The organism is Ruegeria sp. HKCCD7296, from assembly GCF_013110775.1.
In the GTDB taxonomy this organism is placed as follows: domain Bacteria; phylum Pseudomonadota; class Alphaproteobacteria; order Rhodobacterales; family Rhodobacteraceae; genus Ruegeria.
The window spans coordinates 1-57,671 of the sequence record NZ_WVRF01000011.1; the positions used below are offsets into that span (position 1 = coordinate 1).

At 55.0% G+C, this 57,671-nt stretch carries 49 protein-coding genes and 1 pseudogene (1 of these 50 running past the window's edge); 18 read left to right on the top strand and 32 right to left on the bottom strand.

From position 1 onward, the window contains the following. The first annotated feature begins 100 nt into the window (after positions 1-100). Positions 101-760, top strand: coding sequence for a response regulator transcription factor (locus GS632_RS14620; protein WP_171176532.1), 660 nt, complete (start codon positions 101-103; stop codon positions 758-760). Next, positions 760-2,088 carry a HAMP domain-containing sensor histidine kinase gene (locus tag GS632_RS14625; RefSeq protein WP_171176530.1) on the top strand — a complete coding sequence of 443 codons (1,329 nt, stop codon included), beginning with the start codon at positions 760-762 and terminating at the stop codon, positions 2,086-2,088. The genes GS632_RS14620 and GS632_RS14625 overlap by 1 nt, the downstream gene beginning before the upstream one ends. A gap of 350 nt (positions 2,089-2,438) precedes the next feature. Here GS632_RS14625 and GS632_RS14630 read toward each other — a convergent pair whose 3' ends face one another. Continuing rightward, complete coding sequence (locus tag GS632_RS14630; RefSeq protein ID WP_171721283.1) at positions 2,439-3,470, bottom strand: LacI family DNA-binding transcriptional regulator; 1,032 nt, start codon at positions 3,468-3,470, stop codon at positions 2,439-2,441. Between the two features lie 113 nt (positions 3,471-3,583). Between GS632_RS14630 and GS632_RS14635 the strand changes: the two genes are divergently transcribed. From GS632_RS14635 to GS632_RS14655, 5 genes are read left to right on the top strand one after another with little or no spacing between them, the layout of a single operon-like run. After that, positions 3,584-5,095, top strand: coding sequence for a tripartite tricarboxylate transporter permease (locus GS632_RS14635; RefSeq protein ID WP_171176526.1), 1,512 nt, complete (start codon positions 3,584-3,586; stop codon positions 5,093-5,095). Then, complete coding sequence (locus GS632_RS14640; protein ID WP_171176524.1) at positions 5,092-5,547, top strand: tripartite tricarboxylate transporter TctB family protein; 456 nt, start codon at positions 5,092-5,094, stop codon at positions 5,545-5,547. The genes GS632_RS14635 and GS632_RS14640 overlap by 4 nt, the downstream gene beginning before the upstream one ends. A 44-nt stretch (positions 5,548-5,591) precedes the next feature. After that, on the top strand, positions 5,592-6,551 hold the full coding sequence (locus GS632_RS14645) for a tripartite tricarboxylate transporter substrate binding protein (RefSeq protein ID WP_171176522.1): 960 nt from the start codon (positions 5,592-5,594) through the stop codon (positions 6,549-6,551). 59 nt (positions 6,552-6,610) lie between these two features. Beyond that, a complete protein-coding gene (locus GS632_RS14650) occupies positions 6,611-8,032 on the top strand; it encodes an aldehyde dehydrogenase family protein (protein ID WP_171176520.1) in 1,422 nt (473 codons plus the stop codon). Beyond that, positions 8,029-9,525 carry a class I adenylate-forming enzyme family protein gene (locus tag GS632_RS14655; protein ID WP_171176517.1) on the top strand — a complete coding sequence of 499 codons (1,497 nt, stop codon included), beginning with the start codon at positions 8,029-8,031 and terminating at the stop codon, positions 9,523-9,525. The genes GS632_RS14650 and GS632_RS14655 overlap by 4 nt, the downstream gene beginning before the upstream one ends. Before the next feature lie 464 nt (positions 9,526-9,989). On the opposite strand, the gene GS632_RS14660 is transcribed toward GS632_RS14655, so the two are convergent. The 4 genes from GS632_RS14660 to GS632_RS14675 are packed head-to-tail and all read right to left on the bottom strand — an operon-like array spanning position 9,990 to position 13,460. Further along, entirely contained in the window at positions 9,990-10,478 is a 489-nt protein-coding gene (locus tag GS632_RS14660; protein ID WP_171176515.1) for a universal stress protein, read from the bottom strand. A gap of 24 nt (positions 10,479-10,502) precedes the next feature. Beyond that, positions 10,503-11,843, bottom strand: coding sequence for a TRAP transporter large permease (locus GS632_RS14665; RefSeq protein ID WP_171176513.1), 1,341 nt, complete (start codon positions 11,841-11,843; stop codon positions 10,503-10,505). Then, the gene (locus GS632_RS14670; protein ID WP_171176511.1) at positions 11,843-12,385 is read right to left on the bottom strand and encodes a TRAP transporter small permease; all 543 of its coding nucleotides are present in this window, start codon (positions 12,383-12,385) and stop codon (positions 11,843-11,845) included. Before GS632_RS14670 ends, GS632_RS14665 begins: the two co-directional genes overlap by 1 nt. Before the next feature lie 58 nt (positions 12,386-12,443). Next, positions 12,444-13,460, bottom strand: coding sequence for a TRAP transporter substrate-binding protein (locus GS632_RS14675; protein WP_171176509.1), 1,017 nt, complete (start codon positions 13,458-13,460; stop codon positions 12,444-12,446). A gap of 148 nt (positions 13,461-13,608) precedes the next feature. On the opposite strand from GS632_RS14675, the gene GS632_RS14680 reads away from it, so the two are divergent. After that, on the top strand, positions 13,609-14,526 hold the full coding sequence (locus tag GS632_RS14680) for a LysR family transcriptional regulator (protein ID WP_171176507.1): 918 nt from the start codon (positions 13,609-13,611) through the stop codon (positions 14,524-14,526). A 386-nt stretch (positions 14,527-14,912) separates the two neighbouring features. Here the strand turns inward: GS632_RS14680 and GS632_RS14685 are convergent. Beyond that, positions 14,913-15,035, bottom strand: a pseudogene (locus tag GS632_RS14685) (winged helix-turn-helix transcriptional regulator); the annotation flags it as partial. A 20-nt stretch (positions 15,036-15,055) separates the two neighbouring features. After that, positions 15,056-15,778, bottom strand: a complete 723-nt coding sequence (locus GS632_RS14690; RefSeq protein ID WP_171176505.1) for a haloacid dehalogenase type II — start codon at positions 15,776-15,778, stop codon at positions 15,056-15,058. Positions 15,779-15,792: 14 nt separating this feature from the next. On the opposite strand from GS632_RS14690, the gene GS632_RS14695 reads away from it, so the two are divergent. Beyond that, the gene (locus GS632_RS14695; RefSeq protein WP_348540083.1) at positions 15,793-17,106 is read left to right on the top strand and encodes an FAD-binding oxidoreductase; all 1,314 of its coding nucleotides are present in this window, start codon (positions 15,793-15,795) and stop codon (positions 17,104-17,106) included. Positions 17,107-17,516: 410 nt separating this feature from the next. Here the strand turns inward: GS632_RS14695 and GS632_RS14700 are convergent, their stop codons facing one another. From GS632_RS14700 to GS632_RS14715, 4 genes are all read right to left on the bottom strand, one after another. Further along, positions 17,517-17,897, bottom strand: a complete 381-nt coding sequence (locus tag GS632_RS14700) for a carboxymuconolactone decarboxylase family protein (protein WP_171176503.1) — start codon at positions 17,895-17,897, stop codon at positions 17,517-17,519. Between the two features lie 261 nt (positions 17,898-18,158). Continuing rightward, entirely contained in the window at positions 18,159-19,613 is a 1,455-nt protein-coding gene (locus GS632_RS14705) for an aldehyde dehydrogenase family protein (RefSeq protein ID WP_171176501.1), read from the bottom strand. Between the two features lie 68 nt (positions 19,614-19,681). After that, the gene (locus GS632_RS14710; RefSeq protein ID WP_171176499.1) at positions 19,682-20,770 is read right to left on the bottom strand and encodes an SRPBCC family protein; all 1,089 of its coding nucleotides are present in this window, start codon (positions 20,768-20,770) and stop codon (positions 19,682-19,684) included. Further along, the gene (locus GS632_RS14715) at positions 20,767-21,654 is read right to left on the bottom strand and encodes a MurR/RpiR family transcriptional regulator (protein ID WP_171236318.1); all 888 of its coding nucleotides are present in this window, start codon (positions 21,652-21,654) and stop codon (positions 20,767-20,769) included. Before GS632_RS14715 ends, GS632_RS14710 begins: the two co-directional genes overlap by 4 nt. Before the next feature lie 106 nt (positions 21,655-21,760). Here GS632_RS14715 and GS632_RS14720 point away from each other — a divergent pair, with 106 nt between their 5' ends. From GS632_RS14720 to GS632_RS14745, 6 genes are all read left to right on the top strand, one after another. Then, complete coding sequence (locus tag GS632_RS14720; RefSeq protein WP_171238012.1) at positions 21,761-24,238, top strand: FAD-dependent oxidoreductase; 2,478 nt, start codon at positions 21,761-21,763, stop codon at positions 24,236-24,238. Between the two features lie 172 nt (positions 24,239-24,410). After that, positions 24,411-25,514, top strand: a complete 1,104-nt coding sequence (locus GS632_RS14725) for a mandelate racemase/muconate lactonizing enzyme family protein (RefSeq protein WP_171176495.1) — start codon at positions 24,411-24,413, stop codon at positions 25,512-25,514. Positions 25,515-25,544: 30 nt separating this feature from the next. After that, positions 25,545-26,906 (top strand): aminotransferase class III-fold pyridoxal phosphate-dependent enzyme, encoded by a 1,362-nt coding sequence (locus GS632_RS14730; protein WP_171176493.1) that lies wholly within the window; start codon positions 25,545-25,547, stop codon positions 26,904-26,906. A 24-nt stretch (positions 26,907-26,930) separates the two neighbouring features. Continuing rightward, complete coding sequence (locus GS632_RS14735) at positions 26,931-28,145, top strand: NAD(P)/FAD-dependent oxidoreductase (RefSeq protein ID WP_171721282.1); 1,215 nt, start codon at positions 26,931-26,933, stop codon at positions 28,143-28,145. An 18-nt stretch (positions 28,146-28,163) separates the two neighbouring features. Then, positions 28,164-29,198: a GlxA family transcriptional regulator gene (locus GS632_RS14740; protein WP_171176489.1), complete on the top strand. Its 1,035-nt coding sequence runs from the start codon at positions 28,164-28,166 to the stop codon at positions 29,196-29,198. A gap of 166 nt (positions 29,199-29,364) precedes the next feature. After that, positions 29,365-30,198 carry a MaoC family dehydratase N-terminal domain-containing protein gene (locus GS632_RS14745; RefSeq protein WP_171236240.1) on the top strand — a complete coding sequence of 278 codons (834 nt, stop codon included), beginning with the start codon at positions 29,365-29,367 and terminating at the stop codon, positions 30,196-30,198. Positions 30,199-30,571: 373 nt separating this feature from the next. On the opposite strand, the gene GS632_RS14750 is transcribed toward GS632_RS14745, so the two are convergent. From GS632_RS14750 to GS632_RS14780, 7 genes are all read right to left on the bottom strand, one after another. Further along, a complete protein-coding gene (locus GS632_RS14750) occupies positions 30,572-31,474 on the bottom strand; it encodes a LysR family transcriptional regulator (protein ID WP_171721281.1) in 903 nt (300 codons plus the stop codon). A gap of 251 nt (positions 31,475-31,725) precedes the next feature. Next, positions 31,726-32,523 carry a pyrroline-5-carboxylate reductase gene (locus GS632_RS14755; protein ID WP_171176483.1) on the bottom strand — a complete coding sequence of 266 codons (798 nt, stop codon included), beginning with the start codon at positions 32,521-32,523 and terminating at the stop codon, positions 31,726-31,728. Between the two features lie 150 nt (positions 32,524-32,673). After that, complete coding sequence (locus tag GS632_RS14760; protein WP_171176481.1) at positions 32,674-33,690, bottom strand: proline racemase family protein; 1,017 nt, start codon at positions 33,688-33,690, stop codon at positions 32,674-32,676. A 477-nt stretch (positions 33,691-34,167) separates the two neighbouring features. Then, positions 34,168-34,641 carry a hypothetical protein gene (locus tag GS632_RS14765; protein ID WP_171176479.1) on the bottom strand — a complete coding sequence of 158 codons (474 nt, stop codon included), beginning with the start codon at positions 34,639-34,641 and terminating at the stop codon, positions 34,168-34,170. Positions 34,642-34,835: 194 nt separating this feature from the next. Then, a complete protein-coding gene (locus GS632_RS14770) occupies positions 34,836-35,618 on the bottom strand; it encodes an ATP-binding cassette domain-containing protein (protein WP_171176477.1) in 783 nt (260 codons plus the stop codon). Beyond that, on the bottom strand, positions 35,618-36,688 hold the full coding sequence (locus tag GS632_RS14775) for an ABC transporter permease (protein WP_171176475.1): 1,071 nt from the start codon (positions 36,686-36,688) through the stop codon (positions 35,618-35,620). The genes GS632_RS14770 and GS632_RS14775 overlap by 1 nt, the downstream gene beginning before the upstream one ends. 117 nt (positions 36,689-36,805) lie before the next feature. Continuing rightward, positions 36,806-37,780, bottom strand: a complete 975-nt coding sequence (locus GS632_RS14780; protein WP_245223183.1) for a sugar ABC transporter substrate-binding protein — start codon at positions 37,778-37,780, stop codon at positions 36,806-36,808. A 231-nt stretch (positions 37,781-38,011) separates the two neighbouring features. Between GS632_RS14780 and GS632_RS14785 the strand changes: the two genes are divergently transcribed. Further along, entirely contained in the window at positions 38,012-39,211 is a 1,200-nt protein-coding gene (locus GS632_RS14785; protein ID WP_171177281.1) for an ROK family transcriptional regulator, read from the top strand. A gap of 96 nt (positions 39,212-39,307) precedes the next feature. Then, positions 39,308-39,592 (top strand): hypothetical protein, encoded by a 285-nt coding sequence (locus GS632_RS14790; RefSeq protein ID WP_171721280.1) that lies wholly within the window; start codon positions 39,308-39,310, stop codon positions 39,590-39,592. Here GS632_RS14790 and GS632_RS14795 read toward each other — a convergent pair whose 3' ends face one another. The 4 genes from GS632_RS14795 to GS632_RS14810 form a co-directional block, all read right to left on the bottom strand. Continuing rightward, a complete protein-coding gene (locus GS632_RS14795) occupies positions 39,593-40,372 on the bottom strand; it encodes an IclR family transcriptional regulator (protein WP_171176469.1) in 780 nt (259 codons plus the stop codon). An 11-nt stretch (positions 40,373-40,383) separates the two neighbouring features. Further along, positions 40,384-41,742, bottom strand: coding sequence for a TRAP transporter large permease (locus GS632_RS14800; RefSeq protein ID WP_171721279.1), 1,359 nt, complete (start codon positions 41,740-41,742; stop codon positions 40,384-40,386). Further along, a complete protein-coding gene (locus GS632_RS14805) occupies positions 41,742-42,407 on the bottom strand; it encodes a TRAP transporter small permease (protein ID WP_171238007.1) in 666 nt (221 codons plus the stop codon). Before GS632_RS14805 ends, GS632_RS14800 begins: the two co-directional genes overlap by 1 nt. A gap of 66 nt (positions 42,408-42,473) precedes the next feature. Further along, complete coding sequence (locus GS632_RS14810) at positions 42,474-43,712, bottom strand: TRAP transporter substrate-binding protein (RefSeq protein ID WP_171176463.1); 1,239 nt, start codon at positions 43,710-43,712, stop codon at positions 42,474-42,476. Between the two features lie 109 nt (positions 43,713-43,821). Between GS632_RS14810 and GS632_RS14815 the strand changes: the two genes are divergently transcribed. Continuing rightward, positions 43,822-45,417: a GMC family oxidoreductase gene (locus GS632_RS14815; RefSeq protein WP_171176461.1), complete on the top strand. Its 1,596-nt coding sequence runs from the start codon at positions 43,822-43,824 to the stop codon at positions 45,415-45,417. Positions 45,418-45,508: 91 nt separating this feature from the next. On the opposite strand, the gene GS632_RS14820 is transcribed toward GS632_RS14815, so the two are convergent. From GS632_RS14820 to GS632_RS14865, 10 genes are all read right to left on the bottom strand, one after another. Next, on the bottom strand, positions 45,509-46,978 hold the full coding sequence (locus GS632_RS14820) for a M81 family metallopeptidase (protein WP_171176459.1): 1,470 nt from the start codon (positions 46,976-46,978) through the stop codon (positions 45,509-45,511). Between the two features lie 16 nt (positions 46,979-46,994). Continuing rightward, a complete protein-coding gene (locus tag GS632_RS14825; RefSeq protein WP_171238006.1) occupies positions 46,995-47,849 on the bottom strand; it encodes an alpha/beta fold hydrolase in 855 nt (284 codons plus the stop codon). Positions 47,850-47,918: 69 nt separating this feature from the next. Next, positions 47,919-49,937, bottom strand: a complete 2,019-nt coding sequence (locus GS632_RS14830; protein ID WP_171620793.1) for a CocE/NonD family hydrolase — start codon at positions 49,935-49,937, stop codon at positions 47,919-47,921. Beyond that, positions 49,934-50,935: an ABC transporter ATP-binding protein gene (locus GS632_RS14835; RefSeq protein ID WP_171721278.1), complete on the bottom strand. Its 1,002-nt coding sequence runs from the start codon at positions 50,933-50,935 to the stop codon at positions 49,934-49,936. Before GS632_RS14835 ends, GS632_RS14830 begins: the two co-directional genes overlap by 4 nt. After that, positions 50,932-51,918 carry an ABC transporter ATP-binding protein gene (locus GS632_RS14840; RefSeq protein WP_171176452.1) on the bottom strand — a complete coding sequence of 329 codons (987 nt, stop codon included), beginning with the start codon at positions 51,916-51,918 and terminating at the stop codon, positions 50,932-50,934. The genes GS632_RS14835 and GS632_RS14840 overlap by 4 nt, the downstream gene beginning before the upstream one ends. Continuing rightward, on the bottom strand, positions 51,918-52,796 hold the full coding sequence (locus GS632_RS14845) for an ABC transporter permease (RefSeq protein WP_348540080.1): 879 nt from the start codon (positions 52,794-52,796) through the stop codon (positions 51,918-51,920). Before GS632_RS14845 ends, GS632_RS14840 begins: the two co-directional genes overlap by 1 nt. Further along, on the bottom strand, positions 52,777-53,721 hold the full coding sequence (locus tag GS632_RS14850) for an ABC transporter permease (protein ID WP_171176448.1): 945 nt from the start codon (positions 53,719-53,721) through the stop codon (positions 52,777-52,779). Before GS632_RS14850 ends, GS632_RS14845 begins: the two co-directional genes overlap by 20 nt. Positions 53,722-53,775: 54 nt before the next feature. Then, positions 53,776-55,335, bottom strand: coding sequence for an ABC transporter substrate-binding protein (locus GS632_RS14855; protein ID WP_171176446.1), 1,560 nt, complete (start codon positions 55,333-55,335; stop codon positions 53,776-53,778). A gap of 90 nt (positions 55,336-55,425) precedes the next feature. Further along, complete coding sequence (locus GS632_RS14860; protein WP_170572598.1) at positions 55,426-56,118, bottom strand: XRE family transcriptional regulator; 693 nt, start codon at positions 56,116-56,118, stop codon at positions 55,426-55,428. 128 nt (positions 56,119-56,246) lie between these two features. Continuing rightward, positions 56,247-57,671: the 3' portion of an NADH:flavin oxidoreductase gene (locus tag GS632_RS14865; protein WP_171176444.1), read on the bottom strand. The gene runs 615 nt beyond the window's last position; only the last 1,425 of its 2,040 coding nucleotides appear in the window; its start codon lies off the right edge, out of view; it ends in the stop codon at positions 56,247-56,249.

A 57,671-nucleotide genomic window follows, 5' to 3' on the forward strand; every position in this document is an offset into this window, starting at 1 on the left:
GGCGGCAACGGTGGCGGCAATGGCGGCGGCAACGGTGGCGGCAATGGCGGCGGCAGAAAATAGTGTGATTTCGATATCAGATTGGCTGTAGTCTCTGGTTATGCGAATCCTTCTTGCTGAAGATGAACCTCAGCTTTGCGAGCAAATCAAAAAGCTATTAGTGGCGGAAAGCCACGTTGTGGATGTAGCCCATAATGGCTCCGACGCCCTGCATCTGGGAGCGACTGAACCCTACGACATGATCATACTGGATATTGGCCTGCCAGAGCGTGACGGTATCTCGGTACTCCGCGAATGGCGCAGCGCAGGCGTTACGACTCCTGTATTGATCCTGACTGCCCGAGATGGCTGGAGCGAACGCGTCGACGGCTTGGACGCAGGCGCGGATGATTACATGACCAAGCCCTTTCACATGCCGGAATTGGCCGCACGGGTTCGAGCAATCCTGCGGCGGCAAAGTGGCCAGTTGAACCCGGTGATCGAAATGGGCGATGTGTCTCTGGATACGCGGAACGGCAGGGTCAGTATCGGGGGCATACCTGTCGATTTGACCGCGCAGGAAATCGCGGTTCTGACCTATCTGGCGCATAACATCGGTCGTATGGTGTCACGCACCGAATTGTCCGAACACATCTACGAATATGACGGGGACAGGGATTCCAACACAATCGCAGTGTTCGTCACCCGCCTACGCAAGAAACTGAGGCCAGATCTGATCACAACTGTCCGAGGGCGTGGCTACATGATTGATACGGCCTGATGCTATCGCTTCGTCAACGTGCGTTGCTAGGTGGCCTTGCATCCGGCGCGTTGTCCGTGGGTGTTGGTACCCTGGTTGTTTTCTCATACATCAACACGCGCGTTCTGGATCAGTTTGACGGTGCGTTGCGAGACCGGCATACCCAGCTTGTCGTTGGTCTCAGCGCCACTACGGATGACCCCGAATCTTTGCGCGAATTGATATTCGACCCGGCTTATAGCACCCCGTATTCTGGCAGATATTGGCAAGTGACAGACGGCGACGGAGCCGCTTTCACCTCAGCCTCGCTTTTCGACGAAACGATTGCAGAGCCTTCACAGACCAGCGACGAGGCAACAGTTTGGAATACCACGGGCCCGGACAATGAGGGCGTTCGCAGCGTCTATCAGAAGATCACATTCGAAGACGGAACAGAATGGGGCGTAACCGTCGCCGAAAGCAGGCAGGTACTCATCAATGAACGCAAAGATGCGCAAAGCAACTTGCTTCCGGTTTTTGGGTTGGTCGGCTTGATCGGAGTGGCCAGTTCCCTTTTGCTGATGTCGGCCATCGTCGGCCCCCTCAGAAAGCTGCGCGCGGATGTGGCCCATCGCTGGGACGAGGGCGACGACCTGACCCCCGAAGATTATCCGGAAGAGGTTTCGCCGCTGGTAGAAGACCTGAATCAATTGCTGCACAGAAACCGAGAGATTGTCTCCAGTTCCCGACGGCAGGCGGCGGATCTTGCGCATGCGCTCAAGACACCCACGGCCATTCTGCGCAACGAGCTGACGGACTTATCTCAAAGCGGTGCACAAACCGAACCCGCAGAAGAGGCACTCAGCAGAATTGACGCTCAGCTTAGCCGGTCGCTTGCACGCATGCGCGCAGCAAATACCGGAGAGTTGACGCATTCCCGAACAGATCTTTCAAACTCGGTCGAACGCTTGTGCAGGTTGTTTTCATCCATGGCAGAGCGGGAGGGAAAAACGCTCATTTCGGAGTGCGAGGCTGGACTTCGTGTACGAATGGATCCCCAGGACATTGAAGAAGTGATCGGAAATCTTCTCGACAATGCCCTCAAGTGGTGTCGCACAACCTTTCAAATCTCTGCACAGCGGACCGAAAATGGCATCGAAATTCGCGTCGAGGACGATGGACCCGGAATTCCAGAAGACGCCCGACCAGAGGCCATTCGCTCCGGTAGCCGGCTGGATACTTCTGTGGGCGGAACCGGTTTGGGCCTGGCGATTTCCGTCGATTTGCTGAACGCTTATGATGGACATCTGGAATTGGGGGCTTCTGAAAGCCTTGGTGGTTTGTCCTGCAGAGTTCTGATCCGCGCTTAAAATGCCGTATGCCCAGGCCATGGGAGTACTGAACATTCACCATTCTCCGCGGCATGCGCCGGGTTTGTGAGTGTTGGAAACTGGTTTTGCTAATGGCTCTGCCACGAAGGAGAGCAGAACACGCATTATCAGATGACACTCTGGGAGTTGGAAATATTGGTTTTACAACCAGAACCTACCGGAAACCAACCATTGCCGAATACACAACACGACTTCGTTCAATAATATCAAACGAACCCTCAAATCGTTTGGAATCCAGTCAATTTTCACACCAAAGCGATTGACCCATGCGTTTCGGATAACGTCCGACCCCTGATTATTCCGCAAGGAAAATGACGTATTTGCGTTGACTAAAAGACCGCAACCGGACCCGTTGTTCCTCTGACGATGCGCTCTAATTCGCAGCAGATTCTAAAAGGCTCAGGATCATCTGAGGTAATGTAATCGGTAAACCTCTCACCAGCGAGTTTTCCAATGGTTTCTGCTGGGATGCGAATGGTGGTGAGCCCAGGTTCAACATCCGCAGATCCTTTGAAGTCTCCTATGCCGATGATGGATAGGTCGTCGGGAACCTTCAAGCCAAGACTTTGGGCTGCAAACAATCCACCCTGCGCAATAACGTCATTTCCGCAAAGCAGCGCCGTCGGGCGAGCATGTTCAGTTAAAAGAGACATGGCGGCCTGCTTAGCCTGAGAAACACTGTAGGGAGCTTCAGACTCATGTTCGCTGGGAACGGAAATACCTTTTTCGTTAAGCGCTTCGCGGACGGCAGAAAGCCGATTTTGAGCCCGATCGTTGCCTGTGGTTTTCGGAAAGATCAACCCAATGTGACGGTGGCCCAAGGCCAATAGGTGCTCGGCTGCAAGGTGCCCTGCCAATCGATTGTCAGCCCCAACACAGGGCAGCGGACAGTCCTCCGAGTAGTTCCATATGGCTAGCGCTGGTGTTTTCTGCTGCTCGATCAGCCGGGTCGTAGCGTTGGAATGCTCCAATCCTACCAGCGCTACTCCGTCCACGCGATGCTCTAAAAACTTGCGGACCATCGCGTATTCACGATCGAGGTCATAACTATGGGACGCCAATAGCAAGCTGAACCCGGCTCTATCGATGGTCTCCGAAAAGGCCTGAATGACTTCGGCAAAAATGGCGTGGTTAATCGTCGGGACAACAAGACCGATTGTACCGGATCGTTTGCCATGCATCGTCTGCGCCGCCCGGTTTCGAATATACCCCAGCTTCTGCACTGCTCGGTTGATCTTTTTCCGAGTCGCGGGACTGACCAAATTCGGGTGATTGAAGGTGCGTGACACCGTGGACGGTGACACTTTTGCAGCCTTTGCAACCGCCACTATATCCACCTTACCCTTCTGATAATTATCCATTATCTTCTTCCGATTGGTCGAATTTATGAAAACATTTGCAATACTATTTTCATCGCCTAACCTGATTTGTCAACAAAAGGTAAAGTTTGGCCCAACGGGTTGGGAGGCCCTGAATGGAGTTCATATATTATTTCGGAGAAGTGTTCACGCCGCTGTCGTTTTTGCTGCTTTTGGGCGGCACGATCGGAGGGCTGATCCTGGGCGCGACGCCCGGCTTGTCACCCACAATGGCGGTCGCATTGCTGATTCCGTTCACCTTCCAACTTGAAGCGGCGCAGGGGTTGATCCTCCTGGGTGCTGCCTACACCTCAACTGTAGCAGGTGGTGCGGTCAGTGCAATTTTGCTCAAGATCCCTGGTGCACCAGCCAATATTGCGACAACTTTGGACGGGCACACCATGGCCAAGCAAGGTCAGGGAGCACGGGCATTGCAGCTGTCATTCCTCGCCTCGGCCGTGGGCGGCGTCTTTGGTGTTCTGCTGTTGATCTTCTTGACCCCGGTTCTAGCAAAATGGGCCTTGGCCTTCGGCCCCTCGCACCTGTTCTGGCTGGCCATTTTGGGTGTGACAGTGATCGGGACGTTGGATTCCCCCTCGGTGGTCAAAGGTTTGCTGTCAGGCTGTATCGGGTTGTGGCTGGCTACCATTGGATTTGACGACATCATGGGAGCACAGCGCTTTATCTTTCACCCCGCTTTGGGCGGAGGCATCAATATCATTGCCGCGCTGATTGGCCTGTTTGCGATCCCTCAGGTATTGACGATGTTTGCGAAGGGTCGCCACAACAAGGGTGCCGAAGTCATCGAGGTTCAGCGCCATTCGATCCTGGCCGCGATTCGAGAACTGACCAGCCGAACCCGTGCACTTGGCATCGGCACATTGACCGGTTCGATCATCGGCCTGATACCCGGTGTTGGCGGACAAATCGCTGGGTTGGTCGCCTATGATCAAACAAAGAAGTTTTCAGCTGAAAAAGACAAGTTTGGCACAGGGCATTCCGAGGGTGTGATCGCTGCGGAATCCGCCAATAACGCGATGGTCGGCCCGTCTCTGGTGCCGCTGCTGACCTTGTCGATCCCGGGCAGTCCAACCGCTGCGGTTTTGCTGGGTGGGTTGCTGATCCACGGGATTTTTCCAGGCTCGGACCTGTTCGACAATCACCCGGACGTAGCGTGGACTTTCATCAACTCGATGCTGATCGGACAAGTCCTAATGTGCATTTTTGGTCTCTATGTTGCCGGTCTGGCCGCACGTGTCGCGCAGGTACCGCAGTCGGTCATGGCGGCCATCGTTCTGGCGCTATCGGTCTTCGGCGCCTATTCGGTTCAGGGCTCAATGGGTGATGTCTATGTCATGGCCTGTCTTGGCATTAGCATGTTTTTCTTGGAACGTTTTGGCTTTTCTGCCGCTCCTCTTGTTCTGGGTCTGATCCTGGGACCCATCGCCGAGGCCAACTTCATTCAAGGCGGGATGATCGCCGACGCGACGGTGGGCAAAGCTTCGTATTTCCTGACCGGTGGATTGAACCTGCTGCTGATCGCGGTGGTGCTGGCTTCAGTAGCTTACTCGGTTTGGATGGAACTGCTCCATCGTCGCTACACCACCAAAGAGGAGGCGCAGGCATGAACCGTTCGCAGCATGTAATTGGGTCTGGTGTGGTCTTTGCAGTAGGTCTTTGGGTGACCTGGGTCAGCTATACACAGCAACCCGCCGAAGCGTTCTTGTTTCCACGTCTTATCGCATCGGTCTTTGTGGTTCTGGCTGGCTGGACTTTTGGTAAGGCAGTCATGGGACTGTCCAAGGTCGGAAACGGCATGACACGGACGATGTTTATTAACATGATGCCGGGGCTGATCGTGACGCTGATCTACGTCTTTTGGGCGGCCAAGTCATTGGGCTTTTACACAGCGACCGCAATCACGTTTTTTGCTCTACTGTCGATCTACGATCCAGCCTCACATTCCGAAGCCAAAACCTGGGTCAAACGCGGCGCCATCACAGCGATCTTTGTGACCGTGATGTACGGCCTCTTTGCCATGCTTCTGAACGTCTACACACCAAGGGAAATTCTGTTCTGACCGCACGAGAGATGCGGGTGGACTAAAACAAGGAGGAAATGCAAATGAAACGAATGATTGCAGGGATAGCCTTGGCTCTTATGAGCCTGACGGGCCCGGTGGTGGCCGAGGAATTCCCCGAGCGACCGATCATGATGATGGTTAGCTATGGCGCAGGTGGCGCTACAGATTTTCAGGCGCGGATTGTCACAATGACGTCCGGAAACGAGGACGCGTTGGGGATGCCCATCGCCATCATCAACAAGCCCGGCGCAGGTGGACGCGTGGGCTGGAACTGGTTTGCGACGCAAGCTGAGGCTGATGGCTATACGTTGGCGGCCTATAACGTACCACATTTTATCGCACAGTCGATCAAGGGCGGTGTTGAGTACTCAACCGACAGCTTCGAACCCATCGCAAACTGGGGTGCCGACCCGGCAGTGTTTGTGGTTGGGGCAGACAGTCAATTCAATTCGATGGAAGATGTCGTCGCCTATGCCAAGGAAAACCCTGGCAAGTTGACTGTTTCCGGTGCAGGCCTTTTCGTGGGCCACCACATCGCAGCCTTGCAGATTGATAAGGCTGCGGGAACCAAGATGGCCTACATCCCAACCAAAGGCGGCGGGGCCGCAGCCATGAAAGCAGTGATTGCAGGTGAAGTCATGGGAGGCATCAACAACCTGTCGGATGCGTTCAGGGCACAAGAGGCGGGCAACGTCAAAATCCTTGGTGTCGCTGATCTTGAACGCAGTTCATTCCTGCCGGACGTTCCGACAATGATGGAGCAAGGGCTGGACGTCGACAATTCATCGGTCAACTTCCGGGGTGTGATGGTGCCCAAGGGGACACCGCAAGACGTAATCGACAAACTTGCAGCAACGGTCCCAGAAATGTTCGCCAACGACCGTGTGACCAAAAAGATGAAAGCCGGTGGATCACCGATGCACATCATGACGCGCGATGAAGTGAAAGAGATGTGGGCGCAACGCCAGCAAACTCTGAACGAATTGCTGGCTGGTCTGTGATCTGAACAACATTTGCGGGGCGGAACCGGTCCGCCCCGAATAAACAATTGAGGACCAAGATGAACGCTCGGGACGGGATTTACCCAGAAATCGCTGAAGTGGATCGTATCGTGACGCGCGCACGAACGGCTCAGGCAGTTTACGAAAAAAAAGGCTGTCAGGCTCTTTATGACAAAGCAGCGTTGGCGGCTGGTTGGGCAATTATGGAACCTACCCGCAATCGGGCGCTTGCTGAGATCGCGGTGGAAACAACCGGTCTGGGCAATGTGCCCGACAAGATCACAAAAAACCACCGCAAGACATTGGGCCTGCTGCGAGATATAGCCAAGGTGAAAACCTACGGTGTCATCAATAACGATCCGGCGACCGGTATGACCGAAATCGCTCGTCCCATCGGCGTAATAGGCGCAGTCGTGCCGTCGACCAACCCTGCTGCGACGCCCGCCAACAACATCATAAACGCACTTAAAGGCGGCAACTCCATCGTGGTGGCGCCATCGCCTAAAGGCGTGGCGTCTTGCGAGATGCTGATTGGTTACATCCACGCTGAATTCGACAAGCTGGGCTTGGATCGTAACTTGGTTCAAATGATTCCTGCTCCGGGTTCAAAGGCCAAAACCCAGCGACTGATGGAATCTGTTGATCGGGTGATATGCACCGGTAGTCAAAACAACGTTCATCGCGCGCAGTCCTGTGGCACGCCAGCTGTCGCAGTTGGTGCTGGCAATGTGACTGTGATTGTGGATGAAAGTGCAGACTTGCAAGCAGCTGCAGCCAAGATCACGGCCTCGAAATGTTTCGACAACGCGACGTCCTGCTCATCTGAAAATGCTCTGGTCGTGGTGGATGCGATCTATGACGCGTTCGTGGCCGCAATGGCCGCTGAAGGCGGTGCCTTAGTGCCTCATTCCGAAGCAAGTGGCATCATCGCCAGGCTTTGGCCCGATGGTCATCTCAACCGTTCAGCCATAGCGCAAGATGCGGATAAAATGCTCGAAGCTTTGGGAATGGCAGGAAAAGTGCCCGAAGGGACCAAGTTTTTGGCTGTAGAAACCGATGGCATAGGACCCGATCATCCATTGTCCGGCGAAAAACTCAGCCGAGTTTTGGCGCTGTACCGCGCGGCTGATTTTGAAGAGGCCAAGGTTATTGCCACACGTATTCTAGAACATCAGGGGGCCGGGCATTCCGTCGGCATTCACACCAAGCACGACATACGCGCCGTTGGATTGGGACGTGACTTGCCCACCTGTCGGGTCATTGTGAATCAGGCGCATACCTTCGCAACTGGAGGCAGTTTTTCAAATGGCTTGCCGTTTTCACTCTCAATGGGTTGCGGCAGCTGGGGCGGCAATGCCATCGACACCAACCTGCACTGGAGACATTTCGTCCAGACCACTAAGATCGTACGAGAAACACCCCCGCTTGAGCCCGGACTAGAGGAAATTTTCAGCGACTACTGGTCGGAGGTCGGCCAATGATGGAACCACCCAAGGGAACCGTCCGTGATTGGTTGGACCTAAGAGCAAGCCAGGGGGGAACTGGTTTTGTTTTCCCGGACGGGGCACCTGATCTTAGCTGGAGTGAACTGCGCGAAACGGCCCAACGTATTGCTGTCATGCTAACGGGAATGGGTGTGGCAAAAGGCGAGAGCATTGCGATCCTCTATCCCAATTGCCGCGAAGCGCTTGAGGTCTTGTTCGGTGTTCTCTACGGAGGATTCCGCGCAACGATGATTAACCTTGTCGCCGGTGACAGCGCCATCGCTTATGCACTGGAGCACAGTGGCTCACGCTATGGCTTTGTGCACTCCAGCCAAACGCAATTGTTCGAACGAACAGCCGATCCCAACAGAATTACCCGGTTGCAGGTTACAGATGCCGCCGATCCCAAAGTCGAGCTTCACAGCGTTTCGCCCGACAGCCATGCGCTGTTAATGTACACGTCAGGAACCACCGGGCGCCCCAAAGGTGTAGTTCACACACATTCCAGCCTACTGGCAGGCGGCTGGACGACGGCGGTCGCTCATGAGTTGTCCGAGGTCGATCGCGGATTTTGCGTATTGCCGATCTACCATATCAACGGGCTCTGTGTGACCGTCATGGGAACGCTTGTTTCAGGTGGTTCGTTGGCCATGTCCGAACGGTTTTCGGCCAGTCGGTTCTGGGACAGTCTGAGCAAGTCTCAAGCGACCTGGTTTTCAGTTGTACCTACCATCATTTCTCACTTGTTGCACTCAGACACTAAGCCGGATGCGTGCACTCGTCAGCGCGTGCGTTTTGGTCGTTCCGCATCTTCGGCTTTGGCACCAGATGTACAGCGGGCCTTTGAAGACCGTTTCGAAATCGCGATTGTGGAAACGATGGGATTGACTGAAACCGCTGCTCAAATTTTGTCCAACCCCTTGCCACCCGGTGTGCGTAAGATTGGTTCACCAGGTATCCCCTATGGAAACGAGGCCGCCATTTTTGATGCGAACATGCAGCCCGTTCCGCGTGGGATAGAGGGCGAACTGGTCATTCGCGGGCCAAATGTGATGCTGGAATACCTCAACGACTGCGACGCAACCGCAGGCACGTTCAGTTCTGACGGATGGTTAAGAACAGGTGATCTCGCACGGATGGATGACGACGGATATGTTTTTGTCACTGGTCGACTGAAAGAACTGATCATCAAAGGTGGTGAAAATATTGCGCCGCGTGAGATAGACGAAGCGCTCTATTCTCATCCCGATGTCGTCGAGGCCGCAGCGTTTGCCCGACCCTGTGACAGCTACGGGGAAACTGTCGAGGCAGCCGTGAAAATTCGCGAAGGTTCTCAGCTAACACCGCTGGGTTTGTTACAACTATGCGAAGTCCGATTGGGCCGATTCAAGTCACCCGACGCAGTTCACATCTTGTCTGACCTTCCAAAGGGGCCATCTGGGAAAATCCAGAGAAACCGAATCCTCGAAATCGTTGACGAGGAGGCATGACTTTGGGATGTGACTGCCCTTGCCTTCAGATCGATTGAATGCCCAACAGCCGTTTTTTTAAGGAACGCCACAGCAAAGCAAGCCTAGCTTGCGCGGCACGACAAAATTGAGAAACCTGACGCCGAAAGCACAAGATCCATTCGTCACATCAAACACCTATCAAAACACCGTACATGTCTAAGGGTCGAGTCAAACAGCAGTGATGTCACACGGACTTAAGTAGTAAGTGATAATATTGGGGCTGACCGCCTTGTCACGGTCAGTCTCTGCCGTCACGCTCCGCCCCTGAAGCATTGCTTCAATGTGTTTCTACCGGTTCCTCACGGATCACCGGACTTCCCCAAACTTCTCGCATTGTGAAGCATTGAAAAAGTGTGGCACCTCGTCTCGAATCATCCTGAAATGGCCTAACGTCAGACCATACGGACGACCCGTTCAACGAAGTGCCACCGGGGGAGAACACCCTATAGTTGGCTCGGCACCACAAGGACTGGAATCGTGGATCTGCGCAACACCCGTTTCACAACAGTGCCTAGGAATGTATGTGACGTGCCATGCTCGTGCGACCCCATCACGACCAAGTCGCAATTCAGGTCTCTGGCGCGTTTCAGAATCGATTCCGCAGGATGCCCATCGATCAATTCCACTGAAGTCACGGCAGAGTAGTTCTCTTGATCTTCAGGGGTCAGAGACTTCAGGAAATCATGCTGATTGTCCGTGAGCAGCGATTTAACCGCTGCATGCCGGTCCTTGATGGCCTGCTTGCGGGACTTATCGTCCTGGATGAACATCCTCATGGTGACGATGGCATCCTGCGACAACGGTTCTGTAACATGCAGCACATGGGCTTTGGCCCCATGTGCTATTGCAATGCTCAATGCGTGCCGAAGCGCGTTGTCTGCGTTTTCCGAAAGGTCCGTCGCGACCAGAATGTTCTGTATTTTGGGTAACATTGTCTTCTTCCTCCGTTTCGCGGATCAGTACCCAAAGAACCTTGGGAGCCACAACGCTATTTCAGGCACAAACGCGATGATGAAGATCGCCACAGTGTTGATGAAGGCAAACGGTAGAGCCGCCACTGAAATGCGTTCGATCGAGATATTGGAAATACCTGACGCGATAAACAGGTTCTCACCCAAAGGCGGCGTCTGGAAACCGATGCCCAGCGTACAGACCATGACTACACCAAAGTGAATCGGATCGATCCCCATACTGTAGGCCACTGGTAGCATCACCGGAACCAGGATCAGAATGGTTGCCAATGTCTCCATGAACATGCCGACGAACAGCAGGAACAGGATCACCAACGTCCAGATGATGTAGATGTTGTCGGTGATCGACAGCATCCCGTCTGCAATGATGGCAGGGATCTGATTTTCAACCAGCAAGCGGCCAAACACCGTCGCCGTGAACATGATCAGCAGCACGCGGCCGGTCAGCCAGGTTGTCGTCTCCAGCGAGGTGAAAAGCTTTTCCCAGGTCAGTTCACGATAAATGAACGCACCCACGATCAGCGTGTAGAAGATGGCTACGATCGCAGCTTCAGTCGGAGTGAAGAAACCCGAATAGATGCCGCCCAGAATGACCAGCGGAGCCATAAGCGCCCAGAAACCCCGATACAATTCGCACCAGATATGGCGGGCAGACCAACCTTCCGTGGTACCTTTGTAGCCGTGCTTTCGGGCCAAAATATAGTTCATGATCAGTAGGCTACCGGCAATCAGGAAAGCCGGGAGAAAGCCCGCGATAAACAGTTTCGGGATCGACACGGTTTGGAAAGTGCCATGTTCAGCCACCGCCTCGGGTGGGGGCGGCATGCCGAGGGCCGCGATGCCGAAGATGATCAGCGGAATCGATGGCGGGATCACGATGCCCAAACCACCGGATGAGGCCGTGATAGCCGACGCATAGTCTCGGCTGTAGTTACGCTGGATCATCGCAGGGATCATCAGCATGCCCACCGCCGCTGTTGTCGCAGGACCTGAGCCCGAGATTGCACCGAAGAACAGACAGGCAAAGACCGCTGCGGCAGACATGCCACCAGTGAACGGGCCAGCAAAACTTTCGGCTACGTTGATCAGCCTGCGGGACAGGCCCGACGCCTCCATCAATGCACCAGCCAGAATGAACGCGGGTAGCGCCATCAGCGGAAATGAGCCCACCGAAGTAAAGGCAATCTGCACGAACTTGATTGGGTTTTCATCCAGTACAAGGAAGGTAACCAGCGTAGAAACGCCCAACGCAACTGTAATCGGCGCGCCGATGAACAGCAGCAGAAGAAACCCGCCGAACAGGATATAGATGATTTCGGTGCCCATTACTTGCCCCCTTCTTCACCGAGCTCAGCGCGGACCTCGTCCAGATCAACCTTGTCCGGATCTTTTAGATCTTCGCCGAGAATGATTTTTTTGTAGTTCACCTGAATGATGCGAACGGTCATCAGGGCAAACGCGATGGGCAGAACGATGTAAACCCAACTAAGGTGAAACCCTAGCGTCTGTGACGACTGAAACTTGTTCATCCGGTTGAAGATGAAGTCCAGCGCCAGATAGACGAAATACAGGTTGAAGCAGATCCAGAACAGATCGGCGAACGCTTCGATATATTTGATCGCACGGTCCGGCAGGAATTTGAACTGAAACGTCACCCGGTTGTGGGCGCCCATCTTGGCCGCATAGCTCGCACCGAAAAACACGAACCAGACGAACATGTAGATAGACAGTTCTTCCACCCAGGAAAACGAGAAATTGAACACTGTTCGGACGACAACCTGTAGGAACAACAAGCAGACAAACGTCGCAAGCAGAAAGCGGCAAAGGTAGCTTTCTATGTTGTTGAGTATCCCTAAAAAGGTTTTCATATGCCCCTCCCTAGAAGTGAGAGAGCGCCACTCGGGCGCTCTCTTGTTTTTGTTTTATTTATTCGGAAACCGGGTCGCGACCGATTGCAGCCAGAACGGCGTTCAGCTTTTCAACGCCGCCGATGCTTTCATAGAACTTCGGCCAAACAGCTGTGGTTGCCAGCTCGATGAACTCGGCCTCGTCGTTTTCAGGGACGTGGATTTCCATGCCTTTTTCGACCAGCAGCTCTTTGATTTCAGCTTCCTTGTCGCGCAGGAACTGTGCGGAAGCCTGAGTCGCGGCTTTGCCTGCTTCCAGAACAATCTCTTGATCTTCGGCGGACAGACCTTGGAAGACCTGCTCGGACACGATCAGCGGCTCGATCGAGAAGATGTAACGGATTTCAGTTACATAGTCCTGAACTTCGTAGAACTTCATCGCGTTGATGGTGGTGTAGGGGTTGTCCTGACCGTCAACAACTTTGGTCTGCAGACCTGCGAAGGTTTCCGACCATGCCATCGGAGTCGGGCTGATGCCCCACGCCTTGTAGGTGTCGATCATGATCTCGTTCTTGGGAACGCGGATGACCAGACCTTCAAGGTCAGCAACCGACTTCACAGGTTTCTTCGAGTTCGTCAGAACGCGGAAGCCTGTGTAGGTCCATGCGATGATGCGAACGCCAGCGTCGTTGATGGTGTTCTCGGTCAGTTCCTGGCCAATCGGACCTTGGGTCAGCGTTTCCGCGTCTTCCAGGCTGAGAATCACGTAAGGCAGCGTGAATACGCCAACCGTCGGCGAGAACGGAGTGACGTTGTTGATCGCCAGCAGCGACATGTCCAACGTGCCGATTGCTGCTTCGTTGACGGTGTCCTGCTCTGAGCCGAGCTGACCATTCAGGAACAGTGTCGCGGTGTGCTTGCCGCCTGACAGTTCTTCAAGTTTCTCCTTGAATGCAAGGCCTGTTGCTTCCTGGCTGGAACCGCCGCTGTCACCGACAGCAATCTTAAAGTTCTTGGCGCTTGCCGGTGCGGCCAATGCCAATGCGCCGAGCGACGCAGCCGCCGCAAATGTTTTGATACTTTTGAGCAGAGTCATAAAACCTCCTCCTGTTCGTTGGTTTTGGAAAGTGTTCCGACATGAACAATTGCCCACCAGACCCACTTCGCACGAACACTAGGTTGTTTGGGTTGTGCAATTAATATAAAGTAGTCGAAGTAAAGGTGCAGAAAAATACACGTAAAAAATGCCACAGAAAAAAGCAATCACCAACATCTCTGACGTCGATATAAGGCTCCTTCAGGTATTCCGTACGGTCGTTTCGTGTGGTGGCTTTACAGCCGCAGAATTTGAACTCAACATCAGCCGATCAACAATCAGCAAGCATATTGCCGATCTTGAAACGCGGCTGGGCACAAAACTTTGCCACCGCGGCGCGGCAGGCTTTTCTCTGACATCGGACGGCAAACATGTGCTTGAAGCGTCGAACGAGTTGTTCTTGGCCATAGACAAATTTCAGAACGGATTAGGAGATGTTCGGTCGGAATTGACCGGTAAATTAAGGATAGCACTATTTGATCATTCCACTTCAAATGAGGAATCCAACCTCGATGAAGCGATCAAACGATTCATCGACAAAGCGCCCGGCGTGACACTGGACATATCCATGGAACCGCCGAACATTATCGAAGAAGGCGTGATTAATGGGCGCTTCAACCTCGGTATCGTACCCTTGCACCGACAGTCACCGATGCTGTCTTACTCAGAACTTTATGTCGAAAGAATGCGGTTGTTCTGCGGTCGGGACCACGATTTGTTTCAGTCTGCGTCTGACGACGTCCCTCTAAGTAAACTTCGGCGGTACAATTATGTCGGACTTAGCTTCAACTCACCCAACATGGCTGTTCACCAAAAGTTAATGCTCAGGAAATCCGCATTTGTACAAAACGAAGAGTCTTTGATGCTTTTGATTCTATCCGGCCGGTACTTGGGATTCGTGCCAACGCATAAAGCCCGCACTTTGGTTAAAGAGGGGCACCTCAAACAGATCAATTGCCCTGAAGCCGAGTTTTCTTCGACCATGGCTGCGATTGTACGGAAGAGCGCATCAAAAGGTCGTCGTTTGAACTTGTTTTTGGATGTTCTGCGTTCGTCTCACGGCTGACAGAAGTGTTTTGTCGACGCACTCAGGTTTGTTTTCAGCTCTGGAATATCGAAGCGTAGCGATCCCTTGATGCGCTTCTCGCTTTGTGAAGCAGGCAGTCGTATTCTGTTCTGTGTGAGACCGGGCAACGTAAGCCTTTGCGTATCGTTAAGATAATACCGCTGAACTGCTCTGCCAGAGAGCGAGATGCTTTCCGTCGGATTTCGAGAAGATGGCCACAGAAAGCTGGAAGAAATCACGCGGTTCAGTGCACATTTTTCAAAAGCACGGATCACGCCGCAACGCGGGCCTCAATGTCGCCTGACTGTCTTTGCTTCCTAGAGTTGGGCCACTATTTTTGCCGAGAAAAAACAATGACGAGCTAAACTTCAAAGAGTTTGCAGGGGAAGGCATGGGCTGGGTGACAGGCCAACTGCATCGGCGAGGGCAACGTTGGTTATATTGCCTTGCTCCTGCAGCGTAGACAGAATGTTTATATCGATCCGGTCAAGCTTTGCATTGTCTATCATGATGTCGTCTCCTGAGCGTTCTACTCAGCCAATTCTGCTTGATGGGCCTTGGCCATGTCGATCATGCTGTTGAACTGGAAGTCGTACTTTGGCATTTCACCAGGGTGCATGGTTGCGCCAAAGCCTTTCTTGTCATGCCGACGATAGATCCAGCAATTCGCCAAGCCAAATTTGTTTGCGGGGGCGTGATCATGGAACATGCTTTCTGCGGTATGCAGAATTTCATGCTTTTGAATGCCCTGACGAGCCAGCATTTCGATCATGTAGTCAAAGTTCCGATCAAAAGGTTTGTAGCTCCCTACGTCCTCTGCTGTATAAACACCGTCAAAATGCACGCCAAGACGGGTGTTTGCTGCGGCAAAGGTCGTATTGTCCGTGTTGGTCAGAACAAACAGTTTGTAGTGCTTTTTGAGATACTGCAGCGCTTCGATAGTGTCGTCAAACGCTTTCCAGTGACGCGCATGTTCGCCATACGCAACGCACTGCTCCCAAGTTACCTCAACGCCCCACTCTTCGGCCAAACGGCGATAAACGGTTGGCAGCAATTCGTGATACTTCTTCGCGGGTGTATAGCGCTGCGAAGTGCTCTCGTAGAATGCATGAGCCTCAAGGATTTCGTCGCGCGTCAGGTTACGGCTCACAAGATCAGTAAGTGTTTTCAAACCGTCGATCATGCCGCCTTCCCAATCGAGAAGCGTTCCATACACATCGAATGTCAGGGCTTTGTAATCGCTAAGTTTCATCGGTTTATCCTTCCATATCCGATACTGCATCCAGAGTCGCGCGAAGCCGGTCAACCAAAGGTCTACTTCGCTCTCGGTTAGGGGGCAACACAAGCTACTGCGGAGGCGCGACGCCTAGTGCACAAGGCGATCAGTTGATCATCAGTATGCAAAGGATGAACGCAATTCGCGAGGTTGATGCCAATAACCTCTCGATGACAGTCGAAGCAGGATGTCTGCTTTCGGAAATACAATCGGCGGCGGCCTCTGAAAACTTATTCTTTCCGCTTTCACTCGGATCGCAAGAGTCCTGCCAAATCGGTGGAAATATCTCAACCAACGCTGGCGGTGTTTCAGCTGTACGCTATGGTATTACAAGAGATCTGGTCCTCGGGTTGGAAGCCGTTCTTCCTAATGGTGAGATCCTGAACAACCTGTCGCCACTACGCAAAGACAATCGTGGGTACGCGCTACATCACATGTTGATTGGGGCTGAGGGTTCACTGGGAATAATCACCGCGGCATCCCTGCGTTTGCTTCGTGCACCCTTGTCACAAGCGACCGCATTTTTGGCTGTACGCGACATCGGGGATCTGATGCCCTTGCTGGCGATGGCCCAAAGTGCCACAGGTGAGGCCGTCACGTCCTTCGAGTACATATCGAACTCGTCTCTACAACTTCTGCTGAACAAAGTGCCGGAACTACGGCGTCCGACAGAGGAGCCAGCGGAGCACTATGTACTGATCGAAGCTGCGACATCCTCAACTATTTTGTCCCTTGATCCCGCAATGGAAGCGTTTTTCGAAGCAGGGATGGAACAAGGTTTGATCCTTGACGGGGCAATTGCGTCCAGCGAACAGCAGCGCAAAGATTTTTGGAATCTCAGAGAACATATACCTGAGGGCGAGGTGCTCAATGGTAGCTCTGTCAAACACGATGTGTCTGTAAGAGTCTCGCATGTCGGGCGCTTCATTGAACTTGGGTCAGCATTGGTAAACCAGTATGGGCAAGGTGCTCGTCTCTCCATCTACGGACATGTTGGAGACGGAAACATACACTTTAATCTCTTGGCGCCAGAAGGTGCAGACAATGCAGCATTTCTTGAAATGCTCCAAACTGAGATATCTCCTCGGATTTATGACCTTGTCGCAAAAATGGATGGCTCATTTAGCGCAGAATACGGGTTGGGGCAGGACAAAATTCAACTCAACGAAGCTTTTGGGGACCCTGTTAAGCGTGCGCTCATGTCGACACTTAAAGAGGCGATTGACCCCAATAACATAATGAACCCAGGTAAAGTGGTTCGACCTGGCAAACTCGGTTCAGAGGCCGAGGCCTCAAGCGTGTAGAGGTCGAAAATAAGCTGCAAACAAAACCCTCGTGTTGAATCGTGAGCCGCACTCATAAATCAAGTTGGCCGAGAGAATCCTCGGCCGCTTGGTTGCGATGCGGAATTGTTGCTGATGCTGAAAAGCGTTGGTTGCCTGGCACCAGCCAAGTCGACAGGGTGGAAATACCTCAAGTTGTCGTTTTACAAAGCCACCGGTTCATCAAACGCCAGATTAGGCCGATCTTGGGTTTCAAGCCTTCTGATTCCGCGGCATCCGCTCTGGCCGGAATTGAACGGACTAATATGATCCGCTAGCATCAATTCAAGCAAGTGCTCGCGTCGTTTCAACAATTTGCGCAACGATTTATATCCGCAAACCGTTGAACCTATGTTCCAAGGATTCCTGCTGATTTCGCCCAATTGCGCGGATTATAGCATACCGCGTTCTTCCAGCACTTTACGTGCAACCCGAAAACATTCCAACGATTGCGGAACGCCGCAATATATGCCGATCACGTGAATGATCGAGCGGATTTCTTCTTTGGTTACGCCGTTGTTCAAAGCGCCATTGCAGTGAATTTCCCATTCATGCATTTTGCCCAGAGCGCCTATCATGGTGAGGTTCAGCATCGAACGAGTCTTGTGATCGATTGTGTCGTCACCCCAGCCAAAGCCCCAGCACCAAGCGGTCATGGCTTCCTGAAACGGGCGAGTAAAGTCGTCGGCGGCTGCCAGGTTCTTTTCGACATACTCGGCGCCCAGCGTCGATTTGCGCTGTTTCAAGCCGTGTTCGAATAGGTTGTCGTCCACGTTATTCTCCTTTGATGAAAAGGGCGGTCCTCCAGTTTGACCGACCCGATTGAGTTTTGTTGTTCCGACAGCGTCGTTGAGACATTGTTATCTTCGCAAATCGGAAAGTTCAGGTAACAAATGCGCCGACCAGCCGCTTGGTGGTATTAATTAGGTCCTTTGTGAAGCCACGACAGAACCCGACTTTTTTTGTGAGTTCGGTCACGCATGGCTTAATCGGCACTTGGTTTGCTCCTCATCGTCGATGGTTTTTTCCGCTGATCAACTCCGCAACCGGATGGCCACGTTTTTGGTCTGGACATAATTCCAAAGCGCTTCGCGTCCTTTTTCGCGCCCGTACCCGGATTTTCCATAGCCGCCAAATGGCGTTTCCACCCCGCCTGCATACCATTCGTTGACAAAGACCTGACCAGCACGGATCTGCCGTGCGGCCCGCGTTGCCCGGTCGATATCGCGTGTGAAAACACCGCCGACCAGCCCATAGGGTGTTCCGTTTGCAATCTCGATAGCCTGAGCATCATCACGGAATTTCAGAACCGAAAGGACCGGTGCAAAAGCTTCTTCATTCGCGATGTTCATCTCAGGTGTGACGTTGGTCAGAAGGGTTGGTTCCAGAAATGCGCCGGGGATATTCATTTTACGACCGCCGGTGGCTACCGTGGCCCCCGCCGCGATCGCATCAGACACCATACCAGCCGCACGATCACGCTGTGCCTCGCTGACCATCGGACCCATATTCGGGCCAAATTCACCACGTTCGATACCCGGACCGACGGAAAGGTTGCGTGCGACATTCGAAATGCGTTCGACCAGCTCGTCATGGCGACTTTCGTGTACGATCACGCGGCTCATGGCTGAACACACCTGACCCGCGTTGAAGTAGATCCCCCAGCGCACATCGCTTTCAAAGGCGTCCAGATCAGCGTCATCATGCACGATGGCTGCGGATTTTCCCCCAAGCTCCAATACACAGGGAACCACATTGCGCGCGGCTGCGCTGGCGATTGCGATACCGGTCGGTACAGAGCCTGTGAAGACGATTTGATTGACATGCGGATGCGCCGACAGCGCCGCACCAGCCTCGTGACCCAAACCGCACAGGATGTTTACGGCGCCTTTAGGCAAGCCAACAGCTTCGGCCGCGTGGGCGAACCAAGCATTGGTCAAAGGTGTCAATTCAGGCGTCTTGATCACTACGGTGTTGCCAGTCGCCAGCGCGGCCGAAAGGGAACGCGCGGTCATTTCAACCGGGTAGTTCCAAGGAATGATTTGAGCGGATACCCCAAATGGCTCATACGTGGTGAAATCGAAGTAGTTGGCGCCAAGCGGGATGGACCGCCCCTCGACCGTTTCAGCCTGATTTCCGTAATATTCGAAATACCGGGCCGCGCCTTCGATCTCAACGCGCGCTTCCCAGAGCGGCTTGCCCTGTTCAAAGGTCAGAACCGGGGCAATCTTGTTTATGTTATCCAGCAGGTACCGGCCCATAGCCTGTACCATGCGGCCACGTTCCACGGGGCGCAGTTCGCTGAGCGCACCTGAAAGATGCACGCGGCGGGCCGCCATTACAGCGCGATCCACATCCCCGGCATCAGCCAGCGCCTGTTCGGCCAGCTTTTTGCCTGTCCCGGGGTTGAAAACATCGATCCGACCTGCACCACCATCGATCCAGGTGCCGTCCACGTAATTCTGCCAATAGGGCTTCACGTCGTGCATTTCGCGCATCTCCAAAGCTTCGGAAGGCAAAACACCCTCCGAAAAAAGTTGTTTAACTGTGCTGGGCTTTATTCCACCGCCTCACGCATCCATTGCTGGAGCTTGGCGATGGAATGTTCACTCATGACGCCGCAGGCGGGGTCCAGAACCAGCGGGCCGGGAACGTAGCCTTTGGATTTCAGCCCGCGGTGAACGGATTCGACAAGGCGGATGTCTTCTTCGACCGTTGTTTGGCGGTCTTGTACCGCGAGCCCCCGGATAACATCGCTTTCATGACCGCCTTCGGTGTACCAGCCGCGCCATACGGTGCAGGTGTCCACAGTGTTGGCACGCCAGTGATAGGTGTTCAGCACGTTACCCGGATAGCACTGGAACGAGAACATCGGCCACAGGAACCACGACTGATAGTCGCCTGCATGCGGAACTGACATGTCGATCGGATAGGTCATCTTTTCCAACGCCTGACATTCAGTGGTGTGACGCAACACGTAACCGCCGCCCACGTCGGGTTGAATGTCGTAAGTTTCAGGCTTTACAACGCCTTCTGCAAAAGTGGGGTGGTTAGAGGGGCAGTGGTAGCATTCGGAGTAGTTTTCGATCGAAACTTTCCAGTTGCAGTTTTCCGGAATCTCGACCCATTCCAGCGGTGCCAGGTCGTTTATACCAGGCACGTATTCCGAAATCTCTTCCCTCACGCCGGGATACCATTCGTCCATGGGGGCGGCATCTTTGTCGAGGTTGACGAAGAGGAAGCCCAAAAAATCTTCGGTGCGAACCTCGGTCAGGCAGATTTTTTCGCGCTGAAAGCCGGGAACGTTCTTTACGTTAGGGCCTGCGCGCAATCCGCCGGTCAATTCATAAGACCACTGGTGGTAGGGGCACACCACTACGCGGGTATTGCCGGTGCCGGTAACCATTTCATGAGCCCGGTGCTGGCAGACATTATAGAATGTACGAATGACGTTGTCGCGCCCACGGATAGCAAACAGGTTCTGACCGGCAATCTCAAACGCGAAATAATCGCCGACATTGGGGATGTCGTTGGCGTGACCCGCAAATTGCCAGGTCCGCATCAGAAGACCATTCATCTCATTTTCAAAGACTTCCGGGGCGGTGTAGAATCTGGCGTCCAGCGAATGGGTCAGCGGGGCGTTCATGTGTGTTCCTCCTGGTAAAGGCCAAGCTGATGACGGCGTATGTGAAACTCTTCGACCCGCTCGACGATTTCATCACTCGACACAGCAACAACAAAGCTGAGCAGTGTTTCTAAAAGTGCAATGATAGACAGGGAAGAAGGATAGAATTGAGGGGTGTCTACCGAGACAATGAAACTATGCTGTGCCGACAAAATTATCGGGCTGGCGGGCGAGTCTGATATTCCAATGACAGTGACACCTTGCTTTCGCGCGATGTCCACTGCCTCGACGACTTCAGTACGATAGGGATGACACGTGATGGCAATCAGCACATCCTTCTCATCTGCCCAAGCCAGGTCATCAATAGCCGTTGATCCAGGCCGGGGGATCGCATGAAAGTCTGTCATCCCCGTGCGGGCCAGATATGTGAAGTTTGACGCACTCGAGTTGTTTATTCCAACGCCGAGGGTATAGACGGAACGTGCCGACCAAATAACTTCTGCTGCGGATTGGAGCTGTTCGGCATCAATTTCTGCAAAGGTTTCTTCTATGTTCCGAATGGCGGAATCCAACAGGTCGGCATAGAGTTCTCCAAGGTCACCAGTGCGCCTGATTCCCTGCAGCCAACGCGCCCGGTCCGGGAAAGAAACGTCACTTCGACGAATCTCATCACGAAATGGCTCGCGAAAGTCTCCATATCCTTCAAAACCGATTTGCCTGGCCATTCGCACAACCGTGTTTGGTTTTACTCTGGCAGCCTCGGCTATCTCACGCACGGTGGAAACACCAACTTCCCGTGGGTTTTCCAAAACATATCGCGCGGCTTTCTGAGCTTCGGGTGTCAAAAGCGTCAATTCCTCTGACAGGCGCCCCAGAACCCCAGTTGAAACATCTGTACCATTCATTGCGAGTCTCGGTATGTACATTTGTGCCGTTAGACATTGACACTGGTACATATGTGGCAATAGGAAGTCCATAGAAATCTGCGACTCTCGAACAGGAATTCTTGCGATGTCCACAAAAGAACTGCCCGAACGCGCCAAGGTCGTCATTGTTGGTGGCGGCGTTATGGGATGCGGCCTAGCGTACCACCTAGGTCATGAAGGCTGGGGGGCTGAGACCGTCCTGCTGGAAAAAGCTGAACTGACAAGCGGGTCGACTTGGCACGCCGCAGGTCAAATCACCCATTCCACCAGTTCTTATGGTTTGGGCCGCATGGTCGACTATAACATCGGCCTGTATTCAAAGACGCTTGAGGAAGAGACGGGGCAAGCCGTAACGTGGCACGGCTGCGGTTCCTTCCGTCTAGCCTACACCGAAGACGAAATGGATTGGCTGCGCCACACCCTGTCGGTGGGTCGTTCGCTCGGCTTCAACATTGAACTGGTGGGCCCGGACTTTATTGCCGCGAAGCACCCGTTCTATAACCTCGAAGGCGTTCTGGGCGCGCTTTACACTCCGGATGACGGCCACGTTGACCCGTCGAACGTGACCATGGCCATGGCCACAGGTGCCCGTCAGAAAGGCGTGAAAATCTTCCGTCACTGCCGCGCCACCAACATCACCCAAAACGATGCAGGTGATTGGGTGGTCGAGACCGAGAAGGGCACGATTATCTGCGAGCATGTGGTCAATGCTGGCGGCACTTACGCTCGTCAGATGGGCGAATGGTCGGGCCTGCAACTGCCGATGACCTCGATGACGCACCACTATTTCGTAACCGAGAACGTACCTGAGTTTCAGGATCTGGACACCGAACTGCCGGTGATCCGCGACGACAAACAGGTCTCAGGCTACATCCGGATGGAGCAGAAAAAGGGCCTGATCGGGATTTACGAAAAAGAAAACTCGAACTCGGTCTGGCATGACGAATGCCCATGGGAATACGAGAACTGGCTGTTCGAGGCCGATTATGACCGCGTGATGCCCTGGCTGGAAAACTCGCTGGAACGGATGCCGATCTTTGCTGAACTCGGCATCACCCGCGAAGTGCATGGCGCGATCAGCCATCCGCCGGATGGCAACCCGATGGTTGGCCCCGCTCCGGGCGTCAAGAATTACTGGTGCTGCTGTGGTACACAGATCGGTATCGGTTGGGGCCCTGGCCTGACCCGTGAACTGGCCAAGTGGATGGTTCATGGGGCCGCTGACATCTCGATGCGTGACTACGACCCGCGCCGCTTTGGCGCCTATGCAAAGAAAGACTGGCAGGTCATCAAAGCGCACGAAGATTACAAATTGCGCCATGAGATCCCCTTCCCGCACTTCAACCGTCTGGAAGGCCGCCCGATCAAGCCGTCGCCGCTATATGAACTCCTCAAGGACAAAGGCGCGGTCTACGAAGAAGTCTATGGTTTCGAACGTCCCCGTTGGTTTGCAACCGAAGGTGTCGAGCAGCACGATCACTACAGCTTCCGCCGCAACGTGGTGCATGATGTGGTCGGTGCCGAGGTCAAAGCCGTCCGCGAAAACGTCGGCATCATGGATGTGACCGCTTTCACCAAGGTCGAGGTTTCGGGACCGGACGCCTATGCGTTGTTGGACCGTCTGACCGCCAACAAGATGCCGCAGAAGACCGGCTCGATCACGCTGACCCATATGCTAAACCGCCGGGGCCGGATTGAGTTGGAAACCACTCTGGTGCGGATGGCGGATGACCGCTTCTATCTGGTCTGCGCGGCCTTCTTCGAGCAGCGCCTGCTGGACCACCTGAACCACAACCGTGCCGATGAGAATGTGACCATCACGCCACTGTCCGCTGGCTGGTCGGCCCTGTCGCTGAACGGTCCGAAATCGCGCGAAGTTCTGGCACAGTGCACCGATGCGGACCTGTCCAATGCCGGTTTCCGCTGGCTGTCGGCTCAGGAAATCACCGTGGCCGGTCACAAGGTCTGGGCGTTCCGCATGTCCTATGCCGGCGAGCTGGGTTGGGAATTCCACATGCCGGATGAGGCCTGTGTGGATGTCTATACGGCCCTGTGGGCTGCTGGCGAGCCGCATGGCATCGTCAACTATGGCTCTTTTGCCATGAACGTGATGCGGATGGAAAAAGCCTTCCCCGGCGCGGGCGAACTAACCAACGAGGTCACGCTGCCCGAGGCCAATGTGGGTCGCTTCTTCAAGCTGGACAAGGAGTATCTGGGTGTCGAAGCCACACGCGTAAGCGCCGAGCAGACCGAGAAAGGCGAAATGCCCTGGGTCTGCGCCTATCTGGAAATCGAACCAGACGGGATCGAAGACGGACATGGTGGCGAGGCGATCAAGTTAAACGGCGAGATTGTTGGCGCGACAGCATCTGTTGCTTACGGCCACACGGTCGGCAAGATTCTGGCCTTTGCCTATGTCAAGCCGCACGCCAACGTGCCGGGTCAGGAGATCGAAGTGATCGTCGCAGGTGAACCCCGTAAGGGTCGCATACTGGGCGAGCCTGCCTACGACCCACAGAGCAAGCTGCCTCGCACCGACGCACCCGTTGCGGTTCCAGCTTAAAACAAAACCGGCGGGCATAAGATCAGGTGCCCGCCACCCAATACCGACAACTCAGATCAAGACACTGACCGTTTGGCAACATCGTAGTAACGCCCTGAAGCATCCTGCGACCCCAATAGAAAGACCGAAAAACCTGCCATTTGCGCAACGGGTTAATGAAAGGAAACCTGACGTGAAGATCACCCGCATTGCTGCCTGGGAAGTCCCGCTGACCAGCCATGAAACATATTACATGGCAGATGGGAAAACCTGTGACACGACCATTTCGGTGGTTTTGCGTTTGGACACGGATACGGGCTTGTCCGGCTGGGGCGAAGTCTGCCCGATCCCGCATTACCTGCCCGCCTATGCCAAGGGCGTGATCCCGGCCATTGCCGAATTGGCTCCGGTGCTCATTGGTGCGGACCCGGTGGGGCCGGAAACCGTCATGGAGCAGGCCAACAGGTATCTTCACGGCCATGGTTACGCAAAATCCGCGCTCGATACGGCGCTGTGGGACCTGACCGGCCAAGCCGCCGATCTGCCGGTGCATCGCCTGCTGGGAGGTCGGCAGGTCAAGGACATGCCGCTTTATCACTCGATCACATGTGTGGCGCCGGACGAAATGGCGCGCATGGCACAAGATGCTTATGACAATGGGATGCGCCAGTTCCAGGTCAAGCTGGGCGCTGATGGCGACTGGCAAACGGATGTCGAGCGACTGGCCAAGGTGCGCGAAACCGTGGGTCCGGGCCCGCTGGTTTATGGCGATTGGAACTGCGGCACTGACGCGTTAACCGCGATCCGGGTTGGTCGTGCTGCGGCCCATCTGGATGTCATGCTGGAACAGCCCTGTGCCACGCTTGAGGAATGCGCCCACGTGCAGCGGACCACAGGCCTTCCGATGAAGATTGACGAGAACGCGCATGACATCGCCTCGATCTTCGCCGCGCATCAGGCCGGATGCATGCAGGCCGTGGCATTGAAACTATCCAAGATGAGCGGCCTGTCTGCCATGCGGCAAATCCGGGATTTGTGCCTGACGCTGGGCACCCAGATGTGTATCGAAGATACCTGGGGCAGCGACATCACCACCGCCGCGTTGCTGCATCTGGCCGCGTCCACACCTGCGCGTGGTATCATGAACACGTGCGACCTCAGCCACTATGTCGGCCCGCGTCTGGCCCCCGATGGCCCTGTACGCGAGAACGGCCGCATCACACCACCAGAAGGGCCGGGTCTGGGCGTCACACCTGATGCCGACGCTTTGGGCCAGCCCGTCACCATTATCGATTGATCCAAACCTCATCCCGCCGAGAGACCTGTTATGGAAGATTTCAGCAACGCCTTCCCCTCACATGATCCTGAATGGGTCAAGGACATGCATGCAGATCACTATCTGCAAAGCTGGTCGAAGCAAGGCAGCCGCCCACGTGTCATCACCGGCGCGCAAGGCAGCTGGTTCTGGGACAGCAACGGCAAACGCTATCTGGACTTTCAAAGTCAATTGGTGAACGCCAATATGGGTCACCAGCACCCCAAGATCGTACAGGCGATCAAGGATCAGGCGGACAAGCTGTGTTATATCGGCCCGGCGATGGGTTCGGATGTGCGCTCGGAAATGGCGGCGATCATGAACGAGATCACGCCTGAAAACATAACCTCGACCTTTTTCACTACCGGAGGTTCGGCGGCGAACGAGACTGCGATCCGTCTGGCGCGGCACTATACAGGCCGGACCAAGATCATCGCGCGCTATCGCTCGTATCATGGGGCAACCGGGGGCACACTGTCCCTGACAGGCGACCCACGCCACCACCTGACCCGCGCCGATATGCCGGGCGTGGTGAGGATGCTGGACCCTTACGTGTATCGCCTGCCGACAGGCCACACCGATCCGGCGAAATGCCCGGTGGCCCAGGGCGGTCCGCATCTGGAAGAGATCCTGATGTACGAAAATCCCAACACGGTGGCGGCCGTCATTCTGGAACCGATCGTGGGCACCAACGGCATCATCGTTCCCCCGGATGGTTATCTGCAATCGATCAAGGAAACATGTGAAAAATACGGCATCCTGCTGATCGCAGATGAGGTCATGGCCGGGTTCGGTCGTACCGGAAAATGGTTCGCCGTCGATCACTGGGGTGTACAGCCGGACATCATCACCAGCGCCAAGGGCATCAACTCGGGCTATGTACCACTTGGTACCATGTCGGTCTCAACCAAACTGCATGACTGGCTGCGCGACTACCCGATGCCAGGAGGTCTGACCTACGCTGGGCATCCGCTGGCCTGCGCCTCAGGCATCGCTGCAATCCGCGCCATGCAGGACGAAGGCGCTCTGGAAAACGCAACCCTCATGGGTGAAAAGATGCGGGCCGAGCTGGCCAAAATGGCAGAAAAGCACCCCAGCATCGGGGATATTCGCGGTAAGGGCATGTTCAACGGCATCGAACTGGTCAAGAACCGCGACACGCGCGAACCATTGGTGCCGTTTGCAGCGAAGGGCCCGGATGCCAAGCCAATGTCGGATATGATGAGCTTTGCGATGAACGAAGGGCTGTACCTGTCCTTCTATTCCAATGTCGTCCGCCTGACCCCACCGCTGAACATCAGCGAAGAGGATCTGATGACGGGTCTGGAGATCCTGGATCGAGCCCTCGATATCGCGGACCGCGAATGTGTTTGAGCGTGACTTTGCGAGGTCAATGAAATGACCAACTATGGTGTCATCATTGTCGGGGCGGGGCAAGCGGGTTGCTCCGCCGCAGTCAAACTGCGCAATCTTGGCTATGACAAGCCAATCGCCCTGATCGGAGAGGAGGCGCACCCACCCTATCAGCGCCCGCCCCTATCCAAAGCGTATCTGTTGGGCAAGCTGCCTCGGGACCGCTTGTTCTTGAGGCCCGAGAGTTTCTTTGATGAGCATCAGGTTGACTTGCACCTGAATCAGCGGGTGACGGACATTTCTGTGGACGATCAGACACTTGTCTGTGACGATCAAACACTGGCCTTTGAACACCTAGTCCTCGCGACAGGCTCAACCCCCAATCGTTTGCCCGAGAGCATAGGTGGAAGCCTGACTGGCACCTATACGATCCGAGGGATTGCCGATATCGATGCAATCGCACCGGAATTCAAGCAAGGTCGAAAGGTTGCCATCATAGGCGGAGGCTACATTGGCCTCGAAGTCGCTGCCGTTGCGGCAAAGCTGGATCTGGATGTGACTCTGATCGAAGCTGCACCGCGCATTTTGCAGCGTGTCGCGTCACCGGAAACCGCCAAGTATTTCCGCGAGCTGCACGATGCCAACAACGTCCGAATTCTTGAAGGTACCAAGATCGCACGCGTCACGGGAGAGGGCCGCGCAGACGGTGTCGAACTCGCCAACGGGGACGTTGTCCCTGCCGATTTTGTTGTTTTAGGGATTGGCATTACCCGGAACACGGCACTTGCCGAGACAGCCGGAGTTACCGTCGAAAACGGCATCAAAACCGATGCGTTGGGCCGCACCTCGCATCCTTGTATCTGGGCTGCGGGGGATTGTGCGACGTTTCCCCATGGGAACGCCCAGATCCGATTGGAGAGCGTTGGCAATGCCATTGATCAGGCCGAAACGGTAGCCGAAAACATCATGGGTGCCACCAAACCCTATAAGGCGAAGCCCTGGTTCTGGTCGGATCAGTATCACGTCAAGCTTCAAATCGCCGGATTGAATGCCGGCTATGATCAGGTCGTCTCACGCGAAGGTGACGATGGGTCGTACTCGGTATGGAACTATTGTGAAGGGAAACTCATTGCGACCGACGCAATGAACGACCCGCGCGCCTACATGGTTGCAAAACGGCTGATCGAATCCGGCAAGTCCCCGCATCCCGAGATGGTTGCAGACAGGGGTACTGATCTCAAATCCATTCTAAAGGTCTGAGGAAAGGCAAGGCAGCGTATGTATATTGAGTCCAAACCCATCACCCGTTGCCGGGGGGGTGAAAACCCAAGCGCTGTCGGGCATTCAGAAATCATTGCCCAAAAGCGCCACTTTTACTTTCTGCTGCTTCCAGGCACCAACATGTTGGATTTCGCGGCGGCAATCGAACCTCTGCGGGCGGCCAATTTAGTGACAGGTGAAACAGAATACACCTGGTCGGTCATGACCGAAACAGGCAGCAACGTAATGTGCTCGAACGGGATCGAAATCCCGACAGAGACCGGCCTTTCTATGACGCGGCATGCAGACTACGTGATCGTGTGCTCGGGGTACTCCGGCTATCTCGACGCTCTCCCTGAAACTCTGCAATGGTTGCGCAGACATTCCAGATTTGGCGGTCGGGTCGCGGCGATCGGAACCGGTGCATTTACCTTGGCGCGCGCCGGGTTGGCAACCGAAGCGCAACTGACGCTCCACTGGTCTCTGGCGCCGGTTTTTGAAGAGATGTTTCCAAAACTTGACTGCTTGTTGGTGCGTGTTGTGGCTGATGACAGTTTGGCGTCAAGCGCCGGGGGCACTGCCAGCCTGGACTTGACGCTTTCCATCATTGAATCGGACTTCGACAGTGGCACTGCCCAGAAAGTGGCGGACCATTGCCTCCATAACTTTGACAATCACAGCAACCGATCGCAACGCCAGACAATGTCAAAAATGGCTGGATCCCGAAACCCCGCTTTTCTGAGCATTCTCAAGAAAATGGAAGACTCACTTCAGGATCCGATCCCGGTTGATGAATTGATTCGAGAAGAAAAAATCTCGAGGCGGCAGATCGAACGGTTGTTCAACAAACACTTGAAGACCAGCCCGTCACGACACTATCGCAATCTGCGTCTGGACCGTGCGCGCGTGTTGCTGCATGGAACGGATTTGTCCATCATTGATGTTGCCGTCGCAACTGGGTTTGCCAGTATCGTCAATTTCTCAAAAGCCTACAAAGCGCGCTTTGGTGAGCGCCCAACCGCCGACCGGTCGATAGCACTGGCGTACAGCTGACCTGAGATGACAGCTCAAGGAAGCGAAACCAACGCGAAACCCGATATGCTGATCCGTTGGCTGGACGTTAAAGAGGGCAAGCGTTGTCATCCGCCCCCTCAATCGATCAGTATGGCGCGGCGTTGCACCCTGCATTCGCGTGACCAACGAAGAAGGATCCGTATTGATGCCGCACGACGTCGACTCTTGGATCGGACGCTCAGAAACGCGTACGGACACTTTGCGCACCGAACCTGCCCGGTTTATGCAGGCCACAATTGGCCGCGAACCGACATTGCAATGCGGCGACGCACTTCCACCTTTGTGGCATTGGCTTTACTTTCTCGAAGCAAAACCGCTGGGCGAACTGGGTCGTGATGGTCACCCAAAGAAAGGTGGTTTTCTGCCTCCGGTCGCTCTACCTCGCCGAATGTGGGCTGGCGGACGGTTCAAGTTCAAGGCAGCTGTCCCACTGGGCTCCCAGGCTAAGAAACGCTCTACGATAAAAAAGATAACCGAAAAGATCGGTCGCAGCGGGCAACTGTGTTTTGTGACGGTTCTACACGAGCTTTTTTTGAACGACGGAACGCTGGCCATAACTGAAGAACACGACATCGTTTATCGGGAAGACCCGCATCCCAATGCTCAAAAATCCTTGCCTATTCCTGCTCCGATCAATGCCGAAGTCTCTGAAATAATATCGCCGTCGCAAGTTATGCTTTTTCGCTATTCGGCCCTGACCTTCAACGGGCACCGGGTCCATTATGACGTAGACTATGCGCGCTCAGTCGAGGGGTATGACGGGTTGGTCTTTCATGGGCCGCTTACGGCAACGCTACTGGTTGATCTTGCGCAACGTACCATGGGAGCGACACCAAGAATCTTTGAATTCCGTGGAACTGCTCCTCTGGCGGGGATGACTCCGTTCCATATCGAAGGAACGCGTGAAGACAACACGATGCAGCTATGGGCTCGCCGCTTCGACGGGGCCAAAGCCATGCAGGCAAAAGCTACTTTCTAAGTTCCAGGACACTTGGCCAACAAACAATGTGGGCTGCGATAGCGCCTGCAGACTGGAACACCTTCGGGCAACTGTCATACTTTGGCTGTCGCAGATGGCGTGCAGTTTCCTGTTCCTTGATCATTTGGGTGATCTTTTTCTGGGTGCATCTGGTCTTTATTTGCCCATCCCTCAGTTGAGCGGACTAAACACTAATTTGGAGGAGATTCTGGGGCTCAGGCCAGGTGACTTGAACACACAACTTTGACGACAAAATATTGCCTGATGGCTCGATACGATTTGTAGCATGACCGAGTCTGAATTCTGAGCCTCAATGATCCGAACATAAGTTTACCCATGGTGGCGTACCGCCACAGTCACCAACTAGGCTTACTCAATCTGCTAACTGTGATCCCTTCAAAAGCAAAAGACACTTTTGCGCCATTGGGTTCCTTTGCCCAAATCGCGTTAACCGAGCATATACCTTGGTGGATGTTGAATGCCAGTCAACTGGCATCTCAACCAGATCACCACGCGCTAGGTAAGGGTCAATGAAACTGAGCCAACCCAAACCCAAACCCTGACCGGATGCCGCCGCTTCTAACAGATAGACATAGCTATCGAATTCTCCACAGATCGGCCAATCCGCATACTCGGGGTGCGCATCCCACCAGTCAATCCAATCCAACCAACCATAGTTCTCTTTCTGCAATCTCAGTAGCGGCGGTGCTTCGCATTCTCCCGACAGGGCGCTGACAGCGCGCCTAACCATTTCGGGCGTCCCAACCGGTTTGACCTTCTCTTCACATACCACAACATGTTCTGTGTCAGGCGCTGTTGCAGAGTATTCAAAAACAATATCACCGCCCGAATCGACTGCAGCTTGAACCAAATTATATTCAGCAGTCATGACACGCAGTTCGGCCTCATTTCCCAAAGCGTTCCGAAGGTATCCAAATCGCGGCATCAGCAACAAGTGCGAAACTGAATGAGAACATACCAGGGTGACGCTGTTATCGACTTGCTTCAAATCCTGAACCGCATTTTGCAATGCATCGAAACCTTGAACCACGCCGGCGTAAAACTGACTGCCTTTGGATGTAAGCGCTATCGGGTTTTTGTCGCGATCAAAGAACTCAACACCATATCGGATCTCCAAGTTTCGAATGTGGCGACTGATAGCGGGCTGTGACGTGTTCAGCTCTTCGGCGGCACGTGCGAACCCCTGCAGTCGCGCCACCGCCTCAAAGGCAACCAGCGAGCTTAGAGAAGGGATGTTGTATCTGCGATTAGCCATATCAATTCAGTTATGGCCGTGAGCACTTCAAAGCAATGCAAAACACAAGCGCCCGCAATCAATCCGGTCAACCGAGTTCGAAACCGGATTCAGTTGGGCAGACAATGAAAGGCTGTATAAAGCCTCTGTAATGCACAAACCCTAAGTTTCAGATTGTCCGGGTTTGCTTCACTTGTCCTTCGCATGAATTTGGCGCGGGGCTTGCTTGCTGGCACCCGTCAAAACACTGACCGTTCCGACTGGAATGCGCCTCACTCCTCACCCCGCTCAGACCTTTCGCGGGCGTTGCATAAACGCTGCATTACGCTGTCCAGCCCTGTCTTTACGGCCTCTGTACCTCCTGCTTCAACAAAGACCTGAAACAATTGTGCGTTCAGCCCAGCCGGGGTCGAATGCTCGATCCGCTGCGCGTCATAGGATTTTTCACAATCCTTCATCGCGGTCTGCGCCAGCGCTGCAAAAACGCCATTCAGGTAGCGTTGCGAATCCACCTGCTTAATTCCGTTTGATTGCATCCAGGCCGAAGCGATATCCAAAATACCAAAGTACGTTCCCATCAGCGCACTTGCGGCGGCAAAGGCATCGAATTCTTCCACTGTCTGGGCACTGACCACAGTTCCCAAGGGGTTAAAAAGCGCCTCGCCTATCGGGTCATGTGGAAACAGGACAGTCACTCCGCGGTGCTGTGCGACTGCGGGCAATGGGATTGCTCGGAACAGTCGTACAGGTGCGCCAATCCAGTCTTGCAAAGCATCATGCGTCAACGTGGCGATCAGGCTGCAGACGTGCTGACCCTCGGAAAACGTGAGCGGGCGCAACACCGCTTGGGCATCCTGCGGGCGGACAGCCAAAAACACCAGATCCGAATTATCAACAACCGATTGCGCGGAATCGCAGATCTGCACAAGATCGCTAGTTGCAGCCAGCCGCGCGGACGCTCGGCGATTGCGTTTGGTCACATGAACCTCAGCAATCTCCAGGTCGGTCGCCAAAAGGCCGCTTACCACCGCCTCGGTGATCACGCCCGTTCCGATAAATCCTAGTCGCATATGCGTTGCCCTATTTCTTTTAGATCGCCACGAGGGGGCTGGATCTTTCAAATAATGTGAACAGATTGACCCCAAGCCACCTGTTCAAGCCACAAACTCTCAAAATCTCGCCGGATATCACCTTCAAACCCACCAGAAGAAGGGCGGCAGCTAGCCTCCCCAAGTGTCCGATAGTGTGAACCCATTCTGAAACGGGTCGGTAGGATCAAGACCAATTTGGCTCAGGCCATAAATCCAACATTGACCGGAAACGCGGTTTTGCGTTGCAGGGTAGCTTCCAATGACTGCATCGGAGATAAATTCCGTGGTGAATTCCCCGCCAATTATGGAGCGCGAAACCAGTTTGTCGCCCGGTTCCACAAATCCGCCGGCATGTCGGGCAGCCATGTTTGCATTTGACCCGGTGCCACAAGGAGACCGATCCACACGCCCGGGACGCATCGTCGTGCAGGTTCGAATGGCCCCGTCATCGTCTTCGCCACGGAACATGACATAAGCCAGCCCATCCAGAGCTGGCGTCGTTGGGTGTTTCACCTCGATGCTGGACGCGATCCGTTCCCTCAAAGATACGCCGTTCATGGCTAATGCGCGTGCATTCTCAGGTGATATGGTAAGCCCCATTTGTTCCACATCTACCAACGCATAAAACACGCCGCCAAAGCAGATATCATACGTGATCTGCCCCCGATCGGGTGTGTCGATGACAGCAGCTTTGGTCAAAACGAAGGAAGGCGGCATGTCCAGCGCCACGTTGATGACCTTGCCATTCTCGCATCGGGCGATGGCACGCACTAACCCGGCTGCGGTATCCAGCACGACCTCGGTCTCAGGGTCAACCATCTGTTTCATGCCGGTTTCCAGAATGGCCGTCACGGCGCACATTGCATTGGAACCTGACATCGCGTGTGCCTGATCGGGCTGCAAGACGATAAAGCCTGTATCGGCCTCCGGTTTAGTGGCTGGAAGCAACAGAACCACAGAGCCCGCAGGGCCTGAACGCGGCTCAGAACACAACAGTCGGCGCAAGTCGTCATCCACCTTGTTGATATAGTCAAGCTTGTCAGCCATCGTCGCGCCGGGGATGTCCAGCATGCCTCCTGTTACCACACGGCCAATCTCACCGGCGCAGTGCACGTCGACCAATTGCAATGTTCGTGTCCAACGCATCGGGTCCTCCTTTCAAGCTACGGCCTGAGCGCCCGGAATCTCGAAAACGGATCCGCACAAATACCCTGCCCCTTCGGACCACACAGATCAGAAAACTGCGCAGCAGTACACATGCGCCTGTGCCCACCAGTTCGTGGGTGGTTGCCGATCCAACGAACTCTATTGTCGCCGACAAACGCAAGGCTCGAGCGCGTCTGAATGCCATGCCTCGACCTTTCAGATAACGGCGCGATGGTTTGGAACGACCATATGTCGTGACCTGCTCTGTCTCGAGGCAATTATTTAACCGCCACTCTTCCAACAATCCGTCAACACCAGACTGCTTGTATCTGCCTCAGGGTGCCTGGGTGAAGGTTGGTCGCGAGGCTCCTTAAGAAAAGAAGCGGTCACGCAGTACTGGTTGCCAGTTCCATTTCAAGCACAAGGCTTCGTTCAGCGAAACACCCGGCAGACTAACTTGGTGCCTGGAAAACCGGGTCAAAAAGCGTAGCGTGTGCCGGTTTCCGTATAATTCTGGTTTAAGTTTAGGTCTGCTTTCCTGCTGTTGCGAATAACAAGCTGGGCATTGGGCAGATCGTTAGATTTAGCACGTCGAAGCGCGGATTTTGGGTCAAATCCATGCTTTATCCATCGCTGTTGCAGCCTGCTTTCGAGTTCTTCCAAAGTTGGGCTTATGAAAACCGTTGCAGCATACGCATCCGCCACTGTCCTCCACGGGTCGCTGTCCATCAGAAGGTAGTTTCCTTCTACAACAACAACTGGCGTTTCAGGGTGAACAGCAATCGCGTTTGCGATGGCAATATCCATATGGCGGTCGAATTTTGGGTAAAAGAGCTCATGCCGTGCAGACTGAAGCCGTCTGATTGCATCGCAAAACCCAATACCGTCGAAGGTTTCTGGCGCGCCTTTTCTCGGCAGCAGACCGCGCGGTTCGAGTACACCGTTGTCCAAATGGTAGCCGTCCATCGGGATCAGAGTCGCAAACGGAACCACCGAGTTTTGCTGAGTGTTCAGCGATTTTACAACGGTTTCTGCCAAGGTCGATTTACCGGACGCAGGAGGGCCGGCAATTGCAACAATCGTCCGGACCTCAACCTGCCTCCGGGAGGAAATCAAATCGCAAACGCGCTCTACGTCCTGCTTGATCACGCGGCGTCCTCTTTCGGGGGCTCTTTGGCGCCGGTCATGAAGGCGACGGCGTCGGACATCGTATAGTCCTTGGGATCGATCGTGCAGAGCCGTTTGCCTAGTCGGTGCACATGGATGCGATCTGCAACTTCAAAGACATGCGGCATGTTGTGGCTGATTAGGATGATCGGAATGCCACGCGCGCGTACATCCTGAATAAGTTCAAGCACCTTGCGGCTTTCCTTGACCCCCAAAGCAGCCGTCGGTTCGTCCATGATAATGAACTTGGTCGCGAAGGCGGCTGCGCGGGCAACGGCAACACCCTGGCGCTGTCCACCCGAAAGCGTCTCAACCGCTTGGTTGATGGATTGAACGGTCATCAGCCCAAGCTCGGTCAGTTTCTCACGAGCGAACTTTTCCATTGCAGGTCGGTCAAGCTGACGCAGGTATTTGCCCATGAAGCCCTGTTTGCGGATCTCGCGACCCATGAACATGTTGTCCGCAATGGATAACGCCGGGGACATCGCAAGCTGCTGATAGACGATCTCAATCCCCATGTTGCGAGCGTCGATCGGTGAGGTGAAGTTGACTCTCTTCCCTTCGATCAAGATCTCACCCTCATCCGGGATCGTAGCGCCGCAAATCGCCTTGACGATAGACGACTTGCCCGCACCGTTGTCTCCGATGACCGCAAGGATTTCACCTTGGCGCAGCTCAAAGTCGGAATGGTCGATGGCGGTGACGTGGCCATAGCGCTTCACGATCCCGCGCCCTTGGACGACTGGAGTTGTGTCTGACATCAGCCCGATACCTTTCTGATCCACTGGTCGACTGCGACTGCTGCGATGATGAGAAGCCCGATAAGCAAGAAGGTCCACTGCGCATCTGCGCCAAGCAACCTCAGCCCGAGGGTGAAGACACCCACGATCAGCGCCCCGAACAGGGACCCCAGAATGGAGCCACGGCCGCCGAACAAAGAAATACCTCCGATCACGACAGCGGTGATGCTTTCAATGTTGGCCAATTGGCCGGAGGTTGGTGAGACCGATCCGATGCGCCCGATCAAAGCCCAGCCCGCAAAAGCGCAGATCAGACCGGACAGCATGTAGACGGACATTAGGGTTCTGTGGACGTTGACACCGGACAGCTCGGCGGCCTCGGGGTCATCCCCTACGGCATATACGTGTCGGCCCCACGCTGTGTGTTTGAGCGCATAAGCCAGCACAAAGATAAGCGTGAGCATGAATATGACGCCAACGGTAAAAGTCGCCCCGCCAATGCTGAACTTTGTTCCGAAGAACTGAAGGAAGGGGGCGTTGGCTTCGATATCCTGACTGCGAATGGTTTCGTTCGCAGAGTACAAAAAGTTGGTCGCAAGAACGATCTGCCACATCCCGAGTGTGACAATGAAGGGGGGCAGCTTGACGCGACTGACAAGCCAACCGTTCAAAGCTCCGATCATCGTGCCAACGGCCAGACCGCACATGACGGCAATTGGTACCGGAATACCGTAGCGGAAGGTGAATTGCCCCATAATGACAGAAGAAAACACCATGATCGCCCCGACGCTTAGGTCAATGCCGGCGGTCAGAATGACCAAACTTTGCGCTGCGGCGACGATACCTACAATCTGAACCTGTTGCAGGATCAGGGTCATTGCGAAGGGCGAGAAGAATTTTGAACCCAATAGCAAGCCAAAGATCAATATTGCTCCGACCAATACGATCAAAGGCACAAAAGATGGGTTGACGTGGAGAAGGTGCTGTAACTTCCCCAACATGCCGCGCCGGTGGCTCTCAAATTCAGCCACGGTCTCTTTCGGACTGGCAGCAGTCTCAAACTCCTGGGCGCCTCGTTTTGCTTCAGACATCTCTCCCCCTTCCCTAGCGCGCATCGCAGCCACGAGATCAGTTTAAAGGAAGTTTCGGTTTTTCGGTGAACAGAAAGGATGAGGCGCTGCGACGCGCCTCATCCAATTGGTGCTTGCTTAGCCCCAGCAGAGATCCAGGCCTTCGGCGACCGAAATAGACTCGACGCCGTCAACTGGTTGGTCGGTAATCAGTGCAACGCCGGTATCGTAGAAGTCTTTCCCGGGCGTATTTTCGGGCTTCACACCTTCGTCCGCCCATTTCTTGATGGCTTCGACACCCAGCGAGGCCATTAACAGCGGGTACTGCTGACTGGTGGCACCAATGACACCTGCCTCTACGTTTTGGACACCGGGGCAGCCGCCATCAACCGAGACGATCAGCACGTCGTTCTCACGTCCGATAGACTTCAGAGCTTCGTAAGCACCTGCCGCTGCTGGTTCATTGATCGTGTGAACGACATTGATTGTTGGATCTTTTGCCAGAAGGTTTTCCATTGCACGTCGGCCACCTTCCTCGTTGCCGTCGGTTACATCGCTGCCAACCAGGCGCGCATCGGTTTCGTCACCGATCACGTTGGGGTCGGCCAAGTCTACACCGAAGCCATCCAGGAAACCTTGGTTGCGAAGAACATCCACTGTTGGCTGGCTGACGTTCAGATCAAGTGTCGCAATTTTGGCGTCGGCAGCTGCATCACCCATTTTGGCCTTTGCCCATTGTCCGATCAGTAAACCAGCTTTGTAGTTGTCCGTGGCAAATGTAGCATCCGCCGAGTCAATTGGGCTCAGCGGTGTGTCCAGCGCAATCACCAGAAGTCCAGCGTCGCGCGCCTGCTGAACAGCCGGTACAATCGAGCTTGTGTCAGACGCCGTGAGCAGAATTCCCTTTGCGCCATCAAGAATGCAGGTTTCGATCGCCTGAACCTGAGTTTCGTGGTCGCCGTCGACCTTACCTGCAAAAGCCTTAAGCGTCATGCCAAGCTCTTCGGCTTTGGCTGTGGCACCTTCCTTCATCTTTACAAAAAATGGATTGGTATCCGTCTTGGTAATCAGGCAAACGGTTTCACCAGCCGCTTGGGCGGATGCTGCGGCCATCGTAAGCGCAGTCGCTGATGCGGCAATCTTGAATAGATTTCTCATGTTGTCCTCCCAGAAAATTGTTGTTGCCTCGCACGGCATGCCAGCAAGACCCGACCTCATCCTCCAATGAAGGTCTCAATCAGAGAACAGTGATTCTGGCCTCTCTGTCAATAAATAAATAAAGTTTATTTATTAATTTGCGCGGATGTCTTTTCATAAGAAAATAAGGCGTTTATGTTCAAACTTATGGAGAAAGAGGCTCTTAAATCACTGACCGGCGGGGTAAGTCAAAGCGGGGTTCGCGATCACAACGAACGTCTGATTTTGACGGTTTTACAGCGACATGGGCCCACCGCTGGCGCGGACGTTGCGCGGTTAACAGGCCTGTCTCCGCAAACTGTATCAATAATTTTGCGCAAACTTGAAAAGGACGGGATTCTCAAACGTGGAACCCCGTTGCGCGGCAAAGTGGGGAAGCCCTCAATCCCCATGGAATTGAACCCGGAAGGCATCTTGTCGGTGGGGATGAAGATTGGACGGCGTAGTGCCGATCTGCTGTTGATCGACTTTTTGGGCACGCCGCGCCGCCAACTCTCCACCACGTATGACTATCCGCTACCAGAGGTCATTTTCGGCTTTCTGGAGTCTGGGCTGGAGACGCTCCTCTCACACGAACCTCGGACTCTTCGGGACCGAGTGTGCGGTATCGGAATCGGTACTCCGTTCGAACTTTGGAAGTGGCATGACCTGTCAGGGCTTGCAGCCAAGAAATTCAGGTCGTGGAAAAACGTGAATTTCTTTTCCGAAGTTGCCAAATTCAGCGATCTTCCGGTCTTTGTCGTTAACGACGCTACTGCCGCGTGTCACGCAGAGCATCTCTATGGTCGCGGGGCCGAGTATCGCGACTATTTCTATTTCTTCATCGGCTCGATGATCGGCGGTGGCGTCGCGTTGAACGGCACGGTGTTCGAGGGCAACCAAGGCAATGCAGGTGCCTTAGGCGCGATGCGCACAACAGGCCCATTGGGTGAAAGCCAGCAACTGATCGACACTGCATCACTGTTTCTGCTCGAGGACAGGCTGATCGAAGCAGGTGTCGACCCTGGGGTTCTTTGGAGAAAGCCGCAGGATTGGAGCAGCATTTCCCGATATGTGGATCCATGGATCGGCACCACTGCGCAGGAATTGGCAAAAGCGGCATTGTCCATCTGCGCTGTCATCGACTTCGAAGCAATATTCATCGATGGCGCATTCCCACCCGAAGTGCGGGATGAACTGGTCGCCCGGGTTCGCCGGTATCTGGTCAATCAGGATAAACGGGGGTTGATCCCTCCGGTCGTCGAAGCTGCGGCGGTCGGAGAGAACGCGCGCGGAATTGGCGCGGCAAGCAGCCCGATTTTCCGCCAATTTCTTTTGAACACCAATGCTGGGCTTTCAAGGATGTAGCGAGCTCATCTCGCGATCATGCTTCGTGGCCCTTCAAGATACCCGGAAGCTGTCAAAGGCGATTTGGAGTTCCTTATTGCTACCGACAATTAACGCGTGTCCGACGGCAGGTTCTTATCTGGTACGCCGGGAGACACGCTCGCATTCAAGGCCCTGGACACCAGCCGCGACGATATCGTGCGCTATATCGTCGAGCAAGGCATAACCAACCCCAAAGCACTCGCAAACTGGTCCTTTGCGCCGCTCGGCAACACGACAGTGTTGTTTGAAATCGGACCAAAGGCACAAGATTATCAAAACGATGTCACAGGGGGCACGATCGAGGATGCCGGAGACGGCACGGAAGGAAATTTGCATCCTAACTGTCATCTTAGGTACTGATCATTCCGCTAACATCGCCGAAAGCTCTTTCGCCCCTTTTTGCAGCGTGCCCAGAAACGACATCAGGCTTTTGACATCGTGACGTTGTGTCGGGGCATGAACCGAAAGCGTTCCAGCCAACCTGCCCTGCCCATCTTGAATCGGCACAGCAAGAGCTGTCATTCCGGCCATGAACTCCTCGTCATCTGTGGAAAAATTGTTTTCGGATATACGCCGGATTTCCGCTTGCAAAGCTTTGGGATCCGTCAACGAGTGTTCGGTCTGCGGCCGTAAGTTTCCTGCTGAAAGAAACCCATCCAGCGTTTTCTGCCGCAGTGTGGACAGATACATCTTGCCGCTTGCGGTGCAATGGAAGGGTACTTGCGTACCGACAGGCAACTGAATGCGCAAAGGCCACTTCGTTTCGACCCGGTCAAGATATATCATTCCCTCGCGGTCCGGGATAGCCAGATTGCAGGTCTCGCCCACTTCTTCCGCGACACTGCGCAAGATTGCCAAACGTGCTGTTCGCAGATGCTCTGACGACATCGTATTGACCGAAAGCAACCGTAACCGGCGACCTGGCCCATAAGAGCGACCGTCCAGATCGCGTTGCAGGAAACCTTCGGCTTCTGCTGTTTGCAACAAACGATGAATGGTTGGCTTGGCCAGCCCAAGTGTTTCGATCAAGTCCGATGGTTTGACGGCCACACCGCGCCGCGCCACCTCCTCAAGTATGAGAAGAAGGCGCAAGTTGGTCGGGATCTGAGTTTCTTTCTCTTGTGTTTCCGTTTCAGCCATCCCGTAACAGTCTAGCTATTTGGAAGTAGGATCAAGGCCAGATCGGGCACAAGCGACACCAAAATCCAAACCGACAGCAACGCCACCAGATACGGCACCGTGTATCGCAACAACCGGAAATAGGGTACGCCTGTCACGCCCGAAGCTACATAGAGATTTAGACCGTAAGGTGGTGTGATGAACCCGATAGATGCCCCAACCAGGAAGATCACCGAAAAATGAACCGAATCGATTCCAACCGAAGCTGCAATCGGGGCAAGGATCGGGGCAAGGATGATTGTGACTGGCAAACTCTCCAGCACCATGCCCGAAAAGAAGACGATGACCATCGAAGTGAACAGAACCGCATAATAGCCACCCATTGAAGTCACGAAATCGCCAATGGTTTGCTGCGCCCCTAGCAAGGACAGGATCTGTTGCATCACCACAGAAACAGCGATCAGCGGCGCAAGAATGCCGGTGATCTGCGCCGAACGGATCACGATCGACGGGATCTCGGGGATTGTGAAACCTTCAACCACGAACATTTCGGCAAAGCTTTTCTCGGTTGGTGGAATGTCATTCCGTGCGCCCATGATCCGATTGATCGGATAGCTGACCAGACCGGCAATGACGCAGAAGCCAACAGTTACACCTGCGGCCTCGGTCGGGGAAAACTTGCCTGTGTAAATGCCCCATAGCACCAAACCAATGGCGAAGAAACCAAGCCAAGCGCCAAACGCCGTTTTCAGGACACGGTTCAGCTGCAACGGGATCAGGTAGCCCCACCCGTTCATGCGGCAGATAATCCAGCAAGCAAATTGCATCCCGATAACCATCAGTGCGCCGGGTAGAATCCCTGCCACAAAAAGTTCGGAAATTGGCAGATTCATCAAAAACCCATAGACGATGAAGATGATTGATGGGGGAATGATGATCCCCACCGTGCCACCCGCTGCCGCAGTGGCCGCACTGAAACGTTCATCATAGCCGCCCTTGACCATCTCTGGATGCAGCATCGAGCCGATTGTCGCCGTCGTCGCCGAGTTCGACCCCGAGATCGCCGCAAACAACCCGCATGCCCCAAGCGAAGCCATTGCCAACCCGCCGCGTATCCAGCCCAGACAGGCGTAGGCAAAGTCACTGAGCCTTCGGGCAATGCCGGATTTGTTGATGAGGTCACCGGTCAGAATGAACAGGGGCATCGCCAAAAGAGCAAAGCCCTTGTTGAAGACATTGAGAAGCTCGGCACCCATGTTGTCCAGGGTGAGACCCAGCACAAAGGAGCAACCGATCACCCAATATCCAATGACCAGAAAAACGGGCACGCCCAGCATGAACAGAAAGGTCACGCCCAGCGAGATTAATGTCACCAAAGTTCCGTCAGCCATCAGTCTGCCCCAATCACGGCCTGCTTGATAAGCGGCTCACCCGTTTTCCAATTGTGAAGATCATCTGCCAGGTTCTGAAAGACCCGCCCAACCATCAGAAAGAAAGACAGCGGCGCAGCCAGAAGGAACCACCACTGCATGATGTTGTCCGTGCCCAGAACGATCTGGAAATTTGACGCCGACAACGCCACCAGACGCGTGGTGGTCACGATCACGATTACCGCAAAGCCAAACCACAAAATCGCATCAAGGATCAGACAGGTCAGCTGTCCGCCACGGGGCATAGCGGTTCGAAATTCGCTAAAGCTCAGATGAGTGCGCAGACGGACATTATAGGACGCGCCAAACCACGCCATGACCATGAACAAGAGCGGCGGGATGGTCGTCGACCACGGCTCCTGATCGTTAAAGACGAACCGATCAATAACACCCCAGAAGATGATCAGCGCGATAGCGAGATAGGAATACACCATCACCGACCGCTCCAGATGGCGTTCGACAAAGGGCACTGCCCGATAAATCAGCATGATCGCGACCCCGCCCAGGGCCGCGACGACCGCGCCCAATACCCAGGTCGCGTTCGATTCCAGCGCAGATTGAATCTCGAAGGAATCCTGGCTGAGAAAGGCGCTGAATATCGCGCCTGTTTCTGCCCAAAACGACATGTACCCCGTCCTCCCAGTCGGTTTTGCATCGAACCGGCCCGCTATGGGCCGGTTCGCAGAAGCTTATCAGGCCTGGCCCATCCACCAACGGCGTGGCTCGACATTCTCCGGCAGCATGTCTGCTGGAATCTCACGCGCGATGTCGTAGATTTCCTGATAGGTGTCGATGCCACCGGCCCATTTGTTCAGACGCTCACGCCACTGCGCCCAAGGTTCAGGGTTATAGTTGGGGGCACACATCTCTTCGGCCAGTTTGATCTGATCGTCGGGCAGGAAGGCCGGACGCACACCGTTCTCAGCAAAGATCGTGTTGGGCAATTGCGGCTCTGAGAACCCAACTGTGTTCAGCAGCGCGGCCTCGTTCGCACCCTGAATCAAAGCCTGAGTGAAGTAAGAGGACTCCATCACTGCATCCTGCAACTCGCCGCCCAAACCGTCAAAGACCTTGGCCGACATCGATGTATGCTCGGTTCCGCAGAAGAACTTCAGGTTGACCGACTGAGATACGACCGGCGCCATATTGGCGTAGGCTACAGCCGAGGCCCAAGTTTCGGCGCCGTCGATCAGACCGGTTTTCAAAGCGTCCAGCGTTTCTTCCCATGCCACCGGCACCGGATTCAGATTCAAGAGCTGCATGGCGATGCGGCCAAGCTGCGTGCCCGTCACGCGGTTCTTTGTGCCAAACAGCTCTTCCAGCTTGGTCACGGTCGGCTTGTCCGCAAAGGTCGAACCCATTTGCAGACCGCGTAGTTCGCAATGGGTGAACAGGAACTTTAACCCGTGCCGTTTTTCCAGGGGATCCCGCAGGATGCGCTGGCTCGCGGGGCTGTAGAAAAAGTGATACTGCGCCGCGCGGCTCGGGAACATGTAAGCATAATCCAACACGTTCAGGTAAGGTGCGCCACCGGCCGAGTTCTGAGTCGAGGCCGCGTAAATGTCGACGATCCCCTGCTGGGTCTTCTCGACACAGCTCAGCTGTCCGCAGATCTGATTGTCGCCGATGAACTCAATCCGGATCTCTCCGTCAGTGCGTTCCTCAAGATCACGCGCGAACTCGATCGCACCGGCGCGTTCGATCAGCAGGTTGCGAGTGTTGAATCCAGAAGCACCAAACTTCAGCGTGTGTTTCGGCTCTTTAGAAAAGCGCTTTTCATAGGTTGATTCGGCGGCCTGAGCCAGATTCGCCAAACTCATCGCTCCACCGAACCCGCCTGCTGCCAACAGTGTCGAGCTCATGCCGTAACGGCCCGCCACACGGAAGAAATCCCGCCGCGAAATACCACTCAGTTTCTTACCGATCTCCATTGCTTACCTCCCTGATTGCAATTATTGAGACGTTTTGTATCAAAAAAGGCTAGTATAATTCCTCTATCTTGCATAGAGTTTTTTTCAGCGGCATTGGGAGGAGGCGATAATGGAAGTGGATTATGCGATTGTCGGGGCCGGTTCCGCAGGCTGCGTGATTGCCAATCGGCTCAGCGCCGACCCCAACACGAGTGTTGCATTGCTTGAGGCTGGTGGCCGCGACAGCAACCCGTGGATTCACATCCCCGTTGGCTATTTCAAAACCATGCATAACCCCACGGTCGACTGGTGTTATCGCACCGAACCTGATCCGGGGTTGAACGGGCGCTCGATCGACTGGCCACGCGGCAAAGTGTTGGGCGGCTCATCCTCGTTGAACGGGTTGCTATACGTACGCGGTCAAAAGGAAGACTATGACCGCTGGCGGCAAATGGGCAATGAAGGATGGGGCTGGGATGACGTCCTGCCTCTGTTCAAACGCTGTGAAGATCAAGAGCGGGGCGCAGACGAATATCACGGTGTTGGCGGGCCTTTGTCCGTGTCCAACATGCGTATCCAACGTCCTATCTGCGACGCGTGGGTCGCCGCTGCACAAGCGGCAGGCTACCCGTTTAACCCCGATTACAACGGTGCCAAACAAGAGGGTGTTGGGTATTTTCAGCTGACTACGCGCAACGGCCGCCGATGCAGTGCCGCCGTGGCCTATCTAAAGCCCATAAAAGGCCGCCAAAACTTGAACATCATCACAAACGCGTTGGTGTCACGCGTGGTCATAGACAAGAAAAAGGCGACCGGTCTGGTATATCGGGATCGCTCTGGGGTCGAGCAAACGCTGAAAGTCCGTCGCGAAATCATTCTGTCAGGCGGCGCGATAAACTCACCACAGATTCTAATGCTTTCAGGGATCGGAGACCCGGACCACCTGAAAGAAAACGGTATTGAACCGCTGCACGCCTTGCCGGGTGTCGGCAAGGGCCTGCAGGATCACTTGCAGGCACGGCTGGTATTCAAATGCAATGAACCGACATTGAATGACGAAGTCCGCAGCCTCATCAATCAGGCGCGCATTGCCCTGAAATACGCGTTGTTCCGCGCAGGGCCAATGACCATGGCCGCAAGCCTCGCAACCGGATTCATGAAGACCCGCCCGGATGTTGAGACCCCCGATATTCAATTCCACGTTCAGCCCTGGTCCGCCGACAGCCCCGGCGAGGGCGTGCATCCGTTTTCCGCCTTTACAATGTCGGTTTGTCAATTACGCCCGGAAAGTCGGGGGGAATTGCGCCTTAACGGCCCGGATCCGTCTAAACATGTCAAAATAATTCCAAACTACCTGTCTACAGAAACGGATTGCCGCACAATTGTGGATGGTGTGAACATCGCGCGTAGGATCGCTAAACAGAACCCTCTGGCGTCAAAAATTTCAGAGGAGTTTCGACCAACGGCAGAGTTAAGCCACGATGACTATGAAGGCACGCTGGATTGGGCCAGATCGAACACTGCATCAATCTATCACCCAACCGGCACCTGCGCGATGGGCAGCACCAAGACATCGGTTGTTGATGCAAAGCTAAAGGTGCACGGGATACAAAACCTGCGGGTGGCCGATTGCTCGATCATGCCGGAAATCGTCAGTGGCAACACAAATGCACCAGCGATCATGATCGGAGAAAAGGCCAGTGATTTGATAAAGGCGGATGCATAACAACTGATCCTCCAGCCCCATAGTTCGGCTTGGCAACGGTGTGGGACAACAACGTTGTATTAAGTTGAGAGGCAGGAGTTGGGGATTTGAATTATCCTCCGAGTATTCGAACCCCTGATCGCAGCTTTGTATAGTTTACATCTTTGAGTTCACAGGGAAACTGCCCCGGCGCGGCGCATAACAGGACGTCTTGCGCGATGGGTTCAAAATCAGCTCGGAAGTGGGCTGTGCTTTTGACGCAAATAATCCGTGCCTGTTCAGGTTCGAGATTGAACAGCCGAATTTGCGCCAGATCCAGACATTGATTTCGAATGCTGGTTACTATGACATGAATTTGCGTTCCAATCAGCTGCAATGCCGTCGAGGGGCCCAGCGTTGCAATCCCGCCGCCATACATTTCGCCCGTGTAACGACATTGGCCATCGCTCAGATGATGCACACGCACATTTGCTAAATATGGCGTGTCACCGGGGCCGCGACCGCCAATTTCTGCCTCAAATTCTGCACCTGGACCCCTGGCATGGGCTTTTGCTGCCAATTGCGGATCATGCAACAGCCCAAGAATGGAAAGTGGGGTATTCTGAATAACAAGTTCACGCAGCAGCCCAGTGGTGTCCGCCGACGCACCGGCACCTGGATTGTCCTGTACATCCGCAATCACAACAGGCCCAGCGCCAGTTGCCTTTTGGGCGGTTTCGACTGCGTCCTCTGGCGTTAGCAAAGCTGTTTCAAACTGTGTTTCAGCAGCCTGCAACTTTGCAAAAACATGCCCGGCCATTGCCTCGGCGTCGGGCTGAGAGGAACTATACGCCAGCACGGATGGACCACAATCAGCTGTGTCCGCTGCGGTAAATCCCATGGCAAGTTCAACCAGTCGCGTGCCGGGTCCGTCGAACGCCTTCAGAGTTCCATACAGCGTTTGGGCTGGCGCCACTTCTGTATACTGGATGTGCAGCGGGATCAGATACTCCCCTTGTCTCCACGATTTCGCGGGTCGGCCATTTGCATGGATTTCGCGTATCATCCGATACGCCCGTGCGCCTGTGGCAGCCATATCAAGATGCGGGTAGGTGCGGAAAATGGTCATTGCATCCGAGTAATTCACCATTTGTTGCGAGATATTGGCATGCATATCAAGGCTTGCAACAAGCGGAAGATCCGGCCCAATGATCTGTCTGATCCGCGCCAAAAGCTCACCCTCGCCATCATCCCATGACTCTGTCACCATGGCACCATGCAGGTCCAGGTAAACACCGTCGAGCGGTGTCATTCCCTGAAGTTTGTCAGTTATGAGCCTCGCGATGGTGTCAAAGGCGCGGTCTGTTACCTTGCCGCCCGGTTCTGCTGCGCACCACAGAATGGGTAGTAATTCCACGCCTTCCGCCAACGCCGCCTTTGCGAATCCGGCGATGGGCAGATTCATACCATCGGTCACGCCCAAAACGTCCCGCCCCCGCAACAATTCTGGCCAGCTATCTGCCCGTTCAAAATCACTCAGTCGCGTTGGGCTTTCCACGAAGGTGTTGGTTTCGTGCTGAAATCCTGCAATTGCAATTCTCATCTAACTGGTCAGCCGTTTACTGCTGCACCAATTCGGCGCTTAAAATCTCGCGTAGTTTTTTCGCTACGACGTCAGGTTTGTGGCGTGTCATGGAAACATGTCCCAGCCCTGGGATCTCGTGGAATGTTCCGTTCTGCGCCAGGTCCGAAACAACCTTGCACATGACTGGAGCGGTCTGAACATCCTCAGAGAAAGCGACTACATGCATAGGGACCGGGCAGGTTTTCAGATCTTCGCGGCAATCGAAGTTCAGGCACGCTTCCCATTGATCGATTGTGGCTTGCGGATCGCGGTCGCGGAAGCGTTCGGTGTAAGATGCCTTGAGCTGTTCCCACAGTTCTGGTTCGTGCAGCGCTTTGGCTGGAAAGGCATAGACCGCATAGTGGGGGGCAAGAAAGTAGTCGGGTAGGGTTATGCCATCTTTTCGAAGGTCAATCTCGGCTTGCATCCAGTCGCGCGTGAACCCATCGATATAGGCGGAAGTTCCCATGGGAATGGCAAGTTGAACCTTGTCAGGAAAGTCGATCGCAGTTTGCTGTGTAACGAGGCCACCCAACGACAAGCCACATACAGTTGCGCGGCCACCCGCAAACGCATCGATCACCGCCGCACAGTCGGCAGCATAGTCGTTCATCGCCCAGGGAGGCGGGGGTGATTGGGTCTCGCCCGCACCGCGAGGATCATAGGTGATGCAACGAAAGCTGTCGGATAAGCGCGAGAACTGTTCTGAATAGGCTTCAGCAGTTTGGTCCCCACCAGGAACAAATACGATAGCAGGCCCCTCACCTTCGGTAACAACGCGCATGGTCACACCCCCGACCGATAGTTGATGAGTCTCGGCCCGCGGTCCAAACTGCAAGAATACCGACATCCTTCGTCTCCTGTTATTATACTGCTGACAGCAGCCTGTTTGGCCCGATACTTGGTTGGGTTTTAGTGGCTACATCCCGTTACGAGGGATGACGTGCACATTCTCTTCCTCATAGACAAGTTCGGTTCCGGCCCAAGCCTTGAGGCGTGAAGTTAAATGAAACTCCGTCGGTGTCGCTGTCTGTTCCGAATAGGTCCAAATCTTGGCCGACCAGCCTTCGCGGTCGAAACCGGCCGTCTGCTCCATCGTTGCGGTGGCCGAAAGTGGATCGCTGGGATGGATTGTGTAACGCCGATCTGAAACGTCGCTTAACACCGTTCCAATATCGTCGAGGCGGAAATCGCCCACTGGCCCGAAAACGCCACCATCAAGGAAAAACCTGTGAATGGTTTCTCCGTTGGTCAGATCAGTGCGGATAGAGCGTTCCATTGAACCTGACCGCACTTTCGTTTTTCGGGGCGCCGTTTGAGGCTTGCTTGGCTCGGGCAGCGCGCGTGGTTCCGATGCTTGCCCCTTTTGCGTGCGAACAGGCAGATGCAAACACGATGACCCTGAGCGGATCGTCAGCGTTACGGGTGCAGGTGCGGGCCAAAGCACGGGCCAATAAGCCGAGGCGATCTGCACTACGATGCGATGACCGGGCATGACACGGTAACCGCTGCCGTAAAGCGGTATGGTCACGGTCATGTCCTCGCCCGGCACAATTGCGGTCGGGTTGGTGTCACCAATCCGATGATTCAGATTGCAGAACCCCCGAGAAATCAGGGTTTGCGCACCGTTGGGGGCTTCGTCGACCAACAAAGCAGCAACGAAACCTTGCTCCTGATCCGCAGAAACTGTGATTTCGACAGAGGGCTGGCCCAGAACGTCAACCGCTGCTTCCAGAGGATCACCTTTGAATTGCAGTGCCCCTGCCGCATCGATCCGGCAATCTTCAGCCATGTCGCCGGGTATGGCAAACGAACACATATCGCCTGCAGCGGCCCCAAAGTTCTGTGGCGAGCAAATGGACATTGTAGAGCCAGTACGCGGCTTAATGTCCAGAGTACCGTCGTTTAACCACATCGAATAATCTTTGACGTTTGGCGAGGGCCAGCTTGGTTCTTCGACCCAGCGTCCTTCACGTTGCAGATGAGTTCCACTTGGTGCCGCGCTTTCCTGCATGAAGAACCGCAAGAGTGGTTCATCCATTAATCCGGTGTCGATACCCTTTAACCAATGGTCCCAGAACCTAAGGACTTCCCCTACAAAATCGGCCTTGGGGCCCGGCACCCCTTCATGTGGATACAGGTGGGCCCAGGGCCCCATCAGGATTTTCACAGGACCGCTGAGATGTTGAGCGATACGGAACGGGGTGTCGCGATAAAGGTCCATCCACCCGCCGAAAAAGTAAACCGGAACCTCGACGTCGGCGTAGTTTTCGCAAATCGAGCCGCGTCGCCACATCTCATCATGGGTTTGGTGTTCCAGCCACATGGCAGGCCAGAAACTGGCCCCCTCCATACGTTCGCGCCACATGTCGATCCAGCGGTCTTCACCTACGATCTCGGGATCGGGCGGCATCGCATTGTAGAGCTGCATGATGGAGCCCCACCAGAAATTATCGTTGGCCAGACAACCGCCGTAGAAATGGATATCCTCGCGCCATCGATCATCCGTTCCCATCACCGGCGCGATAGCCTTCAAGGCCGGGGGTCGTGTTGCCGCGACTTGGAACGCATTATATGCCCCCCAACTTTTTCCGAACATTCCCACATTTCCATCACACCAGTCCTGATCTGCGATCCACTGGATGACGTCGTGTCCGTCTTGGGTTTCCTGATGTGAATACTCGTCTTCAGCAATGCCGTCGCTATCCCCATAGCCCCGAATATCCACCCGAATCGAAGCATACCCAGCGGCTGCAAAATGCGGGTGCATACTTTCGTCGCGCATTCGCGTGCGGTCTCGACGACGGTAGGGTATGTATTCAAGGATGCAGGGCAGCGGAGTGGTTTTCGCCGCTTCGGGCAACCACAGTCTTGCTGCCAACTGCGTTCCGTCAGGCATTGGTATCCAGACGGTTTCGATGACCTCAACATTACTCATGACAAGACGCTTTCTTTTTGCTCAGGCGGGCGGGCCCCAGGTGCCAGCGGGAAGTGGCATGCGATTACCCGCTCATCCGTAACATGTCTTTCAGGAGCATCAAAACTGCACTGCGATTGAGCCCAGGGACAATGGGTGTGGAACTCACAACCCGACGGTCGAGCCAACAGCGAAGGGACTTCAGCCGGCAAGGTGATCCGGTCGTGGGTCTTGTCCGGATCAGGCTCGGGGTTGGCCGAGAGCAGTGCTGCGGTATAGGGATGCTGCGGCGCGCTGAATACCTCTTCGGTTTCACCAGCTTCTACAAATCGACCCAGATACATTACGGCAGTTCGATCCGCCACATGATGCACCACGTGCAGATTGTGCGTGATAATCACCATTGCCAGCCCAAGACGTTCCCGCAAATCGTTCAGCAGGTTCAGCACCTCACCCTGAACCGAAACATCCAGTCCCGCAGTCGGTTCGTCTGCGATAATCAACGCCGGGTCCAATGCGATGGCTCGTGCCACTCCAACCCGCCGAGCCTGCCCTCCTGACAACTGATGCGGGAAGCGCGAGTCAAAGCTTGTGGGCAAACCGACCAGCGTCAGCAGACGCTCGGCTTCATCCCGCAGATTACGCCCTTCGATGCCGTGAATGCGGAATGGTTCCGTCACCAGATCACCCACGGTCATACGAGGTGAAAGGGATCCTACTGGGTCTTGAAACATCATCGACATGCGTTTGCGGACAGGCTTCATCGCCCTTGGGTCTAACTCGTCGATACGTTGATCTTCGAACGTTATGGATCCTGCGCTAATTTCCTGCAGACCATTCACAGCCCGCGCGAGGGTCGTTTTACCCGACCCGCTTTCTCCAACGAGTGCAAAGGTTTCGCCTCGGTTAACTTCAAAACTCACCCCGGCCACGCCCAGGATCGAGTTTCGACGCCCGAACCCACCGACTGGGAAAGAAACCTGGACGTCTTCAACCTTGAGAATGGGATCGCTACTCATGCAGTCACTCCGGTTTCCTCGGGACAATCTGCAATAATGCAGCGCGCGACATGACCGTCTCCGATGTCTTTGTCGGGCGGAGGGGCCGAGCAGGCGTCGCTCACGAGATCGCACCGATTGGCAAAGATACAGCCTGCGGGCCGCGCGCGCAGATCAGGGATTTCTCCGGGGATTGTCGGCAGATGCCGGGTGCGTTCGCTTTGCCGCGCCGGGTCGCATTCAAGCAATCGCGCTGTGTAAGGGTGGCGAGGGTCTTGGAATATCTGGCGGACGGTGCCGCGCTCCACCACTTCACCCGCATACATGACCACAACGTCATCACACAGTTCGGCGATGACACCCAGATGGTGCGAAATGAACATGACCGAACAGCCGATTTTCTGCTGCAAATCCTTGAGCAACTCGATCGTGGTCACCTCAAGTGTCGCATCCAACGCCGTTGTGGGTTCATCCGCGATTAGAAGGGCGGGTTCCATCATCAGCGCCATGGCGATGGCAATCCGCTGTTTCATCCCGCCCGAGAACTGATGCGGATACCGCGCCAGCGCCGCGCGGGCATCAGGAATGCGGACCAGTTCCAGCATCTCGACAGCGCGGTTCATCTTTTCGTCTTTCGACAAGGTCGAGCGATACTGGATATTCAGCATCTGCTTTCCGACCGAGATGACCGGGTTCAACGCGCCCATCGGGTCCTGAAACACGGTGGCTATGCGCGGGCCGCGCAGGTCGCGCATCCGCGACGAGGGCAGGCTTGTCAGTTCATCCTGCCCTTCGAACAGGATCGAGCCACCGTCGATGCTACCATTGTCTGCCAGCAGGCCCAAAATGGCGTTGATCAACGTGGATTTCCCGCAGCCGGATTCGCCCACGATGCCGACGATCCGGTTTTCCGGTACATCGAAGCTGACGTTTTTCAACGCATGCAGCGGCCCGGCTTCGGTCGAGAAGCTGACGTTCAGGTTGTCTATGCGCAGCGTGGTCATCAGCGTCCTTTCAGCCGGGGATCAAACACGTCCCGCAGCGTCTCACCCAGGAAGGTAAAGCCCAGCGTTGTGATGATGATCGGCACACCGCCGGCAATCGCGATCCAGGCGGTGTCGCGGATATTGGTGAACCCGTCATTCAGGATCGAGCCCCAGCTTGGGGTTGGCGGGCGAACACCAAGGCCCAGAAAGCTCATGCCCGCCTCAATCCCGATGACGACCGGAATGTCCATCGACGCGAGGATAACCAGCGGCCCGATCACGTTGGGCAGAATATGTACCCGCAGGATACGCGCCGATGACGCGCCCATACTTTGCGCTGCCGTGACGTATTCCGAGGTTTTCAATGCAATGGTCTGGGTTCGGATGATCCGCGCATATCCAGGCACGGTGACCAGAACGACAACAACCATCACGGCGGTCAGTGACGGCCCCATCAGCGTCACCAGCGCAAGGGCCAGCATGACGGTTGGAAAGCTCTTCATTGCGTCGAACAGCAGGATCATCAGGTTATCCAGCCAACGCGGCCCGTAACCTGCGATCAGACCGAGAACGATGCCGATCACCAGCGAAACCGCCGTCGAGACCAGCGCGACAAACAAGGCAATCCGTCCGCCGTGTAGCACGCGTGCAAACAGGTCCCGGCCCAACTGATCCGTACCCATCAGGTGATTTGCGCTTGGTCCCTGAAATCGGTCCCGCGGATTAATCTTGGTCGGGTCCCAACTGGTTAACAGATCGGCGAAAACGGCGCCGAAGATGACAAACAGGACAAGGAACAATCCCAGCGCGCCCAAAGGTTCTCGCAGGATTTTGCGGATCGGGCGCCACAGTTCGGCCATGCGCCCGGGGGCGGGATTAGAAACTGCTTCTGACACGGGGATCCAAAGCTCCGATAATGAGATCTGCCAACAGGTTGAGCAGAACGAAAAGGACGGTGGTGATCAGCACAGTGCCTGTCACGATGGGGAAGTTGCGCGTCAGGATGGCGTCATAGACCAGCTTGCCGACGCCGGGGCGGGCAAAGACGATCTCGGCAAAGACGGCCGAGGACAGCATCTGGCCGATGCCCACGCCCAGCAAGGTGACCGTGGGCAGGATCGCAATCGACAGGGCATAGCGAAAGGTGATCGTCCTGTCTGGCAGGCCAAAGGCGCGCGCGGTACGGATATGACTGGCCTCTAGCACTTCGAGCATCGAGGCGCGGACCATGCGGGCGATATAGCCAACCCAGCCCAGACCAACCGCCAGCGAAGGCAGGATCAGGTGGGTCAATTGATCGCCCAGATCGCCGGGTTCGCCCGCGCCGATGGCAGGCAGCCAGCGCAATTCAACAGCAAAGATCAGCAGGGCATAGATCGCAATGACAAAGGATGGCACCGCGATTACCGCCACAGAGAGGATACCTACAACCCGGTCAGCCCAGCTGCCGCGGCTGACTGCTGCCCAGCAGCCCAGCGGGATACCAAGCGCCACCGACCACGTGATGCCGCCAACGATCAGGGCCAGAGTGTAGGGCAGTTGTTCGAAGACAACCGTGGTGACGGGGCGGCCTGATAGAACCTCATCCCCAAGATCACCGGTCCAGGCGCCGATGTAGAAATTCCAGAACTGAACCAGAACCGGCTGGTTCAGCCCCATCTTTTCGCGCAGGGCGGCGCGCATTTCCTCGGTTGCCCGAGGGCCCAGTGCTACCGAGGCCGGATCGCCTGGGATCAGGTAGATCATGCAAAACAGCAGGAACATGGCGACCGAGACAATCGCAGCAGCCAGTCCAAGCCGTTTGAAAAAATAGCTTAGCATACGTGCCCCCTATTGGCGGACGGGCGGCATTTGGATGCCGCCCGTTTGCGTGGATCAGGCGGGTTTGAACAGCGGCAACAACGGCTCGCCATTCGGCTTGAGGCCCGGATCGACCGTATCCTTGTGGATCAGGCCAACTACCTCATGCGTCAGGAAGACGTAGCAGCCGCTTTCATCCATGAGACCCTGCATCTTCTTGTAGATCTCATCACGCTTGGCCGCATCGCTTTCGACCAGACCTTCTTCGTGCAGCGCTTTGTATTCCTCGTTGTTGAACCGTTCCCAGTTCCAGACGCCGACTTGTTCCGGCGTGAACCAGACGGTCGCCCAGCTTGGGTCAGGGTTCATCGAGAACCGGCTGAGCACCAGCTGCAGGTTCATGAAGTAATCGCCATCCTTGGACCCCAGCGTCCAGAACGTACCGCTGTCATTCTGTTTGATCTCGCAGGTGATCCCAACATCGGCCAGATTGGCCTGAATGACCTGCGCTGCCGTCAGACGTTCCGACTGGTTCAGGATGTCCAGGGTAACGGTCATGCCCTCGGCGCCTGCCTCGGCCAGCAACTCGCGCGCCTTGTTCGGGTCATAGTCATAGGTGACACTGTCGCGGCTGCCCGGCAAACCCGGTGCGATAATGCCGTTGCCCACGGCGGCAGCGCCGAAATAGGCCGCATCGACAACCGTTTGCCGGTCAATCGCGTGCTGGATAGCCCGGCGGATACGAACGTCTTTCAACGCTTCGTTGTCCTGATTCATGCCCAGCCAGACATAGGCCAACGAGGGTTTTTCTTCGACGACCGACCCCGCAGGTGGGTTTTCCTTGAGCCGCGGCAGCGAGGAAACCGAAGTCCAAGTGTAATCCAGATCACCAGCTTCGAAACCCAGCTCGGCGGTCGAGGGGTCTTCGATCGGCAGGATGTGAATTTCCTCGTATCCGCCCGGCTCATACGCCCAGTCCGGGTTGCGTTTCAGAACGGTTTTCTGTTTGGGCACCCATTCGGTCAGAATATACTGGCCGGATTGCGCCACCGGCTCAGACCCGATCTTGCCGCCGATTTCCCCGACAGCCTTGCGCGACACGATGCAGGACGCAGGTGTTGGCAAGGTTGTCGTCCAAAGCGGAACGAATTTGTTTTTCAGATGGATCAGGCCTGAGAGGTTGTCCTTGACCTCAACCTCTTTCAGCGCGCTCCAGTCGCCAGCGTATGGACTTTCATTGGCTGGATCAGCAATCCGCTCGATCGAGAACTTCACGTCGTCAGCCGTCATTTGGCCAAAGCCGTCCGTAAAGCCGATATTGTCGCGCAGCTTGAAGGCGATGGTCAGGTCGTCCAGCTGTTCGATGCTTTCGACCGCAACGGGGCGCCAGTTCCAATCGTCGCCTTGCTGGTTCGACACCAGTGGGGCATAGATCGACCGCATGATATCGGCTTCGGGCAGCGCCAGCCAAAATGCGGGGTCCAACACTTGCAGGTCACTATAAGACCGGATGGTCAGAACCGTCCCATCGGCGCTGACGGCCATATGCGGAAAGGCAAGGCTGGCTGCGCCCAATGCGCCAGCTCCGGCCAAAACGGAGCGTCGGGAAACGTCCCCTTTGAAAATCGAACTCATTTGCTTACTCCCTGTTTGTCTTCGTATCCGGGCATCTGTCCGGCGTGGTTGCTTGCGGGCAGAGCCCGCGACTTCAGGTGCCAGCAGGCGTTATCCGTTCTTTTTCTTGTGTGACTGTGGCAGTTGCTCGTCAGCGCCAAGCGCTGAGAATCTTGGAATGATCACGGGTGAGTTCACCCAGATCATACGCGCAGGTTGGTCAGTTACGTTGCGCAGGACGTGCAGGATTTCACCGGGAAAGCTAAAGCTGTCACCCGTGCGCAAGGTGACGGTTTCATCTTCCATCACCAATTCCAATTCACCATCCAGAATGACCCCGTGCATCTCGCCATCGCGCGAGAAGTACTGGTCAACAACCTGCTCGGAATAGGGGCGATAGTCCGACACGCCCAGACAGAACCCGCCACCGATAGAGCTGGACAGCAACTGATCTGCATAGCCCGACTGCTCGATGGGCTCATCATACAGCAGGTTCAGATTGCGGCGGTTGGACTGCCGCACAACATAGGCGCGCTCTAACGGGCCGGATCCGGGGCGGTGATTGAAAAACCATTCCTCTGGCACGCCCAGAGCGTCCGCAATTCGCGAGATTTTGTTGAGCGAGGCGCTGACCGTTCCGCGCTCGATTGCGCTGAGATGGCTGATCGAAACACCGCTGCTGGTCGCAAGCTCGGCCAGTGTCATCTGACGTGCTTTGCGCAGCTGACGTACCTCGGCCCCAAAGGCCGCCAGGCCCTCTTCGCTCGCAGTACGGCTGTATTTTCTTGATGCGCCCTGGCTCACGAATCCTCCCTTCGGTTACTAGGTGCTTCAGGAATGCTACGACAACTTTTCTTTTTCGCAAGAATTTTTGCTAATTTTTCCTTTATTGCTTTTCAAACTCGTCTACAAAACTTGGTTTTGCACGCATGTCACCACCGAATTCCAATCCGCAGCGCGTCATAGATTGCAGCGTGAATGTTGCGTGCCGATACGGCGTCTCCGATACGATAGAGGTCAAATTCCGCCTCGGGGTTTGACTGTGGAAACAATTGGCCTGCGCCCGAGACAAGTGCGCCTTGATCTACGGCACCCCTATTGCGCGAAAGCGGTTTGAGATCAAAGTAAAGGTCGCCCAGCGGTAGGGTGCCCTGATTGACAACTATCTGATCGTAATACTGTTTCTCTCTCAGGTCCGAGTAATCGGTACCGACATGGGCCAATAGCTGATTGCCGGATTTCTCGATCGCGTTCAGTGTACGTGTCACCGTGAAAACGGCGCCGGTCTTTTGCAGCGCACGCATATACGGCACCAGGTTCATCGCCATCACTTCCGGCGCGAAACTGCGATCACGTGTCATGATTTCGACACGCGCGCCGGTGGCGGCGATAACTTCGGCCGCCATCAGCGCAGGATGGTCCCCCGCATCATCATAGATCAGCACGTTTTCACCCGGCTGCACATCGCCAGACAGAATGTCCCAAGCAGAAATCGCCAGTTCATTGCCCGAATCGAGGATCGTCGTCTCGGGCAAACCACCCGTTGCGATCACAACCATGTCCGGCGACAGCGCGGTTACGTCCGCGACATCGGCGAAGGTGTTAAAATGAAATTTCACGTCCCGCGCCGCACATTGGGCCATGCGCCAGTCGATGATCCCGATCATTTCGGCCCGGCGTTTGGATTGCGCGGTCAGGCGCACCTGTCCGCCGGGTTCAGGTGCGGCCTCTAGAACGGTGACTTCATGCCCGCGCTCTGCTGCAACGCGCGCTGCTTCAAGCCCACCCGGACCTGCGCCCACAATGACCGCGCGACGACGTGTTTCAGCCACCGGTATGATATGTGGCATGGTCAATTCGCGCCCGGTTGCCGGGTTGTGAATACATAATGCTTCACCAGCCTGATAGATGCGATCCAAGCAATAGGTCGCCCCTACGCAAGGTCGGATGTCATCCTCCTGCCCGGCTTGTATCTTGGACACAATCAACGGATCTGCCATGTGGGCACGGGTCATCCCGACCATATCCAATAGGCCCGAGGCCACGGCATGGCGCGCCGTCGCCACATCTGGGATGCGCGAAGCATGAAAAGTTGGCATTCCAATCTCGGCCCGCACGCGCCCGGCAAAATCCAGATGTGGCGCACTTTTCATGCCCTGCACGGGGATCACATCCGTCATGGCGGGGTCGGTATGAATGCGCCCGCGAATAACGTTCAGAAAGTCAACCTGACCGCTATCGCGCAGCCTGCGCGCGATTTCCAACCCCTCCTCCTGAGTAATGCCGCCCTTTTGGACCTCGTCGGCGGTGTAGCGCACCCCTACGATAAACTCTGGACCCACACGGTCGCGAATTGC

Excerpts from the sequence above, each read along its gene's own strand:
- GS632_RS14620 (WP_171176532.1), top strand. The coding sequence starts at position 101 with ATGCGAATCCTTCTTGCTGAAGATGAACCTCAGCTTTGCGAGCAAATC.
- GS632_RS14625 (WP_171176530.1), top strand. The coding sequence starts at position 760 with ATGCTATCGCTTCGTCAACGTGCGTTGCTAGGTGGCCTTGCATCCGGC.
- GS632_RS14630 (WP_171721283.1), bottom strand. The coding sequence starts at position 3,470 with ATGGATAATTATCAGAAGGGTAAGGTGGATATAGTGGCGGTTGCAAAG.
- GS632_RS14635 (WP_171176526.1), top strand. The coding sequence starts at position 3,584 with ATGGAGTTCATATATTATTTCGGAGAAGTGTTCACGCCGCTGTCGTTT.
- GS632_RS14640 (WP_171176524.1), top strand. The coding sequence starts at position 5,092 with ATGAACCGTTCGCAGCATGTAATTGGGTCTGGTGTGGTCTTTGCAGTA.
- GS632_RS14645 (WP_171176522.1), top strand. The coding sequence starts at position 5,592 with ATGAAACGAATGATTGCAGGGATAGCCTTGGCTCTTATGAGCCTGACG.
- GS632_RS14650 (WP_171176520.1), top strand. The coding sequence starts at position 6,611 with ATGAACGCTCGGGACGGGATTTACCCAGAAATCGCTGAAGTGGATCGT.
- GS632_RS14655 (WP_171176517.1), top strand. The coding sequence starts at position 8,029 with ATGATGGAACCACCCAAGGGAACCGTCCGTGATTGGTTGGACCTAAGA.
- GS632_RS14660 (WP_171176515.1), bottom strand. The coding sequence starts at position 10,478 with ATGTTACCCAAAATACAGAACATTCTGGTCGCGACGGACCTTTCGGAA.
- GS632_RS14665 (WP_171176513.1), bottom strand. The coding sequence starts at position 11,843 with ATGGGCACCGAAATCATCTATATCCTGTTCGGCGGGTTTCTTCTGCTG.
- GS632_RS14670 (WP_171176511.1), bottom strand. The coding sequence starts at position 12,385 with ATGAAAACCTTTTTAGGGATACTCAACAACATAGAAAGCTACCTTTGC.
- GS632_RS14675 (WP_171176509.1), bottom strand. The coding sequence starts at position 13,460 with ATGACTCTGCTCAAAAGTATCAAAACATTTGCGGCGGCTGCGTCGCTC.
- GS632_RS14680 (WP_171176507.1), top strand. The coding sequence starts at position 13,609 with ATGCCACAGAAAAAAGCAATCACCAACATCTCTGACGTCGATATAAGG.
- GS632_RS14690 (WP_171176505.1), bottom strand. The coding sequence starts at position 15,778 with ATGAAACTTAGCGATTACAAAGCCCTGACATTCGATGTGTATGGAACG.
- GS632_RS14705 (WP_171176501.1), bottom strand. The coding sequence starts at position 19,613 with ATGCACGACGTGAAGCCCTATTGGCAGAATTACGTGGACGGCACCTGG.
- GS632_RS14710 (WP_171176499.1), bottom strand. The coding sequence starts at position 20,770 with ATGAACGCCCCGCTGACCCATTCGCTGGACGCCAGATTCTACACCGCC.
- GS632_RS14715 (WP_171236318.1), bottom strand. The coding sequence starts at position 21,654 with ATGAATGGTACAGATGTTTCAACTGGGGTTCTGGGGCGCCTGTCAGAG.
- GS632_RS14720 (WP_171238012.1), top strand. The coding sequence starts at position 21,761 with ATGTCCACAAAAGAACTGCCCGAACGCGCCAAGGTCGTCATTGTTGGT.
- GS632_RS14730 (WP_171176493.1), top strand. The coding sequence starts at position 25,545 with ATGGAAGATTTCAGCAACGCCTTCCCCTCACATGATCCTGAATGGGTC.
- GS632_RS14735 (WP_171721282.1), top strand. The coding sequence starts at position 26,931 with ATGACCAACTATGGTGTCATCATTGTCGGGGCGGGGCAAGCGGGTTGC.
- GS632_RS14740 (WP_171176489.1), top strand. The coding sequence starts at position 28,164 with ATGTATATTGAGTCCAAACCCATCACCCGTTGCCGGGGGGGTGAAAAC.
- GS632_RS14745 (WP_171236240.1), top strand. The coding sequence starts at position 29,365 with ATGCCGCACGACGTCGACTCTTGGATCGGACGCTCAGAAACGCGTACG.
- GS632_RS14750 (WP_171721281.1), bottom strand. The coding sequence starts at position 31,474 with ATGGCTAATCGCAGATACAACATCCCTTCTCTAAGCTCGCTGGTTGCC.
- GS632_RS14755 (WP_171176483.1), bottom strand. The coding sequence starts at position 32,523 with ATGCGACTAGGATTTATCGGAACGGGCGTGATCACCGAGGCGGTGGTA.
- GS632_RS14760 (WP_171176481.1), bottom strand. The coding sequence starts at position 33,690 with ATGCGTTGGACACGAACATTGCAATTGGTCGACGTGCACTGCGCCGGT.
- GS632_RS14770 (WP_171176477.1), bottom strand. The coding sequence starts at position 35,618 with ATGTCAGACACAACTCCAGTCGTCCAAGGGCGCGGGATCGTGAAGCGC.
- GS632_RS14775 (WP_171176475.1), bottom strand. The coding sequence starts at position 36,688 with ATGTCTGAAGCAAAACGAGGCGCCCAGGAGTTTGAGACTGCTGCCAGT.
- GS632_RS14780 (WP_245223183.1), bottom strand. The coding sequence starts at position 37,780 with ATGGCCGCAGCATCCGCCCAAGCGGCTGGTGAAACCGTTTGCCTGATT.
- GS632_RS14785 (WP_171177281.1), top strand. The coding sequence starts at position 38,012 with ATGGAGAAAGAGGCTCTTAAATCACTGACCGGCGGGGTAAGTCAAAGC.
- GS632_RS14795 (WP_171176469.1), bottom strand. The coding sequence starts at position 40,372 with ATGGCTGAAACGGAAACACAAGAGAAAGAAACTCAGATCCCGACCAAC.
- GS632_RS14800 (WP_171721279.1), bottom strand. The coding sequence starts at position 41,742 with ATGGCTGACGGAACTTTGGTGACATTAATCTCGCTGGGCGTGACCTTT.
- GS632_RS14805 (WP_171238007.1), bottom strand. The coding sequence starts at position 42,407 with ATGTCGTTTTGGGCAGAAACAGGCGCGATATTCAGCGCCTTTCTCAGC.
- GS632_RS14810 (WP_171176463.1), bottom strand. The coding sequence starts at position 43,712 with ATGGAGATCGGTAAGAAACTGAGTGGTATTTCGCGGCGGGATTTCTTC.
- GS632_RS14815 (WP_171176461.1), top strand. The coding sequence starts at position 43,822 with ATGGAAGTGGATTATGCGATTGTCGGGGCCGGTTCCGCAGGCTGCGTG.
- GS632_RS14820 (WP_171176459.1), bottom strand. The coding sequence starts at position 46,978 with ATGAGAATTGCAATTGCAGGATTTCAGCACGAAACCAACACCTTCGTG.
- GS632_RS14825 (WP_171238006.1), bottom strand. The coding sequence starts at position 47,849 with ATGTCGGTATTCTTGCAGTTTGGACCGCGGGCCGAGACTCATCAACTA.
- GS632_RS14830 (WP_171620793.1), bottom strand. The coding sequence starts at position 49,937 with ATGAGTAATGTTGAGGTCATCGAAACCGTCTGGATACCAATGCCTGAC.
- GS632_RS14835 (WP_171721278.1), bottom strand. The coding sequence starts at position 50,935 with ATGAGTAGCGATCCCATTCTCAAGGTTGAAGACGTCCAGGTTTCTTTC.
- GS632_RS14840 (WP_171176452.1), bottom strand. The coding sequence starts at position 51,918 with ATGACCACGCTGCGCATAGACAACCTGAACGTCAGCTTCTCGACCGAA.
- GS632_RS14850 (WP_171176448.1), bottom strand. The coding sequence starts at position 53,721 with ATGCTAAGCTATTTTTTCAAACGGCTTGGACTGGCTGCTGCGATTGTC.
- GS632_RS14855 (WP_171176446.1), bottom strand. The coding sequence starts at position 55,335 with ATGAGTTCGATTTTCAAAGGGGACGTTTCCCGACGCTCCGTTTTGGCC.